At 49.7% G+C, this 57,671-nt stretch carries 56 protein-coding genes and 1 tRNA gene (2 of these 57 running past the window's edge); 40 read left to right on the forward strand and 17 right to left on the reverse strand.

The window, feature by feature from the left end; translation table 11 throughout:
- A protein-coding gene (locus tag ACJJI8_RS11485) for a helix-turn-helix transcriptional regulator (RefSeq protein ID WP_444935119.1) crosses the window boundary here: on the forward strand, window positions 1–334 show its 3' portion. The gene continues 395 nt to the left of window position 1, outside the view; the window shows 334 of its 729 coding nt (coding positions 396–729); the start codon falls outside the window, past its left edge; its stop codon occupies window positions 332–334.
- A 121-nt stretch (window positions 335–455) separates the two neighbouring features.
- Here the strand turns inward: ACJJI8_RS11485 and csrA are convergent, their stop codons facing one another.
- On the reverse strand, window positions 456–635 hold the full coding sequence (gene csrA, locus ACJJI8_RS11490; RefSeq protein WP_299588813.1) for a carbon storage regulator CsrA: 180 nt from the start codon (window positions 633–635) through the stop codon (window positions 456–458).
- A gap of 870 nt (window positions 636–1,505) precedes the next feature.
- Here csrA and ACJJI8_RS11495 point away from each other — a divergent pair.
- The 4 genes from ACJJI8_RS11495 to ACJJI8_RS11510 all read left to right on the forward strand — a co-directional run bounded on the left by ACJJI8_RS11495 (window position 1,506) and on the right by ACJJI8_RS11510 (window position 4,149).
- Window positions 1,506–2,003 (forward strand): SMI1/KNR4 family protein, encoded by a 498-nt coding sequence (locus ACJJI8_RS11495; RefSeq protein ID WP_444935120.1) that lies wholly within the window; start codon window positions 1,506–1,508, stop codon window positions 2,001–2,003.
- 434 nt (window positions 2,004–2,437) lie between these two features.
- Window positions 2,438–2,665, forward strand: a complete 228-nt coding sequence (locus tag ACJJI8_RS11500) for a hypothetical protein (protein ID WP_444935121.1) — start codon at window positions 2,438–2,440, stop codon at window positions 2,663–2,665.
- A 25-nt stretch (window positions 2,666–2,690) separates the two neighbouring features.
- A complete protein-coding gene (locus tag ACJJI8_RS11505; protein WP_444935122.1) occupies window positions 2,691–2,957 on the forward strand; it encodes a hypothetical protein in 267 nt (88 codons plus the stop codon).
- A 514-nt stretch (window positions 2,958–3,471) separates the two neighbouring features.
- Window positions 3,472–4,149: a DUF7822 domain-containing protein gene (locus ACJJI8_RS11510; protein ID WP_444935123.1), complete on the forward strand. Its 678-nt coding sequence runs from the start codon at window positions 3,472–3,474 to the stop codon at window positions 4,147–4,149.
- Window positions 4,150–4,418: 269 nt separating this feature from the next.
- On the opposite strand, the gene ACJJI8_RS11515 is transcribed toward ACJJI8_RS11510, so the two are convergent.
- The 3 genes from ACJJI8_RS11515 to ACJJI8_RS11525 form a co-directional block, all read right to left on the reverse strand.
- On the reverse strand, window positions 4,419–5,156 hold the full coding sequence (locus ACJJI8_RS11515; RefSeq protein ID WP_444935124.1) for a LytR/AlgR family response regulator transcription factor: 738 nt from the start codon (window positions 5,154–5,156) through the stop codon (window positions 4,419–4,421).
- Window positions 5,153–6,184, reverse strand: a complete 1,032-nt coding sequence (locus tag ACJJI8_RS11520; protein ID WP_444935125.1) for a sensor histidine kinase — start codon at window positions 6,182–6,184, stop codon at window positions 5,153–5,155. The genes ACJJI8_RS11515 and ACJJI8_RS11520 overlap by 4 nt, the downstream gene beginning before the upstream one ends.
- Before the next feature lie 151 nt (window positions 6,185–6,335).
- The gene (locus ACJJI8_RS11525) at window positions 6,336–7,712 is read right to left on the reverse strand and encodes an amidohydrolase family protein (protein WP_444935126.1); all 1,377 of its coding nucleotides are present in this window, start codon (window positions 7,710–7,712) and stop codon (window positions 6,336–6,338) included.
- Window positions 7,713–8,989: 1,277 nt separating this feature from the next.
- On the opposite strand from ACJJI8_RS11525, the gene ACJJI8_RS11530 reads away from it, so the two are divergent.
- The 3 genes from ACJJI8_RS11530 (at window position 8,990) to ACJJI8_RS11540 (ending at window position 11,234) form a co-directional block, all read left to right on the forward strand.
- Window positions 8,990–9,919: a hypothetical protein gene (locus ACJJI8_RS11530; protein WP_444935127.1), complete on the forward strand. Its 930-nt coding sequence runs from the start codon at window positions 8,990–8,992 to the stop codon at window positions 9,917–9,919.
- A 321-nt stretch (window positions 9,920–10,240) separates the two neighbouring features.
- Window positions 10,241–10,705 (forward strand): hypothetical protein, encoded by a 465-nt coding sequence (locus ACJJI8_RS11535; RefSeq protein ID WP_444935128.1) that lies wholly within the window; start codon window positions 10,241–10,243, stop codon window positions 10,703–10,705.
- Between the two features lie 37 nt (window positions 10,706–10,742).
- Window positions 10,743–11,234, forward strand: a complete 492-nt coding sequence (locus ACJJI8_RS11540; RefSeq protein ID WP_444935129.1) for a hypothetical protein — start codon at window positions 10,743–10,745, stop codon at window positions 11,232–11,234.
- A gap of 249 nt (window positions 11,235–11,483) precedes the next feature.
- On the opposite strand, the gene ACJJI8_RS11545 is transcribed toward ACJJI8_RS11540, so the two are convergent.
- From ACJJI8_RS11545 to ACJJI8_RS11565, 5 genes are all read right to left on the reverse strand, one after another.
- Window positions 11,484–11,915 (reverse strand): GFA family protein, encoded by a 432-nt coding sequence (locus tag ACJJI8_RS11545; protein WP_444935130.1) that lies wholly within the window; start codon window positions 11,913–11,915, stop codon window positions 11,484–11,486.
- A 604-nt stretch (window positions 11,916–12,519) separates the two neighbouring features.
- A complete protein-coding gene (locus tag ACJJI8_RS11550) occupies window positions 12,520–14,073 on the reverse strand; it encodes an SNIPE associated domain-containing protein (RefSeq protein WP_444935131.1) in 1,554 nt (517 codons plus the stop codon).
- 452 nt (window positions 14,074–14,525) lie between these two features.
- Window positions 14,526–14,831, reverse strand: a complete 306-nt coding sequence (locus tag ACJJI8_RS11555) for a hypothetical protein (RefSeq protein WP_444935132.1) — start codon at window positions 14,829–14,831, stop codon at window positions 14,526–14,528.
- On the reverse strand, window positions 14,828–15,316 hold the full coding sequence (locus ACJJI8_RS11560; RefSeq protein ID WP_444935133.1) for a hypothetical protein: 489 nt from the start codon (window positions 15,314–15,316) through the stop codon (window positions 14,828–14,830). Before ACJJI8_RS11560 ends, ACJJI8_RS11555 begins: the two co-directional genes overlap by 4 nt.
- Before the next feature lie 762 nt (window positions 15,317–16,078).
- Window positions 16,079–16,165: transfer RNA gene (locus ACJJI8_RS11565), tRNA-Leu, on the reverse strand.
- A gap of 178 nt (window positions 16,166–16,343) precedes the next feature.
- Between ACJJI8_RS11565 and queA the strand changes: the two genes are divergently transcribed.
- From queA to secF, 4 genes are all read left to right on the forward strand, one after another.
- The gene (queA, locus tag ACJJI8_RS11570; RefSeq protein ID WP_444891811.1) at window positions 16,344–17,417 is read left to right on the forward strand and encodes a tRNA preQ1(34) S-adenosylmethionine ribosyltransferase-isomerase QueA; all 1,074 of its coding nucleotides are present in this window, start codon (window positions 16,344–16,346) and stop codon (window positions 17,415–17,417) included.
- A gap of 14 nt (window positions 17,418–17,431) precedes the next feature.
- Window positions 17,432–18,550 carry a tRNA guanosine(34) transglycosylase Tgt gene (tgt, locus tag ACJJI8_RS11575; protein WP_444935166.1) on the forward strand — a complete coding sequence of 373 codons (1,119 nt, stop codon included), beginning with the start codon at window positions 17,432–17,434 and terminating at the stop codon, window positions 18,548–18,550.
- 219 nt (window positions 18,551–18,769) lie between these two features.
- Entirely contained in the window at window positions 18,770–20,638 is a 1,869-nt protein-coding gene (gene secD / locus ACJJI8_RS11580) for a protein translocase subunit SecD (protein ID WP_444935134.1), read from the forward strand.
- A gap of 11 nt (window positions 20,639–20,649) precedes the next feature.
- Window positions 20,650–21,651, forward strand: coding sequence for a protein translocase subunit SecF (gene secF / locus ACJJI8_RS11585; RefSeq protein ID WP_444894896.1), 1,002 nt, complete (start codon window positions 20,650–20,652; stop codon window positions 21,649–21,651).
- 105 nt (window positions 21,652–21,756) lie between these two features.
- On the opposite strand, the gene ACJJI8_RS11590 is transcribed toward secF, so the two are convergent.
- The 3 genes from ACJJI8_RS11590 to pyrC form a co-directional block, all read right to left on the reverse strand.
- Window positions 21,757–21,951, reverse strand: coding sequence for a PFL_1563 family small protein (locus tag ACJJI8_RS11590; protein ID WP_413664697.1), 195 nt, complete (start codon window positions 21,949–21,951; stop codon window positions 21,757–21,759).
- A 170-nt stretch (window positions 21,952–22,121) separates the two neighbouring features.
- Window positions 22,122–22,793, reverse strand: coding sequence for a ribonuclease T (gene rnt, locus ACJJI8_RS11595; RefSeq protein WP_282931564.1), 672 nt, complete (start codon window positions 22,791–22,793; stop codon window positions 22,122–22,124).
- 130 nt (window positions 22,794–22,923) lie between these two features.
- The gene (gene pyrC, locus ACJJI8_RS11600; RefSeq protein ID WP_444932466.1) at window positions 22,924–23,955 is read right to left on the reverse strand and encodes a dihydroorotase; all 1,032 of its coding nucleotides are present in this window, start codon (window positions 23,953–23,955) and stop codon (window positions 22,924–22,926) included.
- A gap of 319 nt (window positions 23,956–24,274) precedes the next feature.
- Here pyrC and ACJJI8_RS11605 point away from each other — a divergent pair, with 319 nt between their 5' ends.
- The 10 genes from ACJJI8_RS11605 (at window position 24,275) to ACJJI8_RS11650 (ending at window position 34,461) form a co-directional block, all read left to right on the forward strand.
- The gene (locus ACJJI8_RS11605; RefSeq protein ID WP_413664699.1) at window positions 24,275–25,495 is read left to right on the forward strand and encodes an argininosuccinate synthase; all 1,221 of its coding nucleotides are present in this window, start codon (window positions 24,275–24,277) and stop codon (window positions 25,493–25,495) included.
- A 155-nt stretch (window positions 25,496–25,650) separates the two neighbouring features.
- Entirely contained in the window at window positions 25,651–27,105 is a 1,455-nt protein-coding gene (gene ccoN / locus ACJJI8_RS11610) for a cytochrome-c oxidase, cbb3-type subunit I (protein ID WP_413664700.1), read from the forward strand.
- A gap of 11 nt (window positions 27,106–27,116) precedes the next feature.
- Complete coding sequence (gene ccoO, locus ACJJI8_RS11615; RefSeq protein WP_282931568.1) at window positions 27,117–27,734, forward strand: cytochrome-c oxidase, cbb3-type subunit II; 618 nt, start codon at window positions 27,117–27,119, stop codon at window positions 27,732–27,734.
- An 18-nt stretch (window positions 27,735–27,752) separates the two neighbouring features.
- Window positions 27,753–27,986, forward strand: coding sequence for a cbb3-type cytochrome oxidase subunit 3 (locus ACJJI8_RS11620; protein ID WP_444932467.1), 234 nt, complete (start codon window positions 27,753–27,755; stop codon window positions 27,984–27,986).
- Complete coding sequence (gene ccoP, locus ACJJI8_RS11625) at window positions 27,986–28,894, forward strand: cytochrome-c oxidase, cbb3-type subunit III (protein WP_444906137.1); 909 nt, start codon at window positions 27,986–27,988, stop codon at window positions 28,892–28,894. The genes ACJJI8_RS11620 and ccoP overlap by 1 nt, the downstream gene beginning before the upstream one ends.
- A gap of 139 nt (window positions 28,895–29,033) precedes the next feature.
- Complete coding sequence (gene ccoG / locus ACJJI8_RS11630) at window positions 29,034–30,452, forward strand: cytochrome c oxidase accessory protein CcoG (RefSeq protein WP_413664704.1); 1,419 nt, start codon at window positions 29,034–29,036, stop codon at window positions 30,450–30,452.
- An 85-nt stretch (window positions 30,453–30,537) separates the two neighbouring features.
- Complete coding sequence (locus ACJJI8_RS11635) at window positions 30,538–31,062, forward strand: FixH family protein (RefSeq protein ID WP_413664705.1); 525 nt, start codon at window positions 30,538–30,540, stop codon at window positions 31,060–31,062.
- Window positions 31,059–33,491: a heavy metal translocating P-type ATPase gene (locus ACJJI8_RS11640; protein WP_444932468.1), complete on the forward strand. Its 2,433-nt coding sequence runs from the start codon at window positions 31,059–31,061 to the stop codon at window positions 33,489–33,491. Before ACJJI8_RS11635 ends, ACJJI8_RS11640 begins: the two co-directional genes overlap by 4 nt.
- Window positions 33,492–33,525: 34 nt before the next feature.
- Window positions 33,526–33,711 carry a cbb3-type cytochrome oxidase assembly protein CcoS gene (gene ccoS, locus ACJJI8_RS11645; protein WP_108732140.1) on the forward strand — a complete coding sequence of 62 codons (186 nt, stop codon included), beginning with the start codon at window positions 33,526–33,528 and terminating at the stop codon, window positions 33,709–33,711.
- Window positions 33,712–34,461 carry a sulfite exporter TauE/SafE family protein gene (locus ACJJI8_RS11650; protein WP_444932469.1) on the forward strand — a complete coding sequence of 250 codons (750 nt, stop codon included), beginning with the start codon at window positions 33,712–33,714 and terminating at the stop codon, window positions 34,459–34,461.
- A gap of 27 nt (window positions 34,462–34,488) precedes the next feature.
- Here ACJJI8_RS11650 and nadC read toward each other — a convergent pair whose 3' ends face one another.
- Window positions 34,489–35,343, reverse strand: a complete 855-nt coding sequence (gene nadC / locus ACJJI8_RS11655) for a carboxylating nicotinate-nucleotide diphosphorylase (protein WP_444932470.1) — start codon at window positions 35,341–35,343, stop codon at window positions 34,489–34,491.
- Between the two features lie 433 nt (window positions 35,344–35,776).
- On the opposite strand from nadC, the gene ACJJI8_RS11660 reads away from it, so the two are divergent.
- From ACJJI8_RS11660 to ACJJI8_RS11695, 8 genes are all read left to right on the forward strand, one after another.
- Entirely contained in the window at window positions 35,777–38,254 is a 2,478-nt protein-coding gene (locus tag ACJJI8_RS11660; protein WP_444932471.1) for a DUF1631 domain-containing protein, read from the forward strand.
- A 190-nt stretch (window positions 38,255–38,444) separates the two neighbouring features.
- The gene (ampD, locus tag ACJJI8_RS11665) at window positions 38,445–39,002 is read left to right on the forward strand and encodes a 1,6-anhydro-N-acetylmuramyl-L-alanine amidase AmpD (RefSeq protein ID WP_413664710.1); all 558 of its coding nucleotides are present in this window, start codon (window positions 38,445–38,447) and stop codon (window positions 39,000–39,002) included.
- An 89-nt stretch (window positions 39,003–39,091) separates the two neighbouring features.
- Window positions 39,092–39,967 carry a regulatory signaling modulator protein AmpE gene (ampE, locus tag ACJJI8_RS11670; RefSeq protein ID WP_444914474.1) on the forward strand — a complete coding sequence of 292 codons (876 nt, stop codon included), beginning with the start codon at window positions 39,092–39,094 and terminating at the stop codon, window positions 39,965–39,967.
- A 238-nt stretch (window positions 39,968–40,205) separates the two neighbouring features.
- A complete protein-coding gene (locus ACJJI8_RS11675; protein ID WP_444932472.1) occupies window positions 40,206–41,633 on the forward strand; it encodes an aldehyde dehydrogenase family protein in 1,428 nt (475 codons plus the stop codon).
- 113 nt (window positions 41,634–41,746) lie between these two features.
- Entirely contained in the window at window positions 41,747–42,733 is a 987-nt protein-coding gene (locus ACJJI8_RS11680) for a threonine ammonia-lyase (protein WP_444932473.1), read from the forward strand.
- Between the two features lie 15 nt (window positions 42,734–42,748).
- Window positions 42,749–43,321: a YbhB/YbcL family Raf kinase inhibitor-like protein gene (locus ACJJI8_RS11685; protein ID WP_413664714.1), complete on the forward strand. Its 573-nt coding sequence runs from the start codon at window positions 42,749–42,751 to the stop codon at window positions 43,319–43,321.
- Between the two features lie 66 nt (window positions 43,322–43,387).
- Complete coding sequence (locus ACJJI8_RS11690; RefSeq protein WP_444932474.1) at window positions 43,388–44,761, forward strand: AmpG family muropeptide MFS transporter; 1,374 nt, start codon at window positions 43,388–43,390, stop codon at window positions 44,759–44,761.
- 236 nt (window positions 44,762–44,997) lie between these two features.
- Complete coding sequence (locus ACJJI8_RS11695; protein ID WP_413664716.1) at window positions 44,998–46,269, forward strand: AmpG family muropeptide MFS transporter; 1,272 nt, start codon at window positions 44,998–45,000, stop codon at window positions 46,267–46,269.
- 20 nt (window positions 46,270–46,289) lie between these two features.
- Here ACJJI8_RS11695 and ACJJI8_RS11700 read toward each other — a convergent pair whose 3' ends face one another.
- The gene (locus ACJJI8_RS11700; RefSeq protein ID WP_413664717.1) at window positions 46,290–46,595 is read right to left on the reverse strand and encodes an MGMT family protein; all 306 of its coding nucleotides are present in this window, start codon (window positions 46,593–46,595) and stop codon (window positions 46,290–46,292) included.
- 241 nt (window positions 46,596–46,836) lie between these two features.
- Here ACJJI8_RS11700 and ACJJI8_RS11705 point away from each other — a divergent pair, with 241 nt between their 5' ends.
- Window positions 46,837–47,868: a DUF481 domain-containing protein gene (locus tag ACJJI8_RS11705; RefSeq protein ID WP_444932475.1), complete on the forward strand. Its 1,032-nt coding sequence runs from the start codon at window positions 46,837–46,839 to the stop codon at window positions 47,866–47,868.
- Window positions 47,869–47,952: 84 nt separating this feature from the next.
- Entirely contained in the window at window positions 47,953–48,714 is a 762-nt protein-coding gene (locus ACJJI8_RS11710) for an SDR family oxidoreductase (protein ID WP_413664719.1), read from the forward strand.
- 74 nt (window positions 48,715–48,788) lie between these two features.
- On the opposite strand, the gene ACJJI8_RS11715 is transcribed toward ACJJI8_RS11710, so the two are convergent.
- Window positions 48,789–49,580: a hypothetical protein gene (locus tag ACJJI8_RS11715; protein WP_444932476.1), complete on the reverse strand. Its 792-nt coding sequence runs from the start codon at window positions 49,578–49,580 to the stop codon at window positions 48,789–48,791.
- A gap of 352 nt (window positions 49,581–49,932) precedes the next feature.
- A complete protein-coding gene (gene cfa / locus ACJJI8_RS11720) occupies window positions 49,933–51,081 on the reverse strand; it encodes a cyclopropane fatty acyl phospholipid synthase (RefSeq protein WP_444932477.1) in 1,149 nt (382 codons plus the stop codon).
- Window positions 51,082–51,225: 144 nt separating this feature from the next.
- On the opposite strand from cfa, the gene ACJJI8_RS11725 reads away from it, so the two are divergent.
- From ACJJI8_RS11725 to ACJJI8_RS11760, 8 genes are all read left to right on the forward strand, one after another.
- The gene (locus ACJJI8_RS11725; RefSeq protein WP_444894877.1) at window positions 51,226–51,711 is read left to right on the forward strand and encodes an FxsA family protein; all 486 of its coding nucleotides are present in this window, start codon (window positions 51,226–51,228) and stop codon (window positions 51,709–51,711) included.
- A 215-nt stretch (window positions 51,712–51,926) separates the two neighbouring features.
- Window positions 51,927–52,220: a co-chaperone GroES gene (locus tag ACJJI8_RS11730; RefSeq protein ID WP_020412315.1), complete on the forward strand. Its 294-nt coding sequence runs from the start codon at window positions 51,927–51,929 to the stop codon at window positions 52,218–52,220.
- Window positions 52,221–52,268: 48 nt separating this feature from the next.
- A complete protein-coding gene (groL, locus tag ACJJI8_RS11735; protein ID WP_444894876.1) occupies window positions 52,269–53,909 on the forward strand; it encodes a chaperonin GroEL in 1,641 nt (546 codons plus the stop codon).
- A gap of 252 nt (window positions 53,910–54,161) precedes the next feature.
- The gene (locus ACJJI8_RS11740) at window positions 54,162–54,524 is read left to right on the forward strand and encodes a hypothetical protein (protein ID WP_444894875.1); all 363 of its coding nucleotides are present in this window, start codon (window positions 54,162–54,164) and stop codon (window positions 54,522–54,524) included.
- A 117-nt stretch (window positions 54,525–54,641) separates the two neighbouring features.
- On the forward strand, window positions 54,642–55,058 hold the full coding sequence (locus tag ACJJI8_RS11745) for a PaaI family thioesterase (protein WP_444932478.1): 417 nt from the start codon (window positions 54,642–54,644) through the stop codon (window positions 55,056–55,058).
- A gap of 37 nt (window positions 55,059–55,095) precedes the next feature.
- Window positions 55,096–55,524 carry a hypothetical protein gene (locus ACJJI8_RS11750; protein ID WP_444932479.1) on the forward strand — a complete coding sequence of 143 codons (429 nt, stop codon included), beginning with the start codon at window positions 55,096–55,098 and terminating at the stop codon, window positions 55,522–55,524.
- Window positions 55,525–55,729: 205 nt separating this feature from the next.
- A complete protein-coding gene (locus ACJJI8_RS11755) occupies window positions 55,730–56,503 on the forward strand; it encodes an SDR family NAD(P)-dependent oxidoreductase (RefSeq protein WP_444932480.1) in 774 nt (257 codons plus the stop codon).
- Between the two features lie 18 nt (window positions 56,504–56,521).
- Window positions 56,522–57,520 carry an AraC family transcriptional regulator gene (locus tag ACJJI8_RS11760; protein ID WP_444932481.1) on the forward strand — a complete coding sequence of 333 codons (999 nt, stop codon included), beginning with the start codon at window positions 56,522–56,524 and terminating at the stop codon, window positions 57,518–57,520.
- 96 nt (window positions 57,521–57,616) lie between these two features.
- Here ACJJI8_RS11760 and ACJJI8_RS11765 read toward each other — a convergent pair whose 3' ends face one another.
- Window positions 57,617–57,671: the 3' portion of a hypothetical protein gene (locus ACJJI8_RS11765; protein ID WP_444932482.1), read on the reverse strand. Its footprint extends 251 nt past the window's final position; only the last 55 of its 306 coding nucleotides appear in the window; its start codon lies beyond the right edge, outside the window; the stop codon is at window positions 57,617–57,619.

Consider the following 57,671-nt stretch of genomic DNA (forward strand, 5'->3'; position numbering starts at 1 on the left):
GCCGGAGGTAGACGTATCTAATGTCGGAGAGATGTCGCCCTTGCTACTGCCTACATTTGAAACGGCTTTTCTTCAGCGACTATACCTGAGCTTCCAATATCGTGATGCAAAAGGGGCAGTAACTAGCCGTGTTGTTGAACCGCAAGCTATGTTGATCTTGCCACCCTTATGGTATCTGGTAGCTTGGGACCCTGCTCGCAATGACTTTCGCCATTTTCGAATGGATCGAATTAGCCAGCCGGAATACCTTCAGGATAAGAAGTTTCGAAGACGACATATAGTCTTCGAAGATGGCGTATCTCCAATTCGTGATAATCCCAAAGTTTCAAAATGATTGGGTTCTTGACGGTAAGTATGATTGCTCCCGCGAAAGGCCAATAATTGGTGGCAGTGTAACTCCTTAGCTTACTCGGCTCTGCCCCCAATAATTGGTCCAGGTTTTCCGCTTACAGATTTTACTTGCCTATCTTCTGTTCTCTCTGGATACGGTTATAAATTTCTTCGCGGTGGACGGCTAAAGATTTGGGGGCCTTTATTCCTACTTGTACTTGATTGCCTTTAACGTTCAATACAGTGATTGAGACATTAGCCCCAATTCTGAGGTTTTGGCCAATTCGGCGAGTCAAAATCAACATATATTATTCCCTAATGATACTCAAACCATGGGTAGCCTTCCCGCAATGGGAAAGCTTAGAAAGAAAGTTGAAGAGTGAAGGCGGGGTGGGGCACGGGAGCGGTAGGCATAAAAGTAGAAAAGACGGACACAACGCTGCCAGAACCTGAGTAATTGCCTCAAGTTACTGAATGTGCTCCACTTTATTGAAGGCGAGCGGGTTTCTAGCGTATCATCCATACAGCCATCTTGATAGGTCGTTTATCAATTTGGTTAGCTGGCCCCTGGTGTTGGTAGCACCTTGGGTCAGCGACTTTTACTTACTTTTATGTCACGCTACCGTTCTCCTTTGAGGGAATAGGCAAGTTATAAAGTTCTGCAATATTTTGAATTCGACTTTCTCACAAATAACACTGCTCAACAGCGATCAAAATATCGAGAAATATTCACTTACCTTACGCAGTTTTGTTGCTGAAAACAATCTGAATAAATTCCAATAAGATCATTTCAGCGCCTATCTTTCCAGCTGTATTTAAGGTTTTAAAATATGCTACCTGCTGTTTGAGTTTGATATTGTTGGGCCCATGGTTGATCTAGATTAAATTGGCTAAATTAAATCACTGGTATACATCGCAAATATCTCTTTTGATTTTTGTAAGTAAGTAGGTATCTTAGTTTAAGGGTGGTTTGTATTTTTCTATTTTATTTTTGGGGCTCTTATCGCAGTAATTATGGTCGCGAATTGAGATTTACGAAATGGCACAAATTGAAGTAATCTCACTCTTCGTTAGGTTACAGTGCTGCAGGATGTGGAGTAGGTGCTTCAGCTGTTGAGTTAAAAGATATAATCTAGAAAGTATTGAAACTTATAAACATTTAAAATATAGACGGTATGAGTACACAAGATATAGAAAGCCGGCTTCTGGGCATCAAACAACAACTTAAACGGCTGAGTGGTTTGGATCAGGATTGTTCTCTCTTTGGTGCAGAGCGCTGGAAATATAACTTCCGTCGGTTTTCGGAGGAAGAAGTTAACGGTATCGAGAAACAGTACAACATTTCTTTACCGCAGGAGTTTCGAGCCTTTCTTCTTGAGATTGGTTTTGGGGCTGCGGATTCTTATGGTGCTAATGTAGAGGGTCTTCCGCACTACTACCAGGATGATGAAGATGAATACCCGATGTCAGAAGGCACCATTGATATTGCAGAAATAGGCTGTGGTATTGAATTTATGTTAGTTATTAACGGTGTTCATCGTGGGGAAGTATGGGTTACTCAGAGTTACCGGGAGCCACAGCCTTGGTCTAGTAGCTATCTTAACTGGTATGAAGACTGGCTGGCTAAAAGCCTAGAGAGCTTAGAGGTACCGCAAAACCCTCCTAAAGGCTGACTACCCAAGCATTCCCCAAATACTCCTGGTAGCTAGCAGGATACACATTGTTCTACGACAACCCCTCTGCTTCTCCCTTGCATTGAGTTGAGCGGTGTAGCCTGTGTACTACTCACCGGTGTTCCCCCACCTCAAGCCTTGTTAATCATTTTTTAATCAAAAAATAGATCGCTGATCGTTTCTTATACAGCCTATGGCTTGTCCCAGCACTTTATACGACTGGGTTGCCAATACACAGGAAGTGTATATCTGCGGATATGGGCGTAAGCGGTAATTCCCCACGTGCCAAACTCCTTGATAACACTGGTAATTTTGCGTGCAGAAGGACGATATGGGCGGAGTGGCCCCTGGACTGGCGGCAATAGTGACTTGACAGTTCCTGAACCTCTTACCGTATACTGTATGCATGTACAGTATGTTGAGTGGAGGTGGCAATGGGAGCCAGAAATATCACTATTGACGGGGAGCCGATCCGGATCTGCCGTTACCGATCGGGTTATAACAACCGGCCAATGTACGCTATCTGTATCCTTAATTATACAAAATACGTGCGCAGCTTCTCGGTATCAGTGGAGATGAATCTACGCGAGGAGTTAGAGGTGACCCTGGCGCAAATGCGAGGAGTTGAGCGAAGTATAAATTGGATGGAAGTATCAGCTTAGGAATGTAAGGACTTAAGCTGTTTTTATGGATAAGGAGCAAATTATGGGAAGAAAAATCAATCGGTTTGCAATTTTTGCAGAGCGGGTCCATTTAATGAATGGTGGTGCAAAAAGCTTTAGGGATTCTGCACCAACAGAGGAAGCCGCAAAGGAACTGGCAGGAGAAATTGCTAAATCTGAAAAAGCATTGTTTTATTCCTGGCTACAAATTCTCGATATAATGACTGGGAGTTATACAGAATACTCAATCAAGAGGGGTGGGGTATTGGAAGAAAGGGAGTGTCCCGAATAATAGGAGCCTGGTAACTAAGGTAGACTTAATGAACGAAGACAGAGGGTAGAAAAAGTAAGTAATAGTTACATGTATAGCGTGAGTAATTTAAAGTTCAGGTTAAGGCAGGTTGTGGTTTGATAATCTACCGAGTGACCAGAGCTATTTACAGGGGTAAAGTTGAATGGCTCTGGCTACGGCACAGTTAGAAAAACTCCAAGCTGAAATTGATTAAAATCAATTTCTGAAAAATATCATTAAAATAAAGCCCCTTTGTACATAATCAGGCTCAGTAGTGGTAGAGTCTAGTTCTAACAGAAATAGAACGCTGGCGGTCAGTACCTAACTTATCCATCTACTCAATTTACGAATGAACCGATGGTTATTAGCAACTAACTGGATGGTAAGCACACATAGTTAACTTCACTCTCGACTTTCCTAGCCGAGGAAGTTTCAATCCAATAGTTTTCTTAAGCAGAAAAGGCATGACAGCGATAAAGTTGTGCCGTTGGCAGTATTTATAGGGAGCCTCAAAATGGCAAATCGTTCTTATCTTTATAGCCTTAGTAATCAACCTAAATCCTATTCAGACCGCCCCGAGACTATCTCAGGCTTATCTGAATGGCCATATAGTATTCCCTTCACTTACCGTGTACTAATGTCCGGGAATCCCAAACTGTGCGCGTCACTAGTCTCGGATGGCTTTGAGGACGATTCACCTGATGATAAAACTCAACTTTATGCTATTAGTAGTGACTTTGAGGCAGGATTTGCGCGGTTAAAGAAATTTGTTGAAGTTCTGCGAATTATTAGCAAAGACATTACGGATCTGCCGGATTCAATGCTAAATGAAACGTTAGAATTCCTTCAAGAGCATAAGGATAGGCATCTACTGCTTGAGACTATCGAGCTGGACTGTATGGATGACTCTGAAGAGTCAGTCCTGCGTGGCTACGTTGAATCCGAAATTATCGCTTGCCGTGAAGCTGGAGCAGCTATTGATGCACTTCCTGAAGACCCAGAGGTATCGGCTGATATTGTAAAGAGTGCAGCAGAAAACAATTCAGAATCTGCTTTAAGTCCATTTTATGGGCTCCAGTTCAATGATAAATTTGACAACGTTGAGAGTGAGCCTCCGATGGGTTTGTATTGGAGTGATGTTCTTTATTACGAATTAGAGAGCAAAAAGGAATTTGAAGAGTCTCTTGAATAATTGAATATCGAAACTCTTATTTCCACTTAAAGAAATGCTGGGCTAGTTTTAGAGGCTCCTGTGTCTTTCCCAATGTATTGAATTGGTTCAGCACTTTATTTTTGTTGATATGGTTTATGATTTATGATGTTGGGATGATTACTTGATAGTGCTTATGAGATGGTATCAAAAACGTACTTTCCAGTATTCCATATAAAGCTCAGCCTGATTTCCATTTAAGGTGTAAACACAGTCTAATCGTGTAAGAATAAAGAAATAAATAGCGATTTCTAGCTTCCCTGCTCGAATATCATTTTCAATCTATCGGCACCGGATCGGCTAGATATTAAAGTAGTTTTTTGTTCATCATCAATAATCACTGCCAATTTTCCGTTTAAATACCGCTGAATTTCCGAGACTCTGTCCAGGTTAATCAGATAGCTGCGATGTAGGCGTAGAAATTGATCTGGATTAAGCTTTTGCTCCAGTTGATCTAAGCTCATTTGTAAGGGTTTGATGCCTTTCTCTGTATGAGCAATAATTGAACCTTGTTCAGACTTAATATAAGAAATATCGTTCAGATCAATAAAGGTCATGCGATCATCGCACTTACTTATGAGGCGCTTTAGAACTATCGAATCACCCTTTACCCGAGTATCATTATGAATAAGTTTGATTCGCTTCTCAGCTTTTTCGATGGCAGCTTTTAAGCGTTGCAATGGGAAGGGTTTAAGCAAGTAATCGATTGTATCGTGGTTAAAGGCATCAATAGCAAATTTAGAATACGCTGTTGTGAAAATAATATAGGGTTGGTAAGTTAGGGCATCTAGTACATCCAATCCACTAAGGTGGGGCATTTCAATGTCCATCAGTAATAATTGTGGCTGATGCTCCTCGATCAATGTTAATGCTTCCAGTCCAGATTTTGCTTCGGCAACCAATTCAATAGATTTAATAGTTGCCAGTTGAGCTTTTAATTTATTCCTTGCCGGTGCTTCATCTTCGGCAATAATGACCCTTAAATTCATACAGACATCTCAACTTTAACGTGGGCACCGCTTTGATTGCTTAGAGTAAGTTTTCCATTTGGTCGTAGCTCAATGCGCTGGCGCAAATTATGAATTCCAGTTCCCTGTGAGTGGATATAACTAAGAACGCTTTCCTGAAATCCATATCCGTTATCTGCGACTTCAATAATTACTTTGTCATTCTTTAAGTAGATACGACATTGAATATGTAAGCTTTCTATTGTACGGCAATGTTTGAAACAATTCTCAAAAATTGGCTGTAATAATAGGGGAGGGATAGAGACATCACTGGCTCTTGGGTCCACCGTAATCTCTACCTTCAAATTATCACCAAAACGTGTTTTTTCTATTTCTAAATACTTATTAATCAGTTCAATTTCTTCTTTGATTGTAGTTTCTTCTAGCTCGCCAGTGTCGAGAGAATACCTCAAAATATCTGCCAGTTTATGTAAAACCTCATCAGCAAGGTTTGGATCGCTATGAATATAGGAGGAGATTGTATTAAGACTGTTAAACATGAAATGTGGATTTAGCTGATAACGTAATGTTTGTAATTTTGCTTTCTGCATGGCGAGCTTTTGCTCAGAGGCTTTATGGCGGTATTCCAGCATGGCGTAAGAACAGTATAAACAGGTAGCCCACATTAGCCCATTAAAGATAATACCCAGTCCCATATTCAAGCCGCCTTCGACATTTAAGGCATACTCTATAAACCAGCTAACGCACTGGTTGCCAATAGTCATATGGACTACCAGGATCATCCACTCTATTAATAATGAATGATACCCTTTGCGTCTAAGGCGCAATACAATGAGAGCTGTGGACCAGGTGGGTAGCCAATAAAAGAAAACAAACCATATCGGAGCACCAGTTAAAGCACTACTAACCGAGCTTATATCTCCTGATTCAAAAAAAACAAATACACAAGCGATATCTAGTAATAGAACGACGACAAATGATTTCGCAAAGAAAGGATGCTTAAGATCTTTTAGTATTGACATAAAATATTGATGAGCAATAGCTATCATAGCTTATTCTGGATTGGCCAATTATATTGCGATTAAATAAGATAAGATAGTTTTAATTCAACCCAGCTTGATGTGTTTTCTTGTTATCTAAAGGTGAGTATCAACACCCATAAGTTACAATTTAAATGGGTGCTGACACTATGAAGTTCTTTTATATTCTATGGCCTTTCGTCTCCGATGAAGATTCACAACTAGAACCAATGGGGGGAGTGGCGTAACTCTTCTCGATGAGCTGTTTTCTCTCTACTGGCACACCTGCAAGATAGATCTTTTCTGGGTTTGTAATTGCTTGTATGTTCTCAATAGGATTTTTGTTTAGCAGAATAAAATCAGCTCGTTTTCCCTGGGATATTGACCCTATATTCTCACTTGCATTCAAAGTTTTTGCTGCAACCTGTGTCGTGGCGAGTAAAATTTGCTGATTGGATAGACCCGCCTTGTGCAAGGCTAATATCTCGCTTATTAAGCCCAGTCCGTGTGGCGAGTAGGGGTTGCCGGAGTCAGAGCCAGCGCCAATTTTTATTCCGGCTTTAGCTAGCTTGATCACGTTATTATATGCGATAGATTTTTTCTCCCAGGCTAGTTTTCTACTGGCCGTTGGTGCCTGGACTTCATTAAACAGGCAGTCCTTCATTTTTGGGTGTATAGGTGCCAAGTCTAATTGAGTGATAGATTGATTTTCATGTTCATCAGCCTGATTATGAAGGACTGATAGAGTGGGTATATAGGTAACCTCGTTTTGTAGCATGAGCTTTACAAATTCATTGTCTACTGGTTCAAAGTTAATACCGTGGGCTAAAGCAGTAGCCCCGGCCTTGATTGCTCGTTTCCCATCTTCCAGGGTGGAGACATGAACAAAAAACGGTAAGTCGGCGCTTTGGGAGCGTTTTCCAATCTCTTTGAGTACATCATCTGAGAGCGGGACGACAGTACCATCAAAAGTTTCTATGATGGCTTTGGTCAACTTTGGCTGGTAACTTAAATGTGCATCCCAGCTCGCACTGATTTGCTCGATACTGTCAATCTCATGAACTTTCACTCCGAATTGGGTACCGTGACCTCTAGGGTTGGTGAAGGCGGGTCCGGAGGCAAATACTAGTGGAGCCAAATCGTTCAACTGGGATATGGATTGCATCATCTCGCTTGACATCAGAAGGTCAGTGACAGCGGTAACGCCATAATAGAGTTGATTGTTTAAGTTGGTTTCTAACGGCAGGTGCTGATAATTCTTATACGTTGACCCAGATGCACTCAAGTGCACATGTAAATCGATTAAGCCCGGTATTGCATATTTACCCTGTGCATCGTGGGTATTCTCGGCAGGTAGGGCTGTCCCGGTCATTGGAGTGATTCTGGCTATGCGGTCATCTTGAATGTAAATACGGCTTTTCTCGCTAAAGCCTTCCGCATCGCTGGTTAATATTTGTACATTGTCGATTCTCAAATCGTAGTCATTCTTATTGGTTTCGAGTGCGAAGCTATTACTTGAGGCTAATAGTAAACAGGAGGCAATGGCTGTAATTTTCATAAGAGTTTCTTTTCCTATTGAGTTTTGACCTAGCTTATAGCGACAGTAATCTCGGTGTTTAAAAAAGTGACGAATCGACATATTCGTAGACGAACGAACAGTTTAAGTCTGTGAGTGGTTTGGCATTGAAGTGAGTTGCGGTGTCTGCTCCTGGCTTCTCAAGGCTAGCCTTGGCTATGGAGGACAGTTCAAAGCGGTCTTTTTATTGATATAAAGGACGGCAGGCTTGTAATTGCTTGTTGTGTTATAAGTTGCCGCATCTTGGGAAATCTGCCAGCTGGCTTTTGCCGCCCCATTGAGACGATGTCCATATCTTTTACCCGGCCCCATATTTTTGCCATCTTTATGTACTCAAGTAAGTGCAGTGGCCACTCATGAGATTTGCGCGCTGCGTGGAATAGGCATTGGTTACCCCCTATTTGGCTGGCCATTTATGCAGAGTTTGATTCAGCGTTTTATGCGGTATCAATATGGATTGTCTTTGAAGCTGCTACTTTTGTGGGTGCCCAGAATTGTTGGGATAAAGGCTTGAGATGGTAGTAGTACTAGTCAGCTCAACACTAAGCTGGTTTGTAGAACTTCTATTTTCAATTCTTGAATAATGAGTACTGGTACTATTAAGCCTGTTTACTCACTCTACACCATACATCGTAGAAGCCTACTGATTGCATATAATCTGATATTTCATATTCGAGATCAGGTAACATTTCAAGATTGCCTGCGCTGCTCATTATCTCTATTTCGTTTTCCTGGTCATCATGAATAGAATCAACAACCCGCCAAATAAAGAGAGAAAACTCTTCTGCTTCACTGGTGCTATTTACCCCTTCCTTAAGTCTTCAATATGAACATATCTTTTAAGTTCAATCATAAATAACCAGCACTTTTTTGATTTTAGTAAAACTATTAATAAAAAATAGACTTATGTAGTTGCTCCCCCATTTGTCTGACGGATAATATGTTCATTCTAGACGCGTGCAAGATAGCTAAGATCTATTGGTGATCATTACCAATGAGCAATGATTCCACACTTTGTGAACTTGCTTCAAGAAATTTTTTGGTTGACAAAGAATCCCCTCAGAATGCTATTTTTTTCACATTTGTTAAGTACCTAGCAATGTGAACGCTACCTTATTTACTCTAAATACGTGAACTATATATGATCAGGTGCAAGATCTGCCCGCATAGGTTTTTGTAGGCTAAAAGCAGTATTCATTGAGGTAATAATTATGTTTACACGGAGGAAGTCTTACAGCTTTCTACTGGTTATAGCTTTTATGAGCTACTTTGTTTCGCCTCCTGCGTGGTCTCATGTACGCTGGTTTGTACAAAACGATGGTAATGCAGTTGAGTTTGAGTGGAATTGGATATATGCATTAGTTCTTTTGGGGGGCTTTCTATACTGTATGGTGAATAGATCCTTACAGTCACTTGAGGTAGTGGCAGTTCACAAAGCATCTAATAAATTTCCCTACCTCTGGTCCGACATTGGTCGTCAAAAAATTTGGCATATCACGTCCGCATTGATTGGGCTGACCTTTGTTTTTAATTATTTTTCGGGTGTATTACTGGCCCCCAACCTGGAATTCTCTGTCACGCAAAGTCTTGTTAATGAGTTTCAGCTGGTAATTGGTATTGTGTTAATTTTAGATGTCAGCCTAAGAAGCTCCGGGTATCTAATCTTCGCGCTTTTGCTCTCAATAATGGCTACTTATCCATTCTCAATCTGGATTGATTATGGCTTCGAATTTTTAGGGCTTTCACTAGCATTTATATTGTACCAAAAGCCAGATCTTGGACTGCTTGCCTTACGCTGCGGGCTAGGCCTTCAGCTTATGACTCTGGCAGTTCACAATAAGTGGCTCAATCCTCACTTGGGTCTTGAATTTCTGCAGCACTATCATTGGAACTTCATGTCTAATCTGGGGTGGCATTCTTTCTCCGATTTGACCTTCGTTTTTTCTGCGGGAATGGCTGAGTTCTGCTTTGGTTTGGTTATCTTGTTGGGGTGGTCAACACGGTTGGCAACGATTACGGTATTGAGTTTCTTTATTTTGACCGCATCCATTCTCGGTATTCATGAATTGATAGGGCATTTACCAATACTTGGGGCCGGAATTCTACTGGTTGTATTTGGTGGAGCTTCTAATTTGAAGGATATTAGTCGAGGTGCGTTTATCTCAGTTAGATCCTTAAGTGCCCACTAGGTATACGAATTAAATAATATATGGGCCTGAAAAAATTGGGCATCCGTAGATTTGATAGGAGGCTCTAGTGAATTTTAAGAGCTGCATGGAAATGGCATTTGTTATCTTCTATCTAGTAGCCTATCTATAGCAATTTGTCTGATATCAATATGGCCTGCGATTAAAATTATTGATTTTGTGGATATCCAGAATTGTTATTCAATCCAAGTTTGCAGCTTTGCTGAATATTAATAGTACTGTATAGTATACCTTTGGTAAGTGCTTTAGGGGTTATTAAGGTCTATTATTGTGATCTTCAAGCCTTTCACGTTAGAGGTTTTTATGGGTGGCAAGGATTTTAGGTTCGCTTTGTTTTTATGTTTCTCTGCTTTTATTTTTTATCTTTCTTGGTCGACAAAGCAATCCCGGCAAGTATTTTTTGATAATACAAAACTAATAGATGCTGAAAGCATAGAAGGTGTAGTATTTTTAGCGAGAGGTCAGGAATTTGAGTTGTTGCCTAAATACTATGCTGAATTTGCGAATTGCTTTCATAAGGCAAACAATAAAGGAACGGCATTTGGAGGGGAGGTAGTTGAATTTTATATCTACCTGAAATCAGAAGGCATATTTTATGCACAAGTGGGGCTTATTCATAATATTGAGTCCGTAAAATTTGGGGGTCTGCCGATGAAATTAATTTGGCCTGAAAAAAATATAGACGTTGGGCGCGGTGGTTTTATGGGGACAAGTGATTGTCTTTATACGTATTTTAAGCAAGGTTTGGATTTGCTCAGCAAAGGCTGATTTGATATGTACCTCGATGAGGTTGAGAGGGCGGTTGGTGTCTAGGAAAATTATTGTCACTTTATTTTTATGTGTAGTAAACGTTAGTGTTTTGGCTGTAGATTCCAATCAAGATTCACTGGGAAATCTTAGTGCTTTTGAGAGTTGGCTTGAGAGCCGGAGGTTGCGTTATGAGCATTTGCGAAACAAATGCCCAGTTAAATGGTTTGCTCACCTCAGTGAAAAAACTATAAATGAGCAAGAATATTTTGATTATGCGGCTGCAAAGCTGCCGAAGCTGCTTCAGCTTGAATTGAATAAATCTCTTTTTCCTGATATGAAATTCAGGATTTCAGTATTGATTAATCATTGGGGTAAAATTGAAGAAATAGTGTTGCTAAAAGTGGATGATGATAGTATGTCCGAAAAATTGCAGAAGATCTTTTCAAACATGAAAGGGGAGATAAATGCACCAAAGAATAATGAAGGTTGTACTAAATTTGGAATGGTGCTTTCCCTTGAATACGCTAGTGGATATAGTGATTTTTAATAAAATAATAGAACTTTTGTGAAGCTTATTAAGCTTGGCTCTCACCGGGGCAGAGCGTAGCTAAAAGCTAGTAAGCCTCACTAGGGAGATTTACACAGCCTTTCTAATAGTGAAAATCTCTGTTGCATAAAACTCTCATAGCACACAGTGAGTGACGCAGTGGTAATATGGAGTGGCCTCTGATTAGATTTGAGTACTGCGTGGAAGAAGCATTGCCCCCCCTGTTTCTCTCTTTCAAATAATAATAACCTACTTATAGTCGTTGACTAGTTGCCCATCAGATGACTCCTTGAATTGAGGGTGTTCATCATCAATTTCGTAAAAATCAGATTTTTCGCCGGTGAAAATATGTCCCATAGTTTTCAACCCGGTTGGGCTATCTAGTGAGCCCGCAATAATTCCAGTGGCATCGAGATTAAATGGTTCCCAGAATAGGCTTGAGCCACATTTCTGGCAGAAGCCTCTGCGGGCTACCTCTGATGTTTTATACCACGCCAGCCCATCATCTTTTGTTATCTTAATATTGACCTTGCGAGCCTTTGTGTGGGGGCCGAAACTTCCATGCAACTTTTGACACATACTACAATGACAGTTAACTACGTTGCGTAGTGGCCCTTTAACCTCGTACCGCACAGCTCCACACAAGCAGCCACCGGAAGTAATTGAATTATTGCTATTCATATAATGAGCCTTTAGATGCAAACGTTTACTTAAAGTAAGAAACTAAATTAAGTATGCTTTTTATTATCGATAAGATGATTTTTTGAGTTGTAAATGCAGATCTAAGTGATATAAACACAACTGTCGATAGCTGGATCAGCTATTTATCCGTTCTATGTCGATATAAGCTGTGGTGTGACTACTAATTACACCTATGCCACGAAATCAATAGCTCAATATTGAAACAATATTGTAAATTCTAGATTCAATCTGCTCGTAGCGATACTCATTGTTTTTACCTGACTCTATATCCCTAGCGCATAGAATGGCTCTTTGCACACAGCGGGAGACGTAATGGTAATAGTTGATGGCACTCCTTGAGTGCTGTATGGAAGAGGTATTCATTACCCATATCTATCTGTCTACTTATATAGTATTTGATCCAGCTTTTTATATAATGTCAATATGGATGGCGCTTTAAGAAGCTACTTTTGATGGGCCCCATAGTTATTTACATTTTGATTGTTTGGAGGTCGCGAATTGTAGATATTACTTGCTATACCTGATCTGGCGGAAGAAAAATGGTAATTAAATTTCTGCCAGATCAATCGCTAATAGTCTGGCTCTATGCTACAGACTCTTCTTGTAGAGACTTTTCAATTGCTTGACTTTCTCTATATTCTGATGCTTCAGCTTTAATAGTCCAGTGAACTTTTTCAGAACCTGTTTGTTCTACCGCTTGTTTTATTTCGGCTATTGAAGTTCTAAAAAATTCTTTGCGGGAATTAACTTTATTTACTGAGTAAATATCAAATTTACTATGTAATGTTTTCTCTAAGCGTGGAGCATCCTCGCTATAGATCATTGCATGAACATCAAACGAAAAAGGAACAGATGCATCCCCTAATTCCTTTACGCGATCCATAGGTTCGAGCCTTCTAGTCATGCCAATTTTAAATACATTTTCTCCAAAGCTACCAATGTTGCTGATCACATATACATGGCCGCGACGAGTTTGTTGGGCCATGGAAAGGGCTCGTTGGCCTTTTTCCTCAGCTTCATGGAGCTTAACTTCTAGATCTGCTAATTGTGCTTCATATTTTGCTTTCTGTTCATCTGTCGCTCGTGCCAGCTCAGCACGTGCTTTTTCTAGAGCTTTTTGTAATGTTCTTTCTTCCCTCTCTGCTTCTTTACGTGCTTTCTCCATTTCACGAATAGCTCGCTCTTCTTCACGTATCTGTGATTTTATTTCAGCTTGTTCCTCCTTTTCTATATTTCTTAATTCGAAAACTGCTACAGCCCATTTAAGCTCTGTTAATCGAGCGTCCAGAAATTCTTGTTTAATTCGTGCATTTCTAAAAGGGGCTCCATTGTGATTTACAAGTGCAAAAGAATCTATTATTTCTTGTTTGATTTTACCATAGTTGTCGTGTTTGACCTTGGATAGCGCGCTATCAACCTTTCCATTAAAGGCATCTACAACAAAATGTATGGCATAAACTCGTCTATTTTGTTCAGCATAGTCACATTCCCCTGCGTGCCCCTCTTTGATCATTGTTCTTATTCTTTGTCGCGTGACTTTTAGTTGTTCCCCGGCACTTTTGTGTCCATATTCTTCAGCTAAGTCGTCTAAAACTGAGTGATTTGGAATGATGTAGTCGTCCTTGTATCCTTCAATTGTATTGCGCATTGCCAGTATTGCTTTTTCATATGAATCTGCCTTTTCTTTAGCTTCATAAGCATTTCCAGCAATTTCTTTTGCTTTTCTTTCAGCAAAGTTGATGATTTTGTCCGCTTCAATTCTGGCGGCTTGTTTGAAAGCATTGGCTTTTTCTTTTGATTCACTTATCCGTCTATTGGCTTCAGATCTTATACTTTTTGCTTCTTCTAATATTTGATTTGCTTCATATTGAGATTTTGATGCAAGCTTTTCTGCCTTATCTTTTAAAGATGATGTGTACTCTTCAGCTTCATCCTCCAACTGTTTACTATATTTTTCAATGTCAGTAATAGGGGAGTATTTTTTCTCGATCTCAATTAGCTGGGAAGATATTTGATTTAGTTGTTTTTTTGTGTTCTTGAGTTCATTCTCAAGCCTTTTCTTGCTTTGCCTAGATATTATTAGCAATATCCAGGGTAGAAGGATTATTAGAAGAGTAAATATTAGATTAGAATCCATTTCTATATTCCTGGTTTTTCAATTTAACTTTTTGTTAAGTGTTTTTTGGTTGGTGTTGTGTTTATGTTAGCAATTGCCGTAGAGCAAAGTTCAAGTATGATATCGAGTGCTACTATAACTTGCTTAATTTAAGAAGCATGTGAGAAGAGATTTTCTGCTTTTTCTGTTTATTGATGCCGGGCAAAGTTTAATCTTGTGTTAATTGATAGGTTTAAGGTTTATTTTCTGTGTCTTGTTGTTAGTGGAAATAATTACCTTCATTCTATGTTTTCATTGAAGTCTGTGGGGTTTCTGTGAATGTTTCACTTAAGGCTATTTATATGTTTGTTTGAGCAAAATAAGTGTAGAGGGGGTGTTGCTTTTATTTGGTTCAGCTTGAGCCAACGGAACGTCTTCTGATGGTTAACGATTGTCAAATCAAGCTTAAGCTGTAAAGTATTAGATATTTGAATTTAGGCTTGATCAGAGATTTCTTCCCAAATTTTGGTATATCCATTTTCAGCCATCAATAAATCTAGCTCATAAGCTACATCTGGCAACATGGATGTGTTGTCAGTTCCTCCTAACACTTCTACACCCTTCTCTCTATCTTCAGACATTCTATCGATCATTTTCCATATGAAATGTCCGAAATGTACTGCGTCATCTTCTGACTTTAGGCCCGTTTGAAGGATTTTAATGGATCTTTTATCTTCTAGTGTATTAGCGTAGTGCTGAACAAGATCTCGAACATGAGGATATCTAACAGTTAGTATCACAATGCTTCTCCCGCATCTTTTATAATCGCCATTCTATTAGCCACCCATTTAAGCTTTTCTACTAGACTGCTAGTTTTCATTTTCTGATTCACGGTTAATAGATAGTGCCCTTTAGCAGACTTTGATGCTCTTCTATCTGGTTGAAATGACATGCCTTCAGGTATGTCGGCTTTCGATAGAACCCAAAATACATCCACATTTTTTCCTGCTCCACGAGATACCATTTTATAAGCACTTTTTAAGTGCTGCCAACTAGCTGAGAATGATAGTCCCATTTGATCATCGGGAAAAACCCACTGCCCATCCTCAGATAAAGTGTAATCGCAAACCCTGACACCGCATACAGTTCGATACCTGCCATCAGAAACTTCTGGATATAAAGTAGGAAGTTGCCCCCTAACTGTTGGCCTCGCATAAAATCCATCCAGCTGATTGATGATATCTCTTAAATCTGTAAGGCATTTGAATTGCTTAATTTCTTCCATGAAATACTAATCCTAACTCTGGGAAGGTTAATCTCTTGGCTCTGGTATGCCATAACTGCTATTTGATACTGTTTGTGAAGTGGTTATTCAGCCCGTATCTATTAATAACCCCGAAGCATGGGGTTTGATGAAAATAAATCTATTAATATTGTCTCTATTTGCTGTTGGCGTAATTTTGACATCAACATTATATGTTTACAATAAATTAGGTGCCCTAAAGGAACGATGCTTTATTCTTACTCGCAAAAAATAGAGAGTCATTAATAATCGTCGCTGACGTATCGTAAAGCGGGATACATGAGACTATCCATTCCATTTGTCATTTATTTTCAATACTAAACGCACCAAAAAAACATCAATATTTATAAGCTGCTTAAAGCTAGTGACTGTAAGCTTCATTGAATATTTTTGTCACTTACTTGAAGGTAATAGGGGTTGTTGATCACTCCTCCCCATGCCTGCCGATTTAGAGTACTCGGTTAGATGATGAAATAGAGATTGGGCTCATGCATTGATTTGGCTCAAGTGCGAGCTGAAGTGAGGCTTTTACAAAGTAAATACTTTGTAAAGCTTTTGAAATGGGGTTTCATTTGGGTTGGTTGGAGAAAGCTTTGGTTCTGAGGTGGGCCAATCTTGGCTAAAAAACTTTTGTAAGGGCGCAATGTGGGCGTTCTGGGGACTTTGAGCGCCATTCCCAAAATGGGGTTTACAATTCAAAAACAAAAAACCCGCGAAAGCCAACGCTATCACGGGTTTGAGATATGGTACCAGAGGCCGGACTCGAACCGGCACGCTTTTAAGGGCGGGGGATTTTGAATCCCCTGTGTCTACCAATTTCACCACTCTGGCACTTTCGCTGCTCGACCTTGAGGTCGGTGCGAAGAGGGCGTGATTATAGCAATGCTTTCGCTTGGGTCAACCAGTGATTTCAATAACTTAGCGCATTTTCTGTCGTCCCAGTTAACAGCTCCTAAAATTTCCTATAACCTTCGCGACCTCTCCATAGTTTCTAGATTTCCAGGATTCCATGCAGCGTCAGGACTTTGACTTTCATCTGCCCGATGAGCTGATCGCCCGCGCGCCCACCGAGGAGCGCCGTGGCAGCCGTCTTTTGTGTCTGGATGGGCCCAGCGGGGCCATTGCACATCGGCAGTTCCCAGATATTCTCGATCAGGTCCAAGCTGGTGACCTGATAGTCTTTAACGATACCCGGGTGATCCCGGCGCGTTTGTTCGCGCAGAAGGAGACCGGCGGTAAGTTGGAAATCCTAGTGGAGCGGGTGCTTAACGAGACGGATATCTGGGCCCACGTGCGCTCCAGTAAGTCGCCTAAGCCCGGTTCCACCATTGTTCTTGAGGACGGTACCCGTATAGAGGTGACCGGCCGCAAGGACGCACTGTTTGAATTGTCCTTCCCAAAAGAAGAGGGTGTGCTGGCGATTTTGGATCGCCTGGGCCATATGCCGCTACCTCCTTATATTGATCGTGAAGACGATGCCAGCGATCGCGAGCGCTACCAAACCGTATACGGCCGCAATGCCGGTGCTGTGGCGGCACCGACGGCGGGGCTGCACTTTGATGATGAAATGATCGGTGCATTGCGGGATAAAGGTGTCGAGGTTGTCTTCGTGACCCTGCATGTGGGTGCGGGTACTTTCCAGCCGGTGCGCGTGGACAATATTTATGAGCACCAGATGCACAGCGAAGTGCTGGATGTCTCCCAGGATGTGGTGGATGCGGTAACTGCTTGCCGCGCTCGCAATGGCAGCGTGATTGCGGTGGGTACCACCAGTGTGCGCGCGCTGGAAAGTGCGGCGCGCAGTGGCCAGTTACAGGCCACGGTGGGGGAGACAGATATCTTTATTTATCCCGGTTATGAATTCCAGGTTGTGGATAAGTTGATCACCAACTTCCACCTGCCGGAGTCCACCTTATTGATGCTGGTGAGTGCCTTCGCGGGGTACCAGCATACGATGACCGCTTATAAGGCCGCAGTTGAGGAGCGCTATCGCTTCTTTAGTTACGGCGATGCCATGTTTATTACCCGCGATCCCAATGCCAAAAAAGAAGAAGTAGCACCAGCGAAAGGAGATACCCAGTGAGCCGCGAATGTTTTATGCAGTTTGAAGTGGATACCACTGATGGCAAGGCCCGTCGCGGCCGCTTGCGTTTCCCTCGCGGTGTGGTGGAAACCCCGGCGTTTATGCCGGTGGGCACTTACGGCACCGTGAAAGGCATGTTGCCGAGGGATATCGAAGGGATCGGTGCACAGATTATTCTGGGCAATACCTTCCACCTGATGCTGCGCCCGGGCACCGAAGTGGTTAAAGCCCACGGTGATCTGCACGATTTTACCCAGTGGTCCGGCCCGATCCTCACCGACTCCGGCGGTTTCCAGGTGTTTAGCCTGGGTGAACTGCGCAAGATTACGGAAGAGGGGGTTTCTTTCCGCTCGCCTATCGATGGCAGCCCGGTATTCCTGGACCCAGAGGAGTCCATGCGCGTTCAGCGGGACCTGGGTTCCGATATCGTCATGATCTTCGATGAGTGCACCCCTTATCCGGCCACCACTGACGAAGCGCGCAAATCTATGGAGTTGTCCCTGCGTTGGGCGGAGCGCTCCAAGAAAGCTCATGGCGATAGCCCGTCGGCGCTGTTCGGTATTGTGCAGGGCGGTATGTACCCGGAGTTGCGCGATGTGTCCCTGCACGGCCTCACCGAGATTGGTTTCGATGGCTATGCCATTGGTGGCCTGTCTGTGGGTGAGCCTAAAGATGAGATGATCAAGATCTTGGATCACCTGGCTCACAAGATGCCGGAAGATAAGCCGCGTTACCTGATGGGCGTGGGCAAGCCGGAGGATATTGTCGAGGCGGTGCGCCGCGGTGTGGATATGTTCGACTGCGTCATGCCCACTCGCAATGCGCGCAATGGCCACCTGTTTACCTTCGAAGGTGTGGTGAAAATCCGCAACGCCAGGCACCGCCACGATACGGGTCCCTTGGAGGAAGAGTGCGATTGCTATACCTGTGAGAATTTCTCCCGCGCTTACCTGCATCACCTGGATCGCTGCGGTGAAATTCTCGGTGCGCAGCTGAATACGATTCACAATTTGCGCCACTACCAGCGCCTGATGCAAAAGCTGCGCGATGCCATTGCCGCCAATGAGTTGGAGGCTTATGTCGCCGAGTTCTACCGTGGTCTGGGCCGCGAGGTTCCGGCGCTGGAGGCCTGATCAGGCGTCGCTTTTACCCTGCCTGGGGTGCTGCCCGTCTCATTGCGGCACCCCTGTAATTTGTCCGTTCCCACGATCCCCGTATAATCAGCCCCCACTTTTATTGGGGGCGGTGTACCTTGCATTCTGCGTATACTGCCCGCATATCCAGGCAAATTGCTTAGGCAGATTGCCAAGATTTACCGGCCCCCGGGGTCACACTAGAACAATGAGAACAGCATGAATCGCTACCCGATCTGGAAGTACTTTCTGATTCTCGCGGTTGTGGCCTTTGGCCTGATGTACGCCGCGCCCAATCTCTATAAGCCGGACCCTGCCGTGCAGATTTCCGGGCAATCCAGTGCACTCACCATCGGCCCCGATGTCCTTGCGAATGCACAAAAAGCCCTGGATGAAGCGGGTATTGCTCACTTCGGCGGCGAAGTTGGGGACAAGTCAGTACTGATTCGCTTGAACTCCATGGAGGAGCAGTTGCCGGCTAAAGAGGCGATTCAAAAAGCGCTTGGAACCACCAACTATGTTGTCGCCCTGAACCTGGCTTCCACCACACCCCAGTGGATGAAAGATATCGGCGCTAGCCCGATGAAGCTCGGTCTGGACTTGGCGGGTGGTGTGCACTTCCTGATGGAAGTCGACACCAACACCATCGTCAAGAACAACATGGAAAGCTACGAACAGGAAGTAAAGAGCAAACTGCGCGAAGCCAAGGCCCGTTACCGCAATGTGGAGCTGGTGGATGATCGCGAGATTATTGCCCGCTTCCGCAACGATGAGCTGCGCAGCCGGGCGATGTCCACCCTGCGCAAGGAATTTCCGCAGCTTCAATTGCGGGAGTCCGGCAGCGGCGAAAACCTGGAGATCCGCGCAACCCTGACCGATCAGGAAATCAAGCAGCTGGAAGATTACGCAGTAACCCAGAACCTCACCACCCTGCGCAACCGGGTGAACGAGCTGGGTGTTGCTGAGCCGATCGTACAGCGTCAGGGCCGCAACCGTATCGTTGTGGAGCTGCCCGGTGTACAGGACACCGCAGAGGCCAAGCGTATTATCGGTAAAACTGCCAACCTCGAATACCGTATGGAAGCTCGCCCGGATGAGCTGGTTTCCAACAAGGAATACTTCGATTACCGCGATGAGCGTCAGGCGCAGATGTACGGTGGTGCCTGGTTGGAGCGCCAGATCATTATCAAGGGTGACAGCGTTACCAATGCCCGCGTCGGTTACGACGAGAGCGGCTTCCCGCAGGTAAATATCACCCTCGACGCCCGTGGCGGCGAGATGATGCACCGCGCTACCTGGAAAAATGTCGGTCGCCGTATGGGCACCCTGTTTATCGAGACTCGCTTTGAGCCGGTAACTGAGATCGACGAAAATGGTAACGAAGTTACCGTGCAGAAGCGCACTGAAGAGCGAAAAATTATTAGCCTGGCCACGGTACAGAGTGCCTTGGGCAAGCAGTTCCGCACCACCGGTCTGGACAGCCCGGCTGAAGCTCAGGAACTGGCCCTGCTGCTGCGTGCTGGCGCCCTGGCTGCGCCCATGTACTTTGTGGAAGAGCGTGTGATCGGCCCATCTTTGGGTGCGGATAACATCAAGGTGGGTGTGCAATCCGTACAGATCGGTCTGCTGGCCGTGATTATCTGTATGCTGATTTCCTACCGCGTATTTGGCTTGGCCGCGAACCTGGCCCTGGCGGTGAATATGATCCTGCTGGTGGCGGTGATGTCGCTGTTGGGTGCAACCCTCACGCTGCCTGGTATCGCCGGTATCGTATTGACCGTGGGTATGGCGGTGGATGCCAACGTGCTTATCTTCTCGCGAATACGGGAGGAACTCAGGAATGGGATGCCTCCCCAAACAGCGATCAGTGCCGGTTTTGACAATGCTTACAGCACCATCGTGGATGCGAACATCACCACCCTGATTGTGGCGGTGATTCTGTATGCCATCGGTTCCGGCCCGGTACAGGGCTTCGCGGTAACCCTGTCTATCGGTATTCTCACCTCCATGTTCAGTGCCATCATGGGTACGCGAGCAATTGTTAACTTGTTCTACGGCGGTCGCCGTGTGCAGAAGCTCTGGATTTAAGGGAGTCAGTCATGAGTGAGACCAAAGTGGATAACGGCAAAATTACCGAGTACATGGGCAAGCGCGTCTACGACTTTATGCGCTGGCGCAAGATCGCCGGGATTGTCTCGGTGGTGCTGGTACTTTCCTCCATCGCCGCACTGGCAATGAACGGCCTGAAGTTCGGCTTGGACTTTACCGGTGGTACCCAGGTTGAAGTGGGCTATGAGGTAACGCCTTTTATTAGCGACGTGCGCGATCAGCTGGAAGCAGCGGGTTACGACGGTGCCACGGTAGTGAATTTTGGTTCTGAGAAGGACCTGCTGATCAAGTTGCCCCCTGCGGTGACCGAGGAAGAAATCCAGATCAGCGCTACCGATCAGGAAACAACGACACCGATCGGTGACAAGGTTGTCGCTCTCCTGAGAGAGGGCAGTGAGGGTGATGTTGAGCTGCGCCGTGTCGAGATGGTGGGCCCACAGGTAGGTGCCGAGCTGCGCGATGACGGCGGCCTGGGCATGATGCTGGCCCTGTTTATGGTGATGATCTACGTTGCCCTGCGCTTCCAGTACAAGTTCTCTTTCGGCGCTGTAGCGGCTCTGGGCCACGATGTGATTATCGTACTGGGTTTCTTTGCGGTGATGGGATTGGACTTCGATTTAACCGTACTGGCGGCCGTGTTGGCGGTGATCGGTTACTCCCTGAACGATACCATCGTGGTATCGGACCGTATCCGCGAGAACTTCCGCAAGGTGCGCAAGGCTGAGTCTGAGGAAATTATCAATATCTCAATCAGCCAGACCCTGGGCCGTACCTTTATGACGTCCTTTACCACCTTGCTGGTGCTGTGGGCGCTGCAGTTCTTCGGTGGCGAATTGATCCACAACTTCTCCCTGGCCTTGATCGTGGGTGTGGTTGTGGGTACTTACTCTTCTGTTTACGTAGCTGCCAACGTGCTGATGGCTTTGAATATCAACAAAGAAGACCTGATGCCGCCGGTGAAAGAGGGCGCGGAACTGGAAGAAATGCCCTGATGTGAATGAGAAATGGCTGCGTTGACGCAGCCATATTCGAGCGGCCCCGGCCGCACTTTGCTGCTGATCAGCGGAGTGCCGTCGGGGTTTTTTATTGCGCGGAGTTTAGGCTCTGGGCTTTTTGCCGAGGGTGATGTGCTTGGGGCCGGAAGTGTTGGTCTGGCCGCTCACCCCTTTGGGCACCTGCTCGATCTCACCGCCACCGGCGAGGAACGCCTTTACCTGCTCCTCGATACTTTCGCTGGTCTCGAGGGGAGCGGCTTGTTTGCGATTGGAGGAAGAGGAAGGTTTCTTGGCCACGGCGCTATCCGGTTTTTATGTGTAAGCGGGCCATATTAGCACGGCTTGCACAAAAAATCACCCAAGTGGCCAGAGTCTGCACATAGCGGGTGTTTTGTCGACAGCTTTCGAATAATTCTGTCGTTTTTGGATAAATCGGGCCGCTTCGAGGCAGCCCGGAAGATGGTGCGTTATTCGGCTTCTTCTGTGGTCTCTTCGGTTTCCAGCGGCCAACCGCCCATCTCTTTCCACTTGTTCACGATGCCGCAAAACAGGGTTGCGGTTTTTTCTGCGTCGTACTCGGCGGAGTGGGCGCAGTTGTTATCAAACTCGATTCCAGCAACCTGGCAAGCTTTGGCCAATACGGTCTGGCCGTAGGCGAGGCCGGCGAGGCTGGCGGTATCGAAGCAGGAGAAGGGGTGGAATGGGTTGCGCTTGATGCCGGTCCGCTCGACTGCTGCATTGACGAAGCCCAGGTCGAAGTGGGCATTGTGGGCAACCACGATGGCGCGGGTGCAGCTGTGCTTTTTCACGGCGCTGCGAATCTTGCGGAACAGCTCGGGGATGGCGATTTCTTCCGGCCAGGCGTCGCGGTCCGGGGATTCCAGGTCGATGCCAATAAAGTCGAGAGCAGATTGCTCAACGTTGGCGCCTTCAAAAGGCTCCAGGTGGAAACTGTGGGTCTCCAGCGGGAAGAGGTTGCCGGAGTCATCCATGTCGAGGATAACCGCAGAAATTTCCAGCAGTGCATCGGTGCGGGCGTTAAAGCCGCCGGTTTCAAGGTCGATGACCACGGGCAGAAAGCCTCGGAATCGCTGGGCGAGAGAGCTTTTTGGTCCTGTGGGTTCTTCGGCGGGTGTCACGGTGGTTCCTTGTAAATCTTGTCTTCAGGCCAGCAGCATTTGGCGCTGGTGGGGCAGGGTATTGTATTCGAATTGTGGCGCCCGCCGGGAGGAGTCTCCCCGCAGGCGCTGTAATCAGGGCACTCGCCGATTACGCAAGTTGCCAGTTTAAGGTTTCACCGGCTGCGAGGGGAATCAGATTTTCACCACCCATATCCAGTTTTTCCGGCAGGGTCCAGGGGCTCTTGACCAGGGTGATGGTGCCCTCGTTGCGCGGCAGCTCGTAGAAGTCGGGACCGAACTCACTGGCAAAGCCTTCCAGCTTGTCCAGTTTGCCCGCGCGCTCGAATACTTCTGCGTAGAGCTCAATAGCGGAGTAGGCGGTATAGCAGCCGGCGCAACCACAGGAGTGTTCTTTTTTGTGGTGGGCGTGGGGGGCTGAGTCGGTGCCGAGGAAAAACTTCGGGTTACCGCTGGTGGCCGCTTCGATCAGTGCATTTTGATGGTGGCCGCGCTTGAGGATCGGCAGGCAGTAAAAATGCGGCTGGATACCGCCAACCAGCATATGGTTGCGGTTGTACAGCAGGTGGTGCGCGGTGATGGTTGCGGCAACGCCTTCGCGGGCGCCTTGTACAAACTCTACTGCTTGGGCGGTGGTGATATGTTCAAACACCACTTTCAGCGTGGGGAAATCATCTACCAGGCGGGACAGGGTTTTCTCGATAAAAGCCTGCTCGCGGTCGAAGATATCGATATCGCTGGTGGTCACTTCACCGTGTACCAGCAGCTTCATACCGCAGGCCTGCATTTCTTCCAGGGCCGGGTAGATGTTGGCGATATCGGTAACGCCGGAATCTGAGTTGGTGGTCGCGCCCGCTGGGTACAGTTTGGCGGCGATAACGCCGGCTTCATGGGCCTTGCGAATAACGGCGGCGTCGGTCTTGTCAGTGAGGTAGATCACCATCAAGGGTTCGAAAGGAGTGTCGGCGGGAACATTGGCGTCAATACGTTCCTTATATGCCACTGCACTTTCGGCATCGGTCACAGGGGGTACCAGGTTGGGCATTACAATCACGCGGCGGAATTGTTTTGCGGCATCGGGCACGGTGCGCCCGAGAGCGGCGCCGTCGCGCAGGTGAATGTGCCAGTCGTCGGGGGCGCGAAGGGTAATTTGCTCCGTCATGGTACTCCGTAAAGCTTCTTAGCGTAGTGAGTCGTTGTGCGGCGCGAATGCTACCCGAAGCTGTACAAAATTGCGATGCACGAAAAGGTTAAAAATCAATCAATTGTGCTTACTCGCGCCTTGGCGCTAGTCGATCGCGAGCTTAGGCGCTACAATCGCGCCCCGACAAAGAGTGTGGGTATTGTTGTGCCCGCAATTTACCGATCCTGGGCATATCTCCAAGAATAACTCCCCCAGACCGACACTAGTTTCGCGTAGTGGCATTCCCCGTCTCCGCGTTTTTGTCGCGGCGGCGTATTTCCGGCAGCAGAGGACAGCAATGAGCAAAATCGAAAAGGTGGTACTGGCATACTCCGGTGGATTGGATACGTCAGTAATCGTGCGATGGTTGCAGGAGACTTACGGTTGTGAAGTGGTGACTTTCACCGCTGATATCGGCCAGGGTGAAGAGGTGGAACCGGCCCGTGCCAAGGCCGAGGCCCTCGGGGTTAAAGAGATTTATATCGACGATCTGCGCGAAGAGTATGTGCGCGATTTCGTTTTCCCGATGTTCCGCGCCAATGCGATTTATGAAGGGGAGTACCTGCTGGGTACCTCTATTGCACGCCCGCTGATCGCCAAGCGCCTGATTGAGATTGCCAACGAGACTGGCGCCGATGCCATTTCCCACGGCGCTACCGGTAAAGGTAATGACCAGGTGCGCTTCGAACTGGGCGCTTACGCGCTGAAGCCGGGCATCCAGGTAATCGCCCCCTGGCGCGAGTGGGACCTGAACTCCCGCGAAAAGCTGATGCAGTACTGCGAGCAGCACAATATTCCGGTGGACTTCTCTTCCAGCAAGAAGAAATCCCCTTACTCCATGGATGCCAACCTGCTGCACATCTCTTACGAGGGCGGCAACCTCGAAGATCCCTGGGCGGAAGCCGAAGAGGATATGTGGCGCTGGAGTGTGAGCCCCGAGGCGGCTCCGGAAGAACCCACCTACATTACTTTGGGTTTTGAGAAGGGCGATCCCGTTTCTATCGACGGTGAGCGCTTAAGCCCTGCTACTTTGCTTGAGAAGCTGAACAAGTTGGGCGGAGCCAACGGTATCGGTCGTCTGGATATCGTGGAAAACCGCTACGTGGGAATGAAGTCCCGCGGCTGCTACGAAACACCGGGCGGCACCATTTTGATGAAGGCGCACCGCGCCATTGAGTCCATTACCCTGGATCGCGAAGTTGCGCACATGAAGGATTCCCTGATGCCGCGCTACGCCGAGCTGGTTTACAACGGTTACTGGTGGTCCCCGGAGCGCAGCATGCTCCAGGCCGCGATCGATGAGTCCCAGGATGTGGTTAACGGCGAAGTTCGCCTGAAGCTGTACAAAGGCAGTGTGAGTGCTGTGGGCCGTCGCTCTGCGGACAGCCTCTTCGATGAGCGTATCGCTACCTTCGAAGACGATGCTGGCGCTTACGACCAGAAGGATGCGGAGGGCTTTATCAAGCTCAACGCCCTGCGTCTGCGCATTGCCGCAGGTAAAGGAAGAAAATTGATTTAGTTGATTTAGATCAGCAATTGCCGGGCAGGGATGCGCTTAAATCCTTATCCGGCCAATAGTAACCACAGTGCCTCACACATTGTGGTTACACACCTTCTGTGGTGGGCCAGTCCCGCACAGTGGAACCGAATCTTAAAAGCAACGGAAGTAAAAACATGACGACAACGGTGGCAAAGACCGGCCCTGTGCCGGACTATGACTACAATATCGTGCGCCAGTTCACCATCATGTCCGTGGTCTGGGGCATTTTTGGTATGGGCATGGGCGTATTGATCGCAGCCCAGCTAGCCTGGCCTGAACTCAACGACTTTTGGCAGCCCTTCTCGCACTTCGGGCGCTTGAGGCCCCTGCACACCAACGCGGTAATTTTCGCCTTTGGTGGTAGTGTTCTCTTTGCCACTTCTTACTATGTGGTACAGCGTACCTGTCAGGTCCGCCTTTGGGGTGGCTGGCTGATCCCCTTCACCTTCTGGGGATGGCAGGCCGTTATCGTCGCCGCGGCAATTACCCTGCCGATGGGCTTCACTTCCACCAAGGAATACGCTGAGCTCGAGTGGCCTATCGATATCCTGATTGCCCTGGTTTGGGTTGCTTACGCGCTGGTGTTCTTCGGCACCATCATGAAGCGTAAGACTTCTCACATCTACGTGGCGAACTGGTTCTTCGGTGCTTACATCGTAACTATTGCTGTTCTCCATATCGTTAATAACCTGGAGATTCCTGTTGGCCCGTTCAAGTCCTACTCTATCTATTCGGGCACTAAGGACGCAATGATCCAGTGGTGGTATGGCCACAACGCAGTAGGGTTCTTCCTGACTGCAGCCTTCCTCGGCATCATGTACTACTTCGTACCTAAGCAAGCTGGTCGTCCGGTTTATTCTTACCAGCTGTCTATCGTTCACTTCTGGGCACTGATCTCCCTGTACGTATGGGCTGGTGGTCACCACCTGCACTACTCAGCGCTGCCCGACTGGGCTCAGAGCCTGGCGATGGTTATGTCCCTGATTCTGCTGGCACCTTCCTGGGGCGGTATGATCAACGGCATCATGACCCTGTCCGGCGCATGGCATAAGCTGCGCACCGACCCGACCCTGCGCTTCCTGGTGGTATCCCTGTCCTTCTACGGTATGTCTACCTTCGAAGGCCCGATGATGTCCATCAAGACTGTAAACGCTCTGTCTCACAACACTGACTGGACCGTTGGCCACGTACACTCCGGCGCTTTGGGCTGGGTTGCCATGATCTCTATCGGTGCTCTGTATCACCTGGTTCCGGTTCTGTGGAAACGCCGCGAAATGTACAGCTCCAAGCTGATCAACGCGCACTTCTGGCTGGCCACTGTAGGTACTGTTCTGTACATCGCCGCTATGTGGGTTAACGGTATTACCCAGGGCCTGATGTGGCGTGCATTTAACGCCGACGGCACCCTGACTTACAGCTTCGTAGAGAGTGTTGTAGCCAGCCATCCGGGCTATGTAGTTCGCTGGTTGGGCGGCGCCATGTTCCTGGTGGGTATGCTGCTGATGGCTTACAACGTTTACCGCACGATTACCGAGAAGGTAAACGATGCCGAAGCCGATAACACCGTTCGAGCAGTGCCTGCGGCATAGGAGTTTAGATCGTGAAGAATCATGACCTCGTAGAAAAAAACATCGGCTGGATGATCTTTTTCACCATTATCGCCATCAGTTTCGGCGCCCTGGTTGAGATCGTTCCGCAGTTCTTTACCAAGGATAACTACACGCCGCTGCCGGGGCAGAAGCCGCTGACAGCAATGGAGCTGGAAGGTCGCGATATCTACATTCGCGAAGGCTGCCACGTTTGCCACACTCAGATGATTCGTCCTCTGCGTGCGGAAGTTGAGCGTTACGGCCACTACTCCATGGCTCAGGAATCCATTTACGAGCACCCCTTCCTGTGGGGCTCCAAGCGTACCGGTCCAGACCTGGCGCGCGTAGGTGGACGCTACTCTGATGAATGGCAGCGCGCGCACTTGTACAACCCGCGCAGCGTTGTGCCTGAGTCAATCATGCCTGCTTACCCCTGGTTGTTCGACAATGTGGTAACTGGCGAATACACCGCACGTAAGATGGAAGCGCTGCGCTTTGTCGGTGTGCCCTACACCGATGAAGATATCGCCAACGCCGCTGAGCCTTTCAAAGGTGGCAAGGTCAAGGAAATTGATGCGCTGGTCGCTTACTTGCAACAGCTGGGTACCCTGGTTACCCAAAAACGCTAATAGCGAGGAAGGAAACTCGTGACTATTGAAACTTTGCGGGAAATCGGTCTGGTTCTGGGCTCTGTGGCTTTTCTGGCGATCTGCTGGTGGGCCTTCTCTCCGAAGCGCAAGAAGCGCTTCGAAGAAGATGCCAATTTGCCATTTGCCGATGAAGAGCAACAAGCCGACAAGGAGAAGTCGGCCGCTCAGCAGGACGAATCCAATTCCGGGGATAAACCCGGAGCCAATCGAAAACAGGGGCAGGATAAGTAATGAGTACATTCTGGAGTGTGTGGGTAATTGTGCTCACCCTCGCCAATCTGGCGTTGATTACCTGGGTGCTGTTCGCCAACCGAAAAGTGGCGGTGGATGACCAGGCTGAACCGGAAAACAAAACCACGGGCCACGTTTACGACGGCATTGAGGAATACGACAACCCGCTGCCCAAGTGGTGGTTCATGTTGTTCATTGCCACCCTGGTGTTCTCTGCGGGATATCTGGTGGTTTACCCGGGTCTGGGTAACTTCAAAGGTGTCGGCAACTGGACTTCTGTCGGTGCATTGGAAGCTTCCCAGGCCAAGGCTCAGGAGCGATTCCACGAGACCTTCGGTAAGTACGAAAATATGCCGATCGAGCAGATTGCGCAGAGCCCCGAAGCCCTCAAGATGGGTTCCCGGATCTTCGCTAACAACTGTGCGGTATGTCACGGTGCAGATGCCGGCGGTAACTTTGGCTTCCCGAACCTGACCGATAACGCCTGGCTGTACGGCGGCACCCCGGAGAAAATCCTGGAAACCCTGTACAACGGTCGTCAGGGCATGATGCCTCCTCAGGGTCCGGTGATCGGTGAAGAAGGTGTTAGAAATGCGACAGAGTATGTTCTCTCCCTGAACGGCCTGGAGCACGACACCGCCATGGCAGCCGAAGGTCAGAAGGTATTCAACACCGTGTGTATGGCTTGTCACGGTATGGATGCCAAAGGCAACCAAATGCTGGGTGCGCCGAACCTGACCGACGACATCTGGCTGTACGGTAGCAATCGCGAACAGATCCAACACACTATTCGCGGTGGTCGTACAAATATGATGCCCGCGCAAAAAGATAAACTGCGTGAAGACAAGATTCGCCTCGTAGCGGCCTATGTCTACAGCCTGTCGCAGCAGGAAGAAGAAAAGCAGTAATTAACTATTGAGGCCCGGCATTTGCTGGGCCTTGTTTTATCAAGGGACTCCGGGCGCTGCAGGGACGGAGAAAAAAGCCTCAACATAAGGGGCTACCTGGCCCACGTACAAGATGTGCCCGTGCGAGAGTGAGGTTTGTGTGAGTGATTTAATTCCAACCCGTGAGGAACAGGAAGGTGATGGCGAAGTTCGCTATCGCATGCTGTATGAGTCGGAAGACAAAGTCTACATCCGACATATCAAGGGTGTTTTCACCCGTGTTCGCAAATATACCGGCCTGCCTTTGCTGCTGGCTTTCTTCTTCCTACCTTGGATCAATATCGACGGGCGCCAGTCGGTCTTCTTTGATCTCCCCACCCGCCAATTCCATATTTTCTGGACTACTTTCGGCCCCCAAGACGGCTTCCTTCTAGGTTGGCTGCTGATCATTGCCGCCTTCGCGCTGTTTGCGGTCACCACTTTGCTGGGCAGGGTGTGGTGTGGCTTCACCTGTCCGCAGACCGTCTGGACCATGATGTTTATCTGGGCAGAAAGGGTTTGTGAAGGCGATCGCAACAAGCGAATGAAGCTCGATAAGGCCCCCTGGAACCTGGAAAAGGTTCTGCGCAAGGGTGGCACACACACCATTTGGCTGTTGATCTCGCTGGCAACTGCACTGGCATTTGTGGGTTATTTCTACGGTGTGCGCGAGCTGGTGGTGGATCTGGCGACGTTTAACGCGCACCCGCAGGGTGTTTTCTGGGTCGCTTTCTTCACTTTTGCCACCTATATGAACGCCGGCTTCCTGCGTGAGCAGGTGTGTAAATACATGTGCCCCTATGCCCGTTTCCAGTCGGTGATGTACGACGAGGATACGCTGGCGGTTTACTACGATGCCAAGCGGGGTGAGACCCGTGGTCCGCGCAAAAAGAACGTGGATTACAAGGCGGAAGGTATGGGCGACTGTATCGACTGCTACTGGTGTGTTCAGGTGTGTCCGGTGGATATCGATATCCGCGACGGCATGCAGTACGAATGTATCAACTGTGGCCTCTGTGTCGATGCGTGTAATAGCGTGATGGACAAGATGGGCTATGAGCAGGGCTTGATTCGCTTCACCTCTGAGGACGAATTGCAGGGTGGAAAGACCCGCTTCCTGCGCCCGCGCCTATTTGGCTACGCGTTGATACTGGTTGCGATGACCGGCCTGTTTGCACAGCAAGTGATGACTCGAAGCCCTATCGAGGCAGAAATCACTCGCGACCGCGGTGCTCGTATGTTCCGTGAGTCTCAGGGACAGGTGCAAAATGTCTACACGGTAAAAATCAACAATATGGATCAGGCTCCCCACGAATTCACCATCAAGGTGGAAGGTAAGCCTGAATACGATTACTCCATTCGCAAGCCGAAGACGATTTACCTGGTGCCTGGAGAGATGTTCTCCGTTCCCATTCGGGTAAGCGTTCCCAGAGACCAGCTGAAGGATACCAAGCACGATATCGAGATTGTTGTCCAAGCAGTCGACAATCCTGAGCTGGTTGATAAGCACCGAACGGTGTTTATTGGTCCAAAGCAGTAGACGGGACGCCAATCCCGTTGCAAAGTACGGGCCCGCCCAGGCGGGCTCGACTTTTGTGCACAAACGGTAACTTTTTGGTAACGCGATGAATGAATCAACCCCAAAACCCTGGTACCGGGAACCTTGGGCGTGGATGGTACTGGCCCCACTGATTACAGTGGTGGTTGTCTCCACAATTACAGTCTCGATAGCGGTGCGCTTTGCTGACGATAAAGTCAGTGATACTTACTACAAAGACAGCCGCATGTATCACTTCAGCGCCGAGCAGGACTTGCGTGCGAAAGAGCTGGGTTTGGCCGCTTTGGTCCAGTTTCAGCCGTCTGAAAAATCGGTTGTCGTGGAGCTGAATGGCGACCTCGACTACCCCAAGGCCCTACTGCTCACATTGAGCCACCCAGTGGAGTCTGACCTGGATAAGCATATCGAGCTCTCCCAGCTCTCCGTGGGCCGCTACCAGGGCACTTTGCCTGAAGGCGTTGGGAATCGCTGGTATCTGCGCTTGATGCCGGAACTCGATCCCGATGCGCATCAGGACGCCAACTGGCGCCTGAAAGGTGAAATCAACTTCGATCTCGGCAATGCCGCGCCACTGAACGCAGTAACTCAATGACTTCGTCTTCCTCCTCCTGTTATCACTGCGGACTCCCAGTCCCTCCCGGCAGCAACCACTCGGTGGTTATCGACGGGGCCGCCCGGGATATGTGTTGTCCAGGCTGTGAGGCGGTAGCCAGCGCTATCGTTTCCGGTGGTCTGGATGGCTTTTATCGCTTCCGGGAGAAGGAGAGCGACAGGCCGGAGGAAGCTCAACCCCAGGACCGCTGGGCGGCATACGATTTGCCGGAAGTGCAGCAGCAGTTTGTCCACGATTGGGATAACGGCAACAAGATTGCCTCGCTGTTGATTAGCGGTATTACCTGTGCAGCCTGTGTGTGGCTGATAGAAAAGCACCTGGGGCAGTTGGACGGGATTGAGAAGGTCTCTGTCAACGCCAGTACCCAGCGTGCCCAGATCGGTTTTAATCCCGACAAGATCAAACCCAGTGAGCTGTTTGGCGAACTGGAACGGATTGGCTACCGGCCGGCCCCGGCTACTGCGGCCAACCAGGAAAGTGTGATCCAGAGCGAGCACCGCGCCGCCCTGCGCCGCCTGGGTGTCGCTGGACTCGGCACCATGCAGGTGATGATGTTTGCCATCGCCCTGTATTTTGGTGCTGCAGCGGAAGAGGGCGTCGGCGAGTTTGAGCGCTACTTCCGCTGGGTTTCTCTGCTGGTGGCAACGCCAGTGGTTTTCTATGCGGCGCGTCCATTTTTCAGTGCCGCTTTGCGCAGTCTGCGCGCCCGACACCTGAGTATGGATGTGCCGGTGTCCCTGGCGATTGGTATGGCCTATGTCGCCAGCTTTTACGCCACGGTATTCGGCACCGGTGAGGTGTACTTCGAATCTATCTCCATGTTCACCTTCTTCCTGTTGTTGGGACGAACGGTGGAGATGCGTGCCCGCCACCGGGCGGGCTTAGCCAGCGGTGGTTTGGCCCAGTTGCTGCCGATGACGGCGGCCAAATACCAAGGGGATGATATTGTCCATGTACCGGTTGCCGCATTGGCCGCTGGCGATAAAGTCTTGTTGCGCCCGGGAGACACTATCCCCGCCGATGGGGAGGTGCTAGAGGGCGTGAGCGGTGTGGATGAATCCCTGCTCAGTGGTGAATCGGCACTGCAGCAGAAGTCTGCAGGCAGTCCGGTTTATGCCGGTAGTGTCAACGGCGATTCCACCCTGACTATTCGAATTACGGCAGCGGGGCAGTCGACTCGCCTGTCCGCCATTGAGCGCCTGGTAGAACGGGCGCAGTTAGATAAACCCAACCAAGTGGCCCTGGCAGATCGGGTCGCGGGTATTTTTGTCGGTGTCGTTTTATTCGCGGCACTAGCGGCGTTTGTTGTCTGGTGGCAAATCGATCCCAGTCGCGCTTTTTGGGTATCCCTGTCTGTGCTGGTGGTGACTTGCCCCTGTGCACTGTCGCTGGCAACCCCTGCTGCCCTGGCCTCTGCCACCCTGCGTTTACAGCAGTTGGGACTTCTTGTGGCTGGAGGCAGCCTACTGGAAACGCTGCCGCGTATCGGCCGGGTGCTGTTCGACAAGACCGGTACCCTGACGCGCGGTGAGCCGAGAATCCTGCATATTGATTTGCTGCGGGCCAACTGGAGCGAGCAGCGGGTTAAGGATGTTGCCGCTGCCCTGGAATCCCAGACCAATCACCCCCTGGCCAGGGCCTTCCGTGCCTGGCGTGGCAATCTCATCGCCACTGATCTGAAAGTTCATACCGGGGCTGGTCTGGAAGGGCAGATCGAGGGGGACAGTTACCGACTGGGTAAGGCGAGCTTTGTCTCCAGTGAGGATGTTTCTACACCCGAAGGGGAGGGGCAGTGGCTGCTGCTCGGCGACTCCCTGGGTCCTATTGCCTGGATTGCGTTGGGGGATAAGTTACGGGACTCGGCAACCACCGCTGTTGAGGGTTTGACTGAGCAAGGTCTTTCAGTGGAACTGCTCAGTGGTGACCAGTCTGCGGAAGTTGAGCGGCTGGCAGGGCGAGCGGGTATCGACAACTACCGCGCCGGTGCCTCGCCAGAGGACAAGCTCAGCCATATGAAGCAGCTGCAAAGCGATGGTGAGAAGGTGTTAATGGTAGGGGATGGCATCAATGATGTGCCAGTGCTCTCTGGTGCCGATGCCTCTGTGGCGATGATGTCTGCGGCGGATCTGGCCCAGTCCCGCGCCGATGCCATTTTGCTGAACGGAGATCTCGAAGTGCTGCCCAAAGCTATAGAGCTGGCGCACAAGTGCCGCCGAATTGTGCGGCAAAACCTGGCATGGGCTCTGGGTTACAACGTGATTGCCCTGCCGCTGGCATTTTGCGGTCTGGTGCCGCCCTGGGCTGCGGCAATCGGTATGTCCCTGAGTTCTCTGATCGTAGTGCTAAATGCGTTGCGTCTGTCCCGTGGACAGGAAGTCGACGAAAACCCTGTGGGCGCTGCGGCTTAATCCCGTGCTCACAGAAAGAGAGGAGGTGTAACTGATGGAAAGTCTGTATTTCCTGATTCCCATTGCGGTGATTTTGGTTGGCTTTGCGGTGAAGCTCTTTTTCTGGGCCGTGAATAACGGACAGTACGACGACCTGGAAACGGAAGGTCGTCGCATTTTGTTTGATGACGATGATGTTCAGCAGGATAAATCTGACGCGGAAAGGAAGCAGGAGAAGTAAGTGGGGGACTGGGGTTTTTTAGCAGCGGCGCTCGCTATCGGTTTTTTGGGTAGCAGTCACTGCATCGGTATGTGTGGGGGAATCTCCGGAGCGCTGGGTATGGCGGTACCGGGCAAAAAAACTGCTTGGGTGCAGTTGGGCTCTTACCAATTGGGTCGCCTGGGTAGCTATGCGCTGATGGGAGCGCTCGCTGGTGCCCTCGGTGCGGCGATACTGCCGGCACTAACTCCGCTGCGATTTGCTGCCGGGATCATGTTGATCCTGATGGCGCTGTACATCGGCGGTATCTGGCAGGGATTGGCTTGGATTGAAAAAGGGGGCCGCTACCTTTGGCGCTATGTGCAGCCACTATCGGCCAAATTATTGCCGGTGCGCTCTGCGGGGCAGGCATTGGCATTGGGATCCCTGTGGGGCTGGTTGCCCTGTGGTTTGGTTTATAGCGCGCTGACGTTCGCCCTGGCCCAGGGCAGTGCCGAGCGGTCTGCCCTGGCGATGTTTGCTTTTGGTTTGGGCACTGTGCCGGCCATGCTGGCTACTGGTGCTGCGGCGGCACAGGTGCGTGGCATAGTGCAAAAGCCGGGGGTTCGCTATGGTTTCGCCGCAGCGATTTTGCTGTTTGGTATCTGGACCATTTGGGGGGCTATGGGCCACGGTGGACACGGAGACCACGCCAACCACGGGCAGATGAGCGGGATGGAAGCTCCCGCAGAAGACACGGAAGAGCAGGGACACCATCATCACCATCACTAAGCGCAGTGATGATGGGTCCTGTGGGCGCTAGAGATCGATCCGCAGGGATAGGTCGATAGCGCGCAGGTGCTTGGTCAGGCTACCAGAAGAGATATAGTCCACTTCCAGTTCAGCTAACTGAGCGATGCGATCCCGGTCGACACTGCCGGAAAGCTCAATTTTGGCTTTGCCTTTGGCCAGTTTCAGGGCCGTTCTAGTGTCTTCATCATTGAATTCGTCGAGCATAATCACGTCCACACCGACGGCGAGCGCCTGCTCCAGCTCTTCAATATTTTCCACTTCGACTTCAATCAGGGCTTCAGGCTTGATCACTCGCGCTTGGGCGACGGCGTGTTCAATGCCACCGGCGGCGAAGATATGGTTCTCTTTGATCAGGAAGGCGTCGTAAAGACCGATGCGGTGATTGTGGCAGCCACCGCAAAGTACGGCGTACTTCTGTGCGCTGCGCAGACCGGGAATGGTCTTGCGGGTGTCGAGAATCTTCACCTCAGTGCCTTCAGCTCGCGCGGCGAACTCCGCAGCGGTTGTGGCAGTACCGGATAAGGTTTGCAGGAAATTCAGTGCAGCGCGCTCGCCGGTCAGGATAGCGCGGGCATTGCCTTCCAGCTCAAAAATAACGGCGTTGGCGCTGATACGGTCGCCGTCCTCGAAGTGCCAGGTGAGGACGAGCTCCGGGTCCAGGGCGTGGAATACAGCCTCTACCCAGGCGCGACCACTCAGAGTGCAATCTTCGCGGGTGATTACCAGGGCCCGCGCATTGCGGTCCTCTGGGATCAGCTGGGCGGTGATATCGCCACTACCAATATCTTCTTCCAGGGCCACCTGAACTGAGCGTTGCAGGTCGGCAGTGATATTGGGAATAGCCGTGTCTTGTGGTCGCATTGGGAAACCTCGAAATTAACGCCGGCGCAGTTTACCAAAACACTCGGGGTTTTGACTGCTGAACTCAGTCATTGGCAAGTAGCAGTTGGCTCTACGAATAGCTGTGACAAGTGTCTCAAATATGTCGCAGAACTGTGTAAAACAGTCCTATAACGCGAGTAGAATGACCGAAGAGTTAGGCTTGATCGCAGCCTGAATTGTTTCAGAGCAGGGCCGGTAAACGCTGTTCTCTCGCGGTCAAAACTTGAGTGAAATCAAGAACTTCGGCAGATTTTTCGCGCATGATCGCGGCGGGATTTCAACAGTTTGGGAATGTGGTTAACGGGGAACAGAAAGCCCCCGTTTCCGCTTGGGAGACCACTTTTCCACTCACTAATTTTTGCTTTTGGCCTCAGCGCTACAAGTCGGACGGCATTCGAAGGACCTCTTGGAAATGAGTGAATCCAGAAAGGTAGTTTCCCTCTCAGAGAAAAGTGGAGCGCGAAATATTTCTGCATCAGGTAAGCCCCCTGTTCTGCCCGCCGCAGTAACAATGCTGAAGGACAAAGCGACGGCACAGCTGCTGGAGCGGATTAAAGCGCTGTTTGGCAAGGTGGATGATTCCCTGTTTGCAATGGCTGAGCGAGCTCATGGCCAGGAGGAGCAGGATGGACTTTTCCAGGCACTGCGCCTGCTGCGCGTTGAGCGCCGCAATATTGCCGAGCACTTTATCCAGAACGTCTCCCGCGCTTTTCAGGTCCGCCAGGAAGAAAAGACGGAAAGCAGTTTCGCATCAGATAACCTGTCGCTGGTTCACAACGATGACCTGGAGCAGTTGGTCGCTGCCGATACCATGGTGGCCAATGCCAAGCGCGATTTCGCTGAGCCCCTTACCGAGCTGTGCATGAGGCTCGATACGCTCTACTCCGTTAAGGTGTACGACAAAAACAACCCTCTGGGGCCAGACGTAATCTGTGACGCCTTTGTAGAAGCGATTCAGGATCTGGACCTCTTTATCCGCGCTCGCCTCACGCTGCTGAAAAAGTTCGAGCAGGTGGTCATGCTGCAGCTGCGGGACTTCTATGAATTCTGTAACCAATTACTTGTAGAGCAGGGCGTACTGCCATCTCTGCGTGAGCAGCAGCGAGTAGCCAGGCAGCGCTCGGCCTACAACGGCGCTCCCCACGCCGCCAGTGCCCCCACTGGTAGTGCCGGCGGTGTAGAGGCTGGCAGCCAGCCAGTACAAGGTGGAGTCGCAGCTACGGGGCACTTCCCTCCAGGATTGGTGCCCGCAGCCGCAGGTGTTACTCCAATGCCTGCAGGGGATCTGCTTTCCCACTTGGGTGCGCTGCAAAGTGGCAGCCACTATCAAGGTGGAAGTGCGGTACAGCTTTTGAATGTGGGCGAATTGCTACAGCAGCGCTTGGTGGATTCCAACCAAGCCGCTTCGCTGGCAAAAGTCGATAGCGATGTGATCAAGCTGGTAGAGATGTTGTTTTCCTTTATCCTGGAGGACCGCAGCCTTGCCACCCAAATCAAATCACTTCTGGGCCGCCTGCAACTGCCGCTGTTGAAAGTAGCCATTGCAGACAAGTCATTTTTCAGTAAAGGCGGCCACCCTGCGCGCAAATTGCTGAACGAGTTGGCCGATGCCGCTACCGGATGGCAGGCGGGGGATAACTACGAATCCGATCCCCTGTATAAAGAGATATCCGAAATTGTTGAGCGCGTGCTTAATGAGTTTGATCGGGATATCAATATCTTTGCCGTTTTGCTGGAATCCCTGCGCGAATTTATCGTCCGCGAGCGCAAGCGTGCCGAGATGTTGGAGCGCCGCGTTGTCGATGAGGCGGATGGTCGGGCTAAAACCCAAGCTGCCCGCGCACGGGTTGCCGCAGTAATGGATGCCTTGGTTGCAGAGCGGGATCTGCCACAGGTGGTACAGGATTGGTTGAACAAAGTTTGGAACAACGTGCTGTTCCTGACCTGTGTTAAAGAGGGAACAGAGAGCGACGCCTGGAACCGCGACGTGCGCACAGCGAGAGATCTCGTGTGGAGTGTGCAGGCCCCAATGCCGGATTCCCGCAAACAGTTATTGAGCTTACTGCCTGTTTTGCAGGAGAGATTGCGCGAGGGAATTGAGGCGCTTTCCTATAACGCTTTCGAAGCGCGTACCCTTTTCACCGGCCTCAAAGAAGTTTATCGCGAGCGCTTTGCCCTGGCCCAGCAATTGGCTGAGCAGCGTGAACGTGAAGTGGCAGAGCAGGTTGCCCGCGAAGTGCGCGCAGCGAAATCTGCTGAGCCTGCGCCTGTTGTTGCTGATAATGTTGCTGACAAGCCTGTTGCCCCTGTCGTGGAGCAGGAAACTGCTACTGATGCCGGACCCGCTGATGTTACTGAAGCTACGGTTGATGAAATTGCAGTGACTGAAGCGGTAATCGCTGAAACTGTGGTTACCCGGGAAGTGATTTCAGACACTGCCGAAGACCAACTTCCAGATGAGCCAGCTGAAGTTCCTGTTGAAGCTGTCCAAGCCGAGCCCCAGGAAGTGGCTGTGCCGCAGATGGAAGAGCTTGAGCAGGCAGTTGCCGACGCAGAGGTGGCTGCACCGGAGCAGGATGGACTGGCCCCCCTTGACGAAGATGATCCCCACTGGCAGATGACCTTCCGCCTGGCACAGGGCAGTTGGTTCGAGCTGAAGCGCTCTGAGGACGAGCAGTTCCGTTGTCGTCTGGCGGCGGTAATTCGCGATATCGACCAGTTTATCTTCGTTAATCGCAATGGCGCCAAAGTCGCTGAATTCGCCCGACTAGAGCTGGCCCATGCGCTGCGTTCGGCACAACTGCTGCCGCTAGATGACGGCATGTTGTTTGAGCGGGCGCTGCAGTCCGTAATTGGCAATGTGCGCAAGAAGCGCAGTGAGCAGCGCTAATTTTCAGGAATTTAACGAGCGGACGTTGAGTATTTAGCAGGGATACTCTGTGGCCAGTGGTTTTCCGCAAGTTATGTCGCGATACTGCTCCGATCAGATTGGCATATCGATCAACGCTTCCATAGAATGGTAACTGCTGAAGCCTCGGGCGATACCGGGGCTATCAATAGGTTGCAGCGGAGATCGCAGATTGAAATATCAAGTGGAGTCTGGCTGGTTGGCGGGCGCGCGCCGGGTTCCGAGTCCTCATTGCAATAGCCGCCCGGAAGACTGTGCGGTGGATCTATTGGTGATTCACAGTATCAGCTTGCCGCCCGGACAGTATGGCGGCCCCTACATTGATGCCTTTTTCCTGGGGCAGTTGGATATCGATGCACACCCCTATTTTGCCGATATTGCTGCGTTACAGGTGTCTGCGCATATTTTGATCGACCGCGATGGCCTGGTAACTCAATACGTGCCCCTTGATCGTCGTGCCTGGCACGCGGGCAAGTCCGAATTTAAAGGTCGCACTAACTGCAATGATTTTTCCATTGGTATTGAGCTGGAAGGTTTGGATACCGATATTTACACCGACTCTCAATATCACGCACTTGCCGAGGTGAGTGCTGCGATTATGCAAGCTTATCCCGCTATTGATATCGATAGAATTGCCAGTCATTCGGATATTGCTCCCGGAAGGAAATTGGACCCGGGTCCGGGGTTTGACTGGGAGCGCTACCTCAACAAGCTGAAAGAAATCGTCTGATACCCAGTAGCGGACCATAAAAGTGGGAAGGGTTTCTGTAACAGGAGCCGCAGCACGATTTTGATAACTGAAACAGTCTCGGATTATTTATGACTCTGTTAATTGTTCTGATCACCGTTGCCCTGGTGCAAATCTGGGGCTCAGGGGCTCCGTTACATCGCGATGGTTGGTTCAGTCGCTGGAGTCAGTACTTACAGGCATTGCCCAGTATTAATGGCAATAGCGGTCTGCTGCTTGGTGTCACTATCCTGGTTCCAGTATTGATCTCTGCAATTGCGATGACGCTGGCAGAGGGCGCTGCGGGCGGTCTGGGCTACTTGCTGTTGGGGGTGCCACTGCTGCTCTATTGTCTCGGTCGCGGCAACTTCAACGATATCGTCGCAAATTACCTGCGTCACTGGTATAGCGGAGACCTGGAAGGTGCCACCAAAGCGGCGGCGCCCATTTTGCGCGAGTTACACGAAGCGCCCTCCGATGACACTTGTCTGCATGAACAGGTATTTCGCGGCGCTGCCTACTGCGCCTTTGAGAGACTCTTCGCTGTGCTGTTCTGGTTTATTTTGTTGGGTATTCCCGGGGCAGTTCTCTTCCGCTTGAGTGCTTTGTACGCAGAAAATACCCGGGGCTCCTCCGAAGAAGCGACGGCGGCGCGTTGGTTGTGGTTGTTAGAGTGGCTGCCGGTCCGTGTTATGGGGCTGAGCTTTGCCATTGTGGGTAACTTTGCAGGCTGTTACCGCGCCTGGCGCCGGGTGTTGATGTGTCGTGAGAGCCATACCGATCAGGTTCTCGAGGCCTACCTGGAAGGAGCTCTCGGCGGTATTGACGCCAGTGAGTGCAGTGGTGGCTCCGATCTGTCTCAGATGCAGCGCCAAAGTGGTGCGGAGATTGAGGGGCTTCAAGCGCTGCTATCCAGAACCTTGCTTCTGTGGATCACTGGTTTGGCCCTTCTGGTTCTGTTTATTTAAGGAGCCTCTGAATAACTCCGTAATGCCTGTACCATCGCCCCAGAGCTACTTTTGTCTTCTGGGGCGATTGTTGAATTTGTCGCCATTTTCAAAATTTTCTTTCCTTCCTATCTTGACTTATCCCCCCCTTCCTACGAAATTGCGCGCCCCAGCGGCCGGACTTCGGTGCTTTGCCATATCAATAAAGCGAAGCTAGTCATTGCCTGCGACGGCTTATACTCATTGGAGGAAGTAGGGTTTGGAATTTTCGGTATTGGAACCGCAAATGTTGTCAGATCTGGCTAGGGCAAATGATTGGAACGCAGCCACATTAGTGGCGGGCTTGCGAACCTATTTTCGCAGCGGCAGCACCACTGAATTGAGTTGGCGGCGCAAGCAACTGTCTCAGCTGCGCAAGATGATCTCCGAGAACGAGGCACATTTTGTCCAAGCCCTTCGCGATGATTTGCGCAAAGCTCCCCAGGAAAGCTACCTCACTGAAATTTCATTTCTCTACAACGATATCGATCACACCCTGAAGTCCCTGAAGAAATGGGTGCGCCCGCGCAAGGTCCAATCGCCGATGATGACCCAGCCGGCCAAGAGCTATGTGCAACCGGAGCCGCTGGGTGTTGTGCTGATTATCGGTGCCTGGAATTATCCGCTGCAATTATTGTTATCGCCGTTGGTACCGGCGATTGCCGCTGGCAATTGCGCGGTGGTAAAGCCCTCTGAATTATCGCCCGCAACCTCCCGGTTAATCGCAGAATTATTACCGCGTTATCTCGACAATGATGCCTTTGCGTGTGTCGAAGGTGGTGTGGCAGAAACCACGGCGCTGCTGGAGCAGCGCTGGGACCATATTATGTACACCGGCGGTGGCCGGGTCGGCAAAATCATAATGAGTGCGGCGGCTAAATACCTGACTCCGGTAACCCTGGAACTCGGCGGAAAGAGCCCTTGTATTGTTGCCGATGATGCCAACTTGGAAGTGGCTGCACGGCGAATTGCCTGGGGTAAATTTACCAATGCGGGGCAGACTTGTATCGCCCCGGATTATGTTCTCTGTAGTCGGCGTACAGCCGATCGGCTCACCCCCATGTTGCAGCGGGTGCTCTGGGAAATGTATGGGGAGCATCCGCGAGAATCTGCCGACTATGGGCGCATTATTAACAGCCAGCACACCCTTCGCCTGTCGGATTACCTGGGGGATGGAGAGGTGGTATTTGGCGGTGAAGTCGATGTGGACGACTGCTATATGGCGCCCACAATAATGCGCAACGTCAATCTCTCTGCGGGAGTTATGCAGGAGGAGATCTTTGGCCCGATACTCCCCATTATTGAACTGGATGATTTCTCCAAAGCGGAGGAGTTTGTCAATGAGCGAGAGAAGCCCCTGGCCTTGTATGTATTTACCCAGGATGAAGCATTGGCGGATCGGATTCTATCCCGTTGCAGCTCCGGCAACGCCTGCGTGAATGACTGCATGATGTTTATGCTGGCCCAGGACCTGCCTTTTGGAGGCGTCGGTGCCAGCGGTATGGGGTCCTACCATGGAGAGCATGGCTTCCGCACTTTCAGTCATTACAAGGCCGTAATGCGGCGCAGAAATATCCTCGATATCGATATACGATATGCACCCTTCAACGACAGGAAAATGAAATTCCTGCGTATGCTCAGCAAATAATTCCTTATCGACAGGCACGGTTTTCCACTGTGCCTGCTCCGTAGAACACTGGATGTTATCGGCGGTGGATAAGCTGGATTATTCCCATGTAGTCGAAAAGGATACACAGTGTTATGCCCCTGGATCGCAACGAGATACCTGCCAGTGAGGATGTATTTAGTGCCGCACAAAATATTGCAGGCATGGTACACGAGACCCCTCTGCTCAGCTCTCGGCAGCTGAACGAGCTGACGGGTGCCAATTTGTGGTTTAAGTGTGAGCACTTGCAGAAAGTGGGTGCCTTTAAAGCGCGGGGCGCGGCTAATGCGCTTTCGCTGCTCCCGGACGGGGTCGAGGAAGTTGCCACCCATTCGTCCGGTAATCACGGTGCGGCGCTCGCCTGGGCAGCAGCCCAGCGGGGATTGGCCTGTACGGTGGTGATGCCCGAAACGGCTCCCAAGACAAAACGCATGGCGGTTGAGGAGTATGGCGCGAAGGTAGTGACTTCGGGCCCCAGCCTGGCTGATCGCGAATCCACTTTGGCAAAGGTACTTGAGGAAACCGGTGCGCACGAAGTCCCGCCCTATGACGATAAGCGCATTATTGCTGGGCAGGGCACTGTAGCCATGGAAGTGCTCAAGCAGAGCCGCGAACAGGGCTTTGCTCCAGACGTGATTGTGGCGCCAGTGGGAGGCGGTGGACTTTTGTCCGGCGTGGGATTGGCTATGGCTGCGCTTGCCCCCGATATTCTGGTAATTGGTGCGGAACCCGCCGGAGCGGATGATGCCCAGCGTTCACTGCGCGGTGGCGTTCATATCACCACACAACAGCCCGATACGATCGCCGATGGTCTGCGCACAACATTGGGCGGCAAAAATTACGCCGTTATTGAGCGCACGGTGCGGGATATTGTGACAGTCAGCGAAGCTGGTATCGTCAATGCGATGCGGCTATTGTGGACGCGAACCAAACAGCTGGTAGAACCGTCGGCTGCGGTGGGTCTCGCTGCGATCATTGAGCACAGCGCGCGCTTTCGCAATAAGAATGTCGTGGTTGTTCTGACCGGCGGAAATATGGATCTGGACAAAGTGGGCCCACTGCTGTCCAGTGAAGAAAACTAAAAGGGGAACTGGGATATGAGCCATTTATTGAAAAAGGGCGGCCGGGGTTTGGCCGGGCTGCTTTGTGCTGCTGCGCTGTCACTGACTGGAACCAACGCGATTGCTGAGAAGCTGACACTGTCATCCAGCTCCCTACAAGCTGGAAAGAAAATGCCCATGGCTCATGTTTATGGCAGCTGCGGCGGTGAGAACCTGTCTCCCCAATTGAGTTGGAGTGGGGCACCGGAGGGCACAAAGAGTTTTGCTATTACCGCTTACGATCCCGACGCGCCTACCGGCAGCGGTTGGTGGCACTGGGTGGTATTTAATATCCCAGTGGATACTACCAATCTTCCGGAAGGGGCCGGTGATCTGAAAAACGGCCTGATTCCAGAAGCAGTGCAGGGGCGCAATGATTATGGTAATTCCGGTTACGGTGGTGCCTGCCCGCCCAAAGGGCACGGGGATCATCGCTATCGTTTTCGTGTCTATGCCTTGAAAGTGGAATCCCTGCCGCTGGATGAAAACACTTCTCCTGCTAAAGTTGGCTTCAATATCAATGCCAATAAGTTGGCCGAAGCGGAGCTGGAAGTTTTGTGGGGCCACTGAATAAATAAACTAATTTAGCTGCACAGGAACACCTGTTGCAGCGACTCAGGCTCTGGAGGCCCGCGCTTGACCAACTCACAAAAGCAAATGACATGGGGGCAAGCGCTGGCCGCTTATTTGAAGCCCCGTGTACTCACCATGTTTTTCCTCGGCTTTTCCGCCGGCCTCCCATTACTGCTGGTTTTCTCTACTTTGACTGCCTGGCTGCGGGACTACGGTGTCAGCCGTACCGCCATCGGGTTTTTTGCCTGGGTGGGGATCACCTTTTCGATCAAGGTTCTCTGGGCCCCTATTGTCGATCAGCTGCGTCTGCCTTTTTTCACGGATAAATTGGGCAAGCGTCGGGGCTGGATGCTGGTATCCCAAATCGGGATAGCGATTGGCCTCATAGGTATGGCCAGTGTAAATCCCCAGCTCTCCCTGATGCACGTAGCCCTACTGGCCCTGTGGGTCGCTTTCTGTTCGGCCTCTCAAGATGTAGCGATTGATGCCTATCGAATTGAGGCCATGGATGACGACTACCAGGGCGCTATGGCTGCCAATTATGTATTTGGCTATCGGGTGGCAATGTTGATAGCCGGAGCGGGCGCCCTGTTTATTGCGGATATCTTTAGCTGGTCCGGTGCTTATCTTGCGATGGCTGGATTGATGGGAGTGGGCCTGATTACCACTCTGATTATTGCCGAGCCCGATCACAGCAAGGTAAACAAAGAAGCCGATGAGCTGCAAAGCGAGTGGGCCCAGCGCCTGTTGGGCAAGGGGGAGCATGGTCGCATGAAGCAGTGGTTTATTCGCGCCGTGGCCTGCCCCTTTATCGAGTTTTTTCAGCGCAATGGCCGCTTTGCAATCATTCTGTTGTTATTTATCGGCATCTTCCGTTTAAGTGATATTGCGATGGGGGTGATGGCCAATCCTTTCTATTTGGATCTGGGCTTTACCAAAACGGAAATCGCTGAAATCAGCAAGCTGTTTGGCTTCTTCTGTACCATTATCGGTTCTTTTTTAGGTGGGCTGTTAGTGGTGCGATACGGTGTTGTGCGTCCGCTGATACTGGGTTCGGTTATGGTCGCCTGTACCAACCTGTTATTTGCCCAACTCGCTGTGATCGGTCCCGATAAAGCCTGGTTGGCGCTGGTAATTAGTGCGGACAACATCAGTGGAGGAATTGCCAATGCGATACTGATTGCGTTTCTCTCCAGTCTTGCCAATAAAGCTTATACCGCCACTCAATATGCTTTGTTTAGCTCCCTGATGACCTTGCCGGGGAAATTTATCAGTGGTTTTTCCGGCATAGTGGTGGATGCTCAGGGTTATGCCTACTTCTTTATTTATGCGGCGCTTATGGGAATACCAGCCATTCTGCTGTCCATTTATTTTTGGCGCCGCGAGCAGCGCGACTGGCCGGAAGAAGAAGTTCAGCCGGGAGCGGGCACTACCTAAGGTTTACAGGGATGCTATTTCCTCTCTAAGAGTAGATCCTGAATTCAGCTCTTTTCTAAATCCCTATGTCATATCAAAACTCTTCGCCGGGCATTCTGCCCGGCTTGTGTCTATGGTGGTTGTAAAGGTGAAACCCACCCCTCCATAGACTCGCCCTTATGTTTGATTGTGTGTCTGTTGCCTGTTGGGTCGGGTATCACTGGTAGATGATGCTCAGCGAATAAAAGCGACAAACTATGGCCCACGAAACCATCCGGGAGGCGGTGTTTAATCGGCGTATGCTGATTTGTATTGGCACCGGTTTCTCTTCGGGGATGCCTCTTTTTGTATTGATACAGTTGGTGCCCGCTTGGCTGCGTACCGAAGGCGTGGATCTGGCCACTATCGGTATTTTTGCATTGCTCGGATTACCCTATACGTGGAAATTTATCTGGTCTCCGCTGATGGAGCGCTACGCATTCCCGATGCTAGGCCGCCGGCGGGGCTGGATGCTGGTAATGCAGCTGTTACTGATTGTTTCCATTGGCGTCCTGGGGATGTTCAGTCCCCAGTTTGATATCTGGTCAATTGCCGCAATTTGCTTTGCCGTGGCTTTTTTTAGCGCCAGCCAGGATATAGTCCTGGATGCTTTCCGACGAGAGATTCTGCCAGACCAGGAGTTGGGCCTGGGCAATTCCTTTCACGCCAACGCCTATCGTATTTCCGGCTTGATTCCGGGATCCCTCAGCTTGATCCTGTCGGACCACCTGGCCTGGGACCAGGTGTTTATGATTACCGCGGCCTTTATGTTGATTGCCGTCTTTATGACCTTGATGGTGGCTGAGCCAGACCATCCAGCAGGTCGTCCTAAATCTTTGCGCGAGGCCATTGTTTTACCCTTCGTCGAATTCTTTAATCGCAATGGCGTAAAACAGGCGGTGCTCGTACTGGCCTTTATGTTTTTATATAAGCTCGGCGATAGCATGGCTACGGCACTGGCGACGCCCTATTACCTGGATATGGGATATTCCAATACGGATATCGGCATAGTGGCAAAGAATGCCGGTTTGTGGCCTGCGGTAATTGGCGGTTTCTTTGGCGGCTTATTAATTGTAAAAATCGGGATTAATAAGTGCCTATGGATTTTCGGGGTGGTACAGCTGGTTTCAATTTTCGGATTTATGATTTTGTCTGAAGTGAATGGCGAGCTGGTGGGCACTCCAGATTTCAATCCTAGCCTCTGGCTATTGGCGATAGTAATTGCCTTTGAGTATCTCGGGGTGGGGTTGGGGACAGCGGTGTTTATTGCATTTATCGCTCGAACTACCAGCAAGTTGCACACCGCCACTCAATTTGCCTTATTTACAGCATTGACCTCGCTCCCGCGCACCTTCGCCAATGCCTCCACCGGCTATTTGGTGGAGGGAATGGGGTGGACACATTTCTTTCTCCTGTGTGCCGTTCTGGCGGTGCCTGGAATGATCCTGTTATTTTGGGTCGCGCCCTGGGGGGCTGATGAGGTAGCGTAGTTTTCTGTATGCGATTGGGGCTAAGGTTTCCAGCGGTATTTGCCCATATCCACTCGCCCTTTCAGCAGTATGACCCCCTCTCTTTCCAGTCTTTCACGCTGGCGGCTGGCGCCGGGTTCCGGCAGGGAGATGCGCCCCTGGGCGTTGATCACCCGGTGCCAGGGTAGCTTGGTACCCCGGGGTAATTTACGCAGGGTCTGACCTGCAAGTCTCGCAGCGCGTGGGTAGCCGGCCATCTCAGCCAAGTCCCCGTAGGTGACAACCCGCCCTTTGGGGATCGCCGCCAAGGCCTGGCATATTCTTTCCAGCGAGTTCTGTTTTTCCATAAAAAAAGCTCTAAATATCGGCGAACTACGTTGACTGGGCGCAATTTTTTACTTGGAAATCTCCTGAAACCGAGATTTTTATTCGCCGTTAATGGATACTTTACCAGCTTGCAAGGTCACAGGTTACTGGCGCAAAGCCTCTGTTGTGACAGCGTGCCACATGATTCTAGTTATGGCATCATGGTGCGATTACTGCGGCTATTTGCACCGTTCATACACCTAAAAAGTCCAAGGTTTCTTAGTGGTTTTATCGACACGACTCCCCAGGTTCTTTGCTCGAACTCTCTTATTTCTTGTGCCCTTCCAGGTCCATGCCGGTGTGCTGACCCTGGAAAATGGCGATCGTATTCAAGGTGAGTTGGTACTTGTGGAAAAGGATCAGGTCACTTGGAAGTCAGAGACTTTTGGTGAGGTAAAAGTCGACAAATCCAAAGTGGTGTCGATGGATATCGATACCGACATCAAAATTGCCGGCAGGGATGAACCCTGTACCTTGGCCGGCCACCGCCAGGAGCGCTGGGAAGTGTACTGCGCTGAAGGTCGCGGTTGGCTGATCGATTTTCCGGGCATTGAACGAGCAGAGCCTTACAGTACGTTTACCACCAGTCCGGTGTTATTCAGCGGTAATGTTACCGCCGGGGGCGTATTCGAGAGTGGTAACCGTGAACGTGAAGACTTGGATGCCAGTATAAACTTGGATATTCGCCATGGAGATTTCCACCATCTAATCGGCTCTGTGTATCAGAACCAGGACAATGAGGAAGAAGGTGACCTGGAAAAATACCAGCTCAATTATGATCTTCGCTGGATCTTTGCTGAGAAGTGGTTTGCCGCTGCTAATAGTGAGTTGGAAAGGGAAGAGGCTCAGAACTTAGACCTGGGAACTACCCTCGGTCTCGGTATGGGTTATCTGTTTTACGATACCAGTAAAACCACTTTCTCCCTCGAAGGTGGTCTGAGTAGCTTGCACGAGAGTTTTATCGACGAAGAGTTGAGTGAAGACCAAGATGAGCGCTATGTCGCCGGTCGAATTGCACTTAACTACCGCTACAAGTTTTCCCTTGGGCCGGAAATTTATTTCGACCAGGAAACCTTACAATCCTTTGATCACAGTAACGACTACGAAGCTAACGCCAAGCTGGGGGTGCGCACACCGCTGGTTGAAGGTGTGCTGATGGAGATCGGTTACGAGTGGCAGTACGACAATACGCCCTCCCTGGAAAGTGAAAAAGAAGATACCAAAGTGACCGTTGGTGTCGGTTACGAATGGTAATTCCCCCTCGAGCCAGCATAGGGCAGGTTCGAAGGCAGTCATAAACGATAAATCTAAAAAACGAGCGACGACGAGGAGTTCAATATGCAAATCGCTGACAGTATTGTTGCGATTACCGGTGCGGGCCAGGGGTTGGGCCGAGCCATGGCCGAGTATCTGGCTGCGCGGGGCGCCCGCCTGGCCCTGATCGATGTTAATGAGGAAGGCCTGAAAGACAGCGTTGCAGCTTGTGAAAAGCTCGGTGCTGAGGCTCGCAGTTACTTGATCAATGTTGCCGATGAGGAAGCGGTGGACTCCGGTTTTGCGAAAATCGCAGCAGACTTTGGCGGACTCCAGGTTTTGGTTAATAACGCCGGCATTATGCGCGATGGCATGTTGCTCAAGTGTAAAGACGGCAAAGTGACAGATCGCATGTCCCTGGCACAGTGGCAGTCTGTGATCGATGTGAATCTTACCGGTGTATTCCTTTGTGGCCGTGCTGCTGCGGGCATTATGGCGGAAAGCGGCAAGGGTGGGGTGATGGTCAATATCTCAAGTTTGTCCCGTGCAGGCAACATGGGGCAGACCAACTACTCCGCCAGTAAAGCGGGTGTTGCAGCGATGACGGTATCCTGGGCACGCGAACTGGCGCGCTACGGCGTGCGTGTTGCCGGGATTGCCCCGGGCTTTATCGGTACCGATATGGTTGCGCAAATGCGCCCTGAAATTCTTGAGAGCCTGGTAAAACAAGTGCCCCTGCGCAGGTTGGGTGAGCAGGATGAGATCGCCTCGACAGTAGCGTTTATTCTGGAGAACGACTATGTCACCGGTCGAGTGATAGATATTGATGGCGGAGCGCGCTTGTAAGCTTCCCTCTTCCCCAGCAAAAAAAGGGTGAACTGAGTTCACCCTTTTTTTGTTCCTGCTCCAATAAAGGTTTGCTAAGTTTTTTCGATCTTTTCTTTTTTAGCGTATCTGGAATTGAGATTCTTCCTGTAAAACAAATAGACGAGAAGTGAGATGGACAGCCAAATAACAATGGATGCTATCTCATGCAGGACGGTTCGATCTAGCGTCAGGTGGAAATCCCTGAGTAAAAACCCTTTGATCAGTGCTGACCATGCATACAACATTTTGCTCATATGCAAGGCCCACCAGGGCTTGCCATAGATTGTCGGGCGGAAAACAAACGTATAGAAATCAAGCCCTGCAAATATCAGCATCAATACTGAGGGGGCTAAGTAGATATTGGCGTAACCTGGGTGTTCATCCATGTCGTAGAAGAACATCTGGAGGTAGAAAATAGTTACCCATAAAGCGACTGCTGCAAGGACCCAGTCAATCACATTGGATGTTATTCTTCCGTCCGTAGAATGTTTAATACGGGGCCATATGCGATAGGCGGAATAGATTGAATAGATAAATATGGAAGCCAGCCCAATTAACAGTAGGTCGGAATGGATGTTGTAAACATAGGCTGTATCAATCGGGTATTCGGGGATGTCTGCCTTGAGGTGTGGGATTAAATTTGGGTTAAACAGCATCATCAAGGCGCTGGCAGAAAAAACCAGGGCGAGTAGAAGCGTGGTAATACCGCACGCCCGATGATAGCGGCTTCCCTTTTTCATTAAGAGCGTCAGGGGGATGAGAAATATCGTCAGTATGATTGCTGAGATGGTATGCACTTGTATCAGTAGGTTTAACCCGCCAAGAGATGAGAGCAAATTGTCCATAGGTTGGTAGTTTTCTGCCAGCCGGAATAGAAATAGCTGTTGAGCCTACTGTTAAAAGTATCTTCAGCTATTCAATGAAGTATGATAGCTGGGGGTGTTGTTGGCTTGATTCTTTAAGGAGTCCCTGATTATTGCCGCAATACCGCTACAGGGCTTTTATAGCGATCCACATCTGGAGTTGTGACTTCCTAAAGGGATTGGATATTCCTACGAAGCCGCACATTGGTTGTGAATCGCTCTGCAAGCCAGAGGTACTACGGAATTATTCAGGGGTGCCCTGGAGAAATATCATTTCCATAGTTCCATTGATGGCCATCTACTCCTGGCTGTTTCCATAAAAAAACAGTTGGTGTTAACTGATGCGCTGGACCCCATCTGTGCGAAACCGTGAATACATTAGCTGCCATAGCTGAAGTGTGCGCCCCCGGAATGCGCCGGCGTAAGATAGTAGATAGTAGCGCCACATCCTGTAGAAGCGCTGGCCGTAGCGATCGGCAAAGTGCGGCCAGTTTTTCTCAAAGTTTTCATGCCAGGCCATCAGGGTTTTATCGTAGTAATATCCAAAGTTGTGCAGGTCTTCGCACACTAGCAAGCGATCGGTTGCGTCGCCCAGCTGTCCTACGGAAGGTAGCTCACCACCTGGGAATATATATTTTTCTGTCCACAAGTCCGTAGATGCGGTGCGCTGGTTGTTGCCGATCGTATGTAACATCATCAACCCATCTTTGTTAAGACAGCGCGCTGCTGTTTCCATAAATGTTCGGTAGTTCTTGCGGCCGACATGCTCAAACATCCCTACGCTGGCAATGCGGTCGAAGGGTTCTTTGAGTTCTCTATAGTCCTGAAGGCGAACAGTAATTGGCAGTTCACCATAGCGCTCTGTCACATAGGCTTTTTGCTCTCGGGAAATCGTAATCCCAACACACTCCACTTGATACTTTTGCGCGGCATAGCTAACCAGGCTGCCCCAGCCACAGCCAATATCCAGTAAGCGCATCCCGGGTTTCAATTCCAACTTGCGGCAAATCAGGTCCAGCTTGGCTTCCTGGGCTTGGTCGAGGGTTTTAGCCTCTTTCCAATAGCCGCAGCTGTACGTAAGCCGATTGTCGAGCATGGCACTATAGAATTCGTTGCCCAGGTCGTAGTGTTGCTCTCCCACATTAAACGAGCGGTTTTTGCTCTGTAGATTCATCAGGTAGCTGCGTGTGGCGCGCCAAAAGTAGCGCCAGTTCTTGATACTGTGATGAATCTCAGCACTGAGTAACCGGTGGAAGAATTGATCCAGGTCTTGGACATCCCAATCGCCGCGCATATAGGACTCGCCCAGGCCCAAGCTGTGCCGGGCGATGACCTCATCAAGGGCTGCTTCCCGATGAAGTTGCAGGTCCCAGGGTCTTTCCCCGTTAATTTGAATGTCCGCTTTCGCCAATATATCGTCCACTAAGTGGCGACTGCGTCCGATGGCTGGCACTTCTATAGCATCCTGTTGCTCGCTTGCCATTCAATCCTTCCTCTCTCCAGTTACTGTGGGGTGGAATAAGGCGCCCTTGAATAATTTGCCTCCCCACTCCATTTACTACAGCATATTGAAAAAACCGTGATCGTCCCGGCTCTCAGCGAAGCTGGTTAACTAGGAATTTCCGCAATGCGCCCATTATTACTTCTATTTATAGCCCTACCTGTACTCGAAATGTGGGTGTTGATTGCCGTAGGGAGTGAAATTGGCGCCCTGCCAACGATCGGCCTGGTCATTTTGACCGCAGTGGTAGGAGTGACACTGCTTCGCCGCCAGGGGATCTCTACCCTGATGCGGGCCCAGGAGAAGATGCAGGCTGGAAATATTCCCGCCAAAGAGATGGTTGAAGGGATATTCCTCGCGGTGGGTGGTGTGCTGTTGCTCACCCCAGGCTTTATCACTGATTTCTTCGGCTTTATCTGCCTGATTCCAGGGCTCAGGAACCTGTTGCTCGGTTTTATCCTTCGCCACGTCAAAGTGGTTCCCCCGCAGAATTTTAACCAGTCGCCAAATCACAAGCGTGGTGACGACATTATCGAGGGGGAGTATTCGAAAGATGAGAAGCGCCCTGGAGAGAATCAACACTCCGTTGAAGATAAGCGCCCCAAGCCCTGATTGGGTTAAAAAATATACAAAATGTCAGTGATGAGAATTTGCTTTGCAGTTTTTTCACCTGATGGTGTTGAAATCCTTATTCCCGCCCATAGATAGGGTTCAACTGAGAATTAAGCCCCGCCTCTGAGGATCAGAGAGGGGTGAGGTTACCGGCCCACAGGGCCAGTGCCGCCCATGTTGGAAACCATTAAAACGACTCAATGGAGAACTTATCCATGAAAATTCGTCCTTTACACGACCGCGTCGTAGTACGCCGTAAGGAAGAAGAAGCGATGTCAGCTGGCGGTATCGTGCTGCCAGGCGCTGCCAAAGAAAAGCCGAACCAAGGTGAAGTGGTAGCCGTGGGTGAGGGCAAGCAGCTGGACAATGGCGATGTTCGCGCACTGTCTGTGAAGGTAGGTGACACTGTTGTTTTCGGTCGCTATGCCGACAGCAATACCCTCAAGGTGGAAGGCGAAGAGCTGATCATCATGAGCGAAGGTGATATCTACGGCGTGTTGGAAGGCTAAGGCCAGCCTTTAACTTTACTCGCAAAAAGAATTTGAGGAATAAGAATCATGGCAGCTAAAGACGTAATTTTCGGTGACGACGCTCGTCAGAAAATGCTGAAAGGCGTAAACATCCTGGCAGACGCTGTAAAAACTACCCTGGGTCCCAAAGGCCGCAACGTAGTTCTGGACAAGTCCTTCGGCGCTCCTACCGTAACCAAAGACGGTGTTTCCGTAGCCAAGGAAATCGAACTGCAAGACAAGTTCGAGAACATGGGCGCGCAGATGGTTAAAGAAGTCGCTTCCAAAGCTTCTGACACTGCGGGTGACGGCACCACTACCGCTACCGTTCTGGCTCAGGCTATCGTAACTGAAGGTCTGAAATCCGTAGCCGCTGGCTTCAACCCTATGGACCTGAAGCGCGGTATCGACAAAGCGGTAATCGCAGCTGTTGATCACATCGCTGGCCTGTCCACTCCTTGCGCTGACACCAAGTCTATCGCTCAGGTAGGTACTATTTCCGCTAACAGCGACGAGAGCGTTGGTACCATCATCGCTGAAGCCATGGAAAAAGTTGGCAAAGAAGGCGTTATCACTGTTGAAGAAGGTTCCGGCCTGGAAAACGAGCTGGACGTAGTAGAAGGCATGCAGTTCGACCGCGGCTACCTGTCTCCTTACTTCATCACCAACCAAGAGAACATGACTGCCGAGCTGGACAATCCGTTCATCCTGCTGGTAGACAAGAAAATCTCCAACATCCGCGACCTGCTGCCCCTGCTGGAGCAAGTAGCTAAAGCTTCCAAGCCGCTGCTGATCATCGCTGAAGACGTAGAAGGCGAAGCGCTGGCAACTCTGGTAGTAAACAGCATGCGCGGCATCGTTAAAGTTGCTGCTGTTAAAGCACCTGGTTTCGGCGACCGTCGTAAAGCCATGCTGCAGGACATCGCTATCCTGACTGGCGGCACCGTGATTTCTGAAGAAGTTGGCCTGGAGCTGGAAGGTACCACTCTGGAGCACCTGGGTACTGCTAAGCGCGTAACCCTGTCCAAAGAAAACACTGTAATCGTTGACGGCGCTGGCAATGTTAAAGACATCGAAGCTCGCGTTAGCCAGATCCGTGCACAGATCGAAGAGTCCTCTTCAGACTACGACAAAGAGAAGCTGCAAGAGCGCGTAGCCAAGCTGGCTGGCGGTGTTGCGGTAATCAAAGTAGGCGCCGCTACTGAAGTAGAAATGAAAGAGAAGAAAGCCCGCGTTGAAGACGCGCTGCACGCTACCCGCGCCGCAGTAGAGGAAGGCGTAGTACCTGGCGGTGGTACCGCACTGGTTCGCGCTACCCAGGTTATCTCTGTAACTGGCGACAACGAAGACCAGAACCATGGCATCGCTGCAGCCCTGCGCGCTATGGAAATGCCTCTGCGTCAAATCGTTTCCAACGCTGGTGACGAAGCTTCCGTAGTTGTTGACAAGATCAAGCAAGGCGAAGGCAACTTCGGTTACAACGCTGCTACTGGTGAGTACGGCGATATGCTGGAAATGGGTATCCTGGACCCAGCTAAAGTAACCCGCTCTGCTCTGCAAGCGGCAGCTTCTATCGCTGGCCTGATGATCACCACCGAAGCCATGGTTGCAGAAATCCCGGAAGACAAGCCGGCTGCTCCTGACATGAGCGGTATGGGTGGCATGGGCGGTATGGGCGGCATGATGTAAGCCGGCCTTAAAGCCTATCTAAAGAGCCCCGCAATTGCGGGGCTTTTTTTTGCCTTGTGAAAAGTGGTTTACTAGAGGCAGCTTTGAGTTGGCATATAGCTTTCTCCAGGGAGTCTAGTGGTGTGGTTGAGGACACTTAGCTGCTGGAACAGGGTTTACAGGGGTGGATTTAGGTAAGAAGTTCTGATGGCTTGAGTAGACTACTTGAGATGTTGCCACTTAACTCGATTGTAGTTTCGTGAGGATATTGAAATGAAGTATATAGTGATACTGATGTCGCTAGTTTTGGGGAGTTGTGTGGGGCAAGAGTTTTCTAGGGTAGAGCGGGTACCTTCGATCACTCTTGATGAAAATATCGTTTATTCAAATGCTGGATTTGAGGGGTACGATCTGGGTTTTAGTAAACCAGAGATAAACGTACCAGCTGTTTCTTCTCTAAATGAAATGCCTCCATACACTTATTCTGAAGAAAGTGGTTGGAGAGGTGGCTGTATCGTATTCGACATGAATTTCATCGCTGAGGCTAACTTAATATTGGACTTAAAAGGGGTTAAAGAGACCTGGACCCCAATAGATGGGGAGCCTAAGAAATTATATATTTTTGAGGTTCGCTAATTAGATTTACTTTACAAGCGGCTAAGTTGTCGAGATCAAGTAGAGCAAGACTGGCAGTCGGTGGTGAACTTGATTGGATTTAAAATAGCAAACGTAGAATAGACTTTGTGAGGGGATATGGATATCTACGAAATGGTCGAGTCAGGAGATCTGACAGTACCTGAGTGTGCGAAAACTCTGGGATTTGACTTGATAAGCTATTCACGTGAAAAAATGGAGATGAAAGCCCGATTTTTTGCCAGGGAGTCATTCTTAAACCCTGCGGGAACAATACAGGGTGGGTTTCTATGTGCAATGCTCGACGACGTAATGGGTCCTGCACTTGTATTTTCGCTGAATATTGGTCAGTTTGCTCCGACACTAGAGCTAAAGACTCAATTTGTTCGCCCAGCTAAAGTGGGGCCAGTTGAGGGTGTTGGCAGAGTTGTATCTAGAGGTAGAACTGTCTGCTTTCTGGAAGGAGAGCTTCTTCAAGAGGGGAAACTTATTGCTAGGGCGACTGCTACCGCTTTAATAAAGGGACAAAATTTATAAATCCTTGATGAAGGATGTGATGTTTTCTGAGGTAAAAATGAGTTTTGAACAAGGCATATATAGCTCCCCGGAAAGTGAGCTTTGCCCGGAGGGAAATAAGCGGGTTAAGTTGGGGAGCGTTCTTTCTATATTGGGTGCTGTTCTTCAAACCCCGATTATTGTGTTCTTTTATTTGGGGATGTTGAGTTTTTGGAAAACTTTTCAGATCGCCCAATCACTTGATACATCCCCTGAAGTAATGGCAAGCATGATGAGCCAGTCCCTCTCTAATTTTGTTATAGGAGGTCTATTGTCTGGTCCAGGCTTGTTGATTTCCTGTGCTGCTTTGTTTTTATCGTCTTTTCGAACTAAGTGGTTGTTCTGGTATTCTTTAATACTCTCACTGATTTGGATTAGCTCTTTTCCGTTTGGGACACTATTTGGTTTGATATATCTGTTAATAATTTTGATTAAACGAAAATCGTAAATGCAGATTGTTACTGGTGTGGAACGGAGTTGACTTTATCCAGCCCGTTTATGGACTCAAAGCGGACTGATTAATTTCCCACTTGATGAAAGAACTACCAATGTGGTTTTGGCATACTTGGATAGTCACTTGGCATCATCGGATTCTTAGTTGGCGCCTTCTGATCATATACTGATTTCAAGATTAACGCTTGGGAGACAGATAGATGGAAACGGCACTTATTACTGGGGCCTCTGGTGGCATCGGCCTTGAACTGGCCAGGATACATGCATCTAAGGGTGGCAACTTGGTTCTGGTTGCCCGGTCTGAAGGGAAGCTTTCAGCACTCAAACAGCAGCTGGAGAAGGAGTTTGGTATCCAGGCAATGGTTATTGCCGAGGACCTTTCTGACCCCATGTCCGCGCAGAGAATTTTTGAGCGAACCCAAAGTGAGGGTGTGGAGATTGGCACCCTAATCAACAATGCGGGTTTTGGTGGTCATGGTCTTTTCCATCAAAGGGATTTGGAAGCTGAGCAGGGTATGATGCAGGTGAATATGGTTTCCCTTACCAATCTCACCCACCTGTATTTAAAGGGGATGGTTGGCCGCAATAGTGGACATATTCTTAATGTTTCATCTACAGCCTCTTTTATTCCCGGCCCTTTACAGGCGGTTTACTACGCAACTAAAGCCTATGTAACTTCATTTAGCCAGGCACTGGCGGAAGAGTTGAAAGGCACAGGTGTAACAGTAACGGCTTTGTGCCCCGGTGCTGTTGCAACAGGGTTTGTGGCCGCTGGTGATCTTCAGGGTGTCGATATTTGGAAAAATGCCCGTTCGGCTGAGTCTGTTGCCAGATGTGGCTATCTGGCAATGGAGCGGGGAGATCTGGTTGCTTTTAATGAGACACGGCTCAAGTTGTTTCTGAATTGGATAATGCCTTTACTGCCCCGTAAAATGGTACTGAAGTTTTCCCGTCAGACGATGGAAAAGTCTTAATTGCAGGCAGGTCCGGTAATGATCAAACGTGCAGCGAAATTCCTGGTACCTCCCAGCTGGAAGTTGATATTACACGATATGAATATCGATACAGCGCTGGCTCTTGCCTATGCCGGGTTACCTGCGGATCTGTTACAGCGGGAGGCTGTGACACTCACGCCGGTGGAATATTTCCGTTTCTGGTGTGGTATCGATCAGGCCTCTAAGGATCGGCCATTACCGCTTTTACTAGCGGAGCACCTTTCGGCTGAGTCGTTTGACCCTCCCATATTTGCGAGCCTGTGCAGCGCAAATCTGAATCAAGCTCTACTGCGGATACAGCAATACAAACCATTGATCGGTCCCATGGAATTGCACTTGGATATTACCGATGAGTACACCAAGCTCAATTTAGAATGCTATGGAAGTGATGGAAATATCCCTGAAGCTTTGGGCCTGAGCGAATTAATTTTTTATATCCGTCTGGCTCGATTGGGAACCCGGGAGGAAATTCAACCATTGGAATTGGCACTACCGCAGCTACCAACAGATCAAACGCCTTATCGGGAGTTTTTTGGTTGTTCAATTAAGCAGTCAGACCGGGTGAGAATTTGTTTCTCAGCACAAGATGCACAAAAACCATTTCTGACTGCCAATGCCCCTATGTGGGATTTCTTTGAGGGTAAATTGAGTCAGCAGCTCAAGGATCTGGATAGCGAAGCCACAATGGGAGAGCGGGTAGGTTCAGTATTGATAGAGTTACTACCGGCTGGAGAGAGTTCTGTCGAAGCGGTGTCTGAACGCTTGGCTATCAGTAAAAGGACTTTGCAGCGGAAACTGGGGGAGGAAAATCAATCCTTCCAGACAGTATTGCAGGGAGTTAGATCAAGTTTGGCTGATCACTACCTCGCCAAATCCAGCCTTCATCTAGGGGAAATTTCTTTTATGCTGGGATTTAAAGAGCCCAATTCATTTATTCGGGCCTACCGGGGCTGGAAAGGAATGACACCATTGCAATACCGGGACTCTATTCACTGAATAGATCCCTTAGTTAAAAACCAATGTTTGCATATCACTGTAAATTTTTGTGACCAATTTTAACCAGGAAGTTTGGTTTTAACATTTAAACAGTGATTAATTGGCTGGTCGGTCAGCAATAATTATTCCGTTGTCCGGATTCACTTCCAGA

The sequence above is a fragment of the Microbulbifer maximicatervae (SeqCode) genome (assembly GCF_052467695.1).

Coding starts and splice junctions, on each gene's coding strand:
- csrA (WP_299588813.1), bottom strand. CDS start 635: ATGTTGATTTTGACTCGCCGAATTGGCCAAAACCTCAGAATTGGGGCT.
- ACJJI8_RS11495 (WP_444935120.1), top strand. CDS start 1,506: ATGAGTACACAAGATATAGAAAGCCGGCTTCTGGGCATCAAACAACAA.
- ACJJI8_RS11500 (WP_444935121.1), top strand. CDS start 2,438: ATGGGAGCCAGAAATATCACTATTGACGGGGAGCCGATCCGGATCTGC.
- ACJJI8_RS11505 (WP_444935122.1), top strand. CDS start 2,691: ATGGATAAGGAGCAAATTATGGGAAGAAAAATCAATCGGTTTGCAATT.
- ACJJI8_RS11510 (WP_444935123.1), top strand. CDS start 3,472: ATGGCAAATCGTTCTTATCTTTATAGCCTTAGTAATCAACCTAAATCC.
- ACJJI8_RS11515 (WP_444935124.1), bottom strand. CDS start 5,156: ATGAATTTAAGGGTCATTATTGCCGAAGATGAAGCACCGGCAAGGAAT.
- ACJJI8_RS11520 (WP_444935125.1), bottom strand. CDS start 6,184: ATGATAGCTATTGCTCATCAATATTTTATGTCAATACTAAAAGATCTT.
- ACJJI8_RS11525 (WP_444935126.1), bottom strand. CDS start 7,712: ATGAAAATTACAGCCATTGCCTCCTGTTTACTATTAGCCTCAAGTAAT.
- ACJJI8_RS11530 (WP_444935127.1), top strand. CDS start 8,990: ATGAGCTACTTTGTTTCGCCTCCTGCGTGGTCTCATGTACGCTGGTTT.
- ACJJI8_RS11535 (WP_444935128.1), top strand. CDS start 10,241: ATGGGTGGCAAGGATTTTAGGTTCGCTTTGTTTTTATGTTTCTCTGCT.
- ACJJI8_RS11545 (WP_444935130.1), bottom strand. CDS start 11,915: ATGAATAGCAATAATTCAATTACTTCCGGTGGCTGCTTGTGTGGAGCT.
- ACJJI8_RS11550 (WP_444935131.1), bottom strand. CDS start 14,073: ATGGATTCTAATCTAATATTTACTCTTCTAATAATCCTTCTACCCTGG.
- ACJJI8_RS11560 (WP_444935133.1), bottom strand. CDS start 15,316: ATGGAAGAAATTAAGCAATTCAAATGCCTTACAGATTTAAGAGATATC.
- queA (WP_444891811.1), top strand. CDS start 16,344: ATGCAGCGTCAGGACTTTGACTTTCATCTGCCCGATGAGCTGATCGCC.
- tgt (WP_444935166.1), top strand. CDS start 17,432: ATGCAGTTTGAAGTGGATACCACTGATGGCAAGGCCCGTCGCGGCCGC.
- secD (WP_444935134.1), top strand. CDS start 18,770: ATGAATCGCTACCCGATCTGGAAGTACTTTCTGATTCTCGCGGTTGTG.
- secF (WP_444894896.1), top strand. CDS start 20,650: ATGAGTGAGACCAAAGTGGATAACGGCAAAATTACCGAGTACATGGGC.
- pyrC (WP_444932466.1), bottom strand. CDS start 23,955: ATGACGGAGCAAATTACCCTTCGCGCCCCCGACGACTGGCACATTCAC.
- ACJJI8_RS11605 (WP_413664699.1), top strand. CDS start 24,275: ATGAGCAAAATCGAAAAGGTGGTACTGGCATACTCCGGTGGATTGGAT.
- ccoN (WP_413664700.1), top strand. CDS start 25,651: ATGACGACAACGGTGGCAAAGACCGGCCCTGTGCCGGACTATGACTAC.
- ccoP (WP_444906137.1), top strand. CDS start 27,986: ATGAGTACATTCTGGAGTGTGTGGGTAATTGTGCTCACCCTCGCCAAT.
- ACJJI8_RS11635 (WP_413664705.1), top strand. CDS start 30,538: ATGAATGAATCAACCCCAAAACCCTGGTACCGGGAACCTTGGGCGTGG.
- ACJJI8_RS11640 (WP_444932468.1), top strand. CDS start 31,059: ATGACTTCGTCTTCCTCCTCCTGTTATCACTGCGGACTCCCAGTCCCT.
- ccoS (WP_108732140.1), top strand. CDS start 33,526: ATGGAAAGTCTGTATTTCCTGATTCCCATTGCGGTGATTTTGGTTGGC.
- nadC (WP_444932470.1), bottom strand. CDS start 35,343: ATGCGACCACAAGACACGGCTATTCCCAATATCACTGCCGACCTGCAA.
- ACJJI8_RS11660 (WP_444932471.1), top strand. CDS start 35,777: ATGAGTGAATCCAGAAAGGTAGTTTCCCTCTCAGAGAAAAGTGGAGCG.
- ampE (WP_444914474.1), top strand. CDS start 39,092: ATGACTCTGTTAATTGTTCTGATCACCGTTGCCCTGGTGCAAATCTGG.
- ACJJI8_RS11680 (WP_444932473.1), top strand. CDS start 41,747: ATGCCCCTGGATCGCAACGAGATACCTGCCAGTGAGGATGTATTTAGT.
- ACJJI8_RS11685 (WP_413664714.1), top strand. CDS start 42,749: ATGAGCCATTTATTGAAAAAGGGCGGCCGGGGTTTGGCCGGGCTGCTT.
- ACJJI8_RS11695 (WP_413664716.1), top strand. CDS start 44,998: ATGGCCCACGAAACCATCCGGGAGGCGGTGTTTAATCGGCGTATGCTG.
- ACJJI8_RS11700 (WP_413664717.1), bottom strand. CDS start 46,595: ATGGAAAAACAGAACTCGCTGGAAAGAATATGCCAGGCCTTGGCGGCG.
- ACJJI8_RS11710 (WP_413664719.1), top strand. CDS start 47,953: ATGCAAATCGCTGACAGTATTGTTGCGATTACCGGTGCGGGCCAGGGG.
- ACJJI8_RS11715 (WP_444932476.1), bottom strand. CDS start 49,580: ATGGACAATTTGCTCTCATCTCTTGGCGGGTTAAACCTACTGATACAA.
- cfa (WP_444932477.1), bottom strand. CDS start 51,081: ATGGCAAGCGAGCAACAGGATGCTATAGAAGTGCCAGCCATCGGACGC.
- ACJJI8_RS11725 (WP_444894877.1), top strand. CDS start 51,226: ATGCGCCCATTATTACTTCTATTTATAGCCCTACCTGTACTCGAAATG.
- ACJJI8_RS11730 (WP_020412315.1), top strand. CDS start 51,927: ATGAAAATTCGTCCTTTACACGACCGCGTCGTAGTACGCCGTAAGGAA.
- groL (WP_444894876.1), top strand. CDS start 52,269: ATGGCAGCTAAAGACGTAATTTTCGGTGACGACGCTCGTCAGAAAATG.
- ACJJI8_RS11740 (WP_444894875.1), top strand. CDS start 54,162: ATGAAGTATATAGTGATACTGATGTCGCTAGTTTTGGGGAGTTGTGTG.
- ACJJI8_RS11745 (WP_444932478.1), top strand. CDS start 54,642: ATGGATATCTACGAAATGGTCGAGTCAGGAGATCTGACAGTACCTGAG.
- ACJJI8_RS11750 (WP_444932479.1), top strand. CDS start 55,096: ATGAGTTTTGAACAAGGCATATATAGCTCCCCGGAAAGTGAGCTTTGC.
- ACJJI8_RS11755 (WP_444932480.1), top strand. CDS start 55,730: ATGGAAACGGCACTTATTACTGGGGCCTCTGGTGGCATCGGCCTTGAA.
- ACJJI8_RS11760 (WP_444932481.1), top strand. CDS start 56,522: ATGATCAAACGTGCAGCGAAATTCCTGGTACCTCCCAGCTGGAAGTTG.